This window comes from Cohnella sp. GbtcB17 (genome assembly GCF_019091135.1).
Taxonomy (GTDB): Bacteria; Bacillota; Bacilli; order Paenibacillales; family Paenibacillaceae; genus Cohnella.
The window spans coordinates 1-57,671 of the sequence record NZ_JAGXJW010000004.1; the positions used below are offsets into that span (position 1 = coordinate 1).

Here is a 57,671-nt window from a genome sequence, read left to right on the forward strand (position 1 = left end):
ATCATCCTCTGCAACCCGCGCGCGATGGGCGAGTCCGGCGCCGTATCGGTCGTCTCGGGCCATATTCGTGGCGAAACGAACACCTTGCCGCGGCATATCGAAATTTTGTACAACGAGTATCAGTACACCGCATCGTTTGCGGTCGCGTCGCTGCTCATGGCGCTCGCGATCGTCACCTTGATCATTAAAGGCATTATCGAGCACAAGATGACGAGCAGCCGCACGCATTGAGTACTTATCATAAAGTCATCCAGGCGATAACACGAGGAGGCGTCCAAATGGCAAAGCCGTTGGAATTGAACGATAGCTGGATTCAGCGCATCACGGAAGCCGTAGAGGGGCTGCAATACGGCAACGTGCAGATCATCGTGCACGACGGCCGTATCGTTCAGATCGAGCGCACCGAGCGCCGCCGCTTCGACGAAGTGGCCGAGCGCCGGGGAGCGCGCGACTTGCCGCAGAACGGCGCGGCCGCGAAGTAGCGCAGGCGATCACAAGCGGGACGAGATGGCCAATATACAAACGGGATGAGGCAGGTCAACACACCTGCATCATCCCGTTTTGCATGGGGCTACTGGTAGTTAATTCCCAAGCCCATCCACGATACGCCCTTCACTCGCGAACGGATAATCGATTACGATTCGGCCGACCTCGGTATCGCCGATGCCGCTATACAAATCGGCTTTGCCGTCAGCGCGCATCACGATGCCGGAGGTGAAGGCACAGTCTGTCAAGTCGCTCATCTTGGCCGGACCTTCCGGATAGCAGGAGCGGGTTCCGATAATTTTGAGGTCCGAGTATGCCAGCGTTTGCGGGTCCAGAACAAAGGACATATTCATGTAGGTCAACGTGACTTGGCCGGCTTCGTCGAACGTTTTGTAGCAGATATGTCCGATGACGCCTACGTTTCCGCTCTCCAGCAGGTAAGCTTGATTGCAGCCGCCCCACTCGTCCTGCTTGAACATGCCTTCGATGATCGGCGCGCTTTCAATGACCTCTGCCGACAGCTCGTCAAGACTGCGGATGATCGTAAATCCGATTAGCGACTCGCTTCCGTATTTTTGACGTACCGCTTCGCCTCGCGGTCGCGAGAACACGCCGATCCGGTCCCCGGGCAGCTTCACGAGCCGGATATCCTTCATATAATCCGGGCCGGTCGTAAAGTAGACGAGATCGTGCAGATCCGTGCCTCTGTAAAAATAACCGTAGAACGTGTCCAGCTTGCCTTTGTTGTTGCGGAAATGCGTGCCGCCAAGCACGAGTTCCCCGTCGATGATGCTGACATAAGGATCCTCCAGCTGATAAATCATCGTATTCGGCACGGCCGTCCATTCGTCCGGACCGCTTTGCTCGAACAGGCGTACCCAGGAGCGCGCCCATTCCTGCCGTTTCTCTACGCGGCCGTACATATAACGCTTGCCGTTCCACTCGAACGGGATCGACGGATTGTACACGTCAAAGCCTTCGACGCCGAGAAAGACAAGCTTGGCGCTCTCGTGTATGATTTTGCCGGCTTCGAATTCGCGTCGCCGCTCCTCCAGCACGCTGCCTTCAAAACGGAGTGACTGTTCGACCAATGACATCTTAAGGACTCCCCTTTCGCTCGTACGCATTTACAGCTTTATCGTAATGAATGACGGGACAAAAATCTTGTTCTTATTTCATCAAAGTTATGGTATTTTGACATTGAACAAGATCCGCAGGATGCGGGGAGGGGGACGCCGCCCATGATGAAGCTGTTTGCGGCGGACGGGATCGATTCGGACATTCAGGCCCATTATCGGCTCATCACCTCGATTGCCGATACGATCGGGCTGCATACGCATGATTTTTTCGAGCTGTTTCTCATCTTAAAAGGGCGAGCCGTTCATGTCATTAACGGGACGAGGCAAATGCTCGAAGAAAACATGCTTGTCTTTATCCGGGATCGCGATATTCATGCCTATGAGCGCATGGACGAAGGCGATTTTCAATTTATCAACCTGTCGTTTTACAGGGAAGTGATCGACGACTTGTTTGCTTTTCTCGGCACGGGATTTCCCAGCGAAAAGCTGTTCGAGCCCGAGATGCCGCCGACGATTCGGTTGTCGAAGACGGAAAAGGAATACGTACGCTACCGGCTGGATCAGCTCAATTTGATCCCGATGGACCGGAAGCAAGCGATCAAAGCGCAGGTCAGAGCGCTGCTGACCGATCTGTTCTCCCGCTATATGACCCTTGAAGCGGAAGGTGGCGTAAACGGAGGGCCGGAATGGCTCGCGTCGCTGTGTGCGGAGGCGAAGAAGAAGGAGCATTTTACGAGAGGGACGGCCGCGCTCGTCGAGCTGTCGGGCAAATCGCATGCCTATTTGTGCCGGATGTTCCAAAAGCATCTGAACGTCTCGCCGACACATTACATTAACGAACTGAGATTGTCTTATGCCGAAAATTTGCTGCTAAATACGGATATGTCCATCCTGGACATTACCTACGAGATCGGTCTGGAAAATGTCAGCTACTTCTATGACTTGTTCCGGAAAAGACGCAACATGACGCCTTACCGGTATCGCAAAGGCGCTACGCTGATGCCGCATTAAAAAGCCCCCGCCTCCATGTTTGCGACATGGGAAGCGAGGGCTTATTTTAAATTTCTTTGACGGAATCGCGCAGGACAAGCTCGGTAGAGATCAGTATTTTTTTGTGCGGGGAGGAGGCGTTCTGCGTGCTTTTCTCGAATAGCAGCTTCGCGCCCTCATATCCTAGCGCTTCAAAGTTTTGCTTGACCGTGCTGAGCGGCACCTTGGCGAATTTGGAGCTCTCAAAGTCGTCGAAGCCCATAACGGAGACCTGGTCGGGAATCTGGATGCCTGCCTGCGTCAGACAGTCGATGACCTCGAGCGCGCGCCGATCGTTCGCACAGAAGAGCGCGGTCAGATTTCCTTGGTTGATCTGGTCCGCCAATTCGGCGTAGTCCAGGTCATGCTGGAAATACGAAAGCTCCTCTTGCGGCGTGAGCGAGGCGTCGAGCATCGCGCGGCGATAACCGTTGTACCGTTCGACTTCGGTGTTCAAATAAAAGTCGTAGGCCGCGAATCCGATCTTTTGATGGCCTTTGGCAATCAGATATTGTACGGCTTCGTAGGCGCCGTCCTGATTGTTGCAGGTGATGCAGTCTACGGAGAAGCCGGAAGGAATCCGGTCGAGCAGCACGAACGGAATCGATTTTTTGCGCAGTTCGTTCAAATAACCTCTGGCCGCATTCGGATCGGCCGAATAGATAAGCAGCCCGCGTTGGTCCGATTGCATCAGCTTGCCGACGAGCTCCTGCTCCTTCTCGAAGTCGTTTTCGACGAATTCCATCATCAGCTTGCAATCGTGTTGACCCAAAAAAGACTGAATGCCCCTCATGATTTGCATGTAAGAGCTATTGTGCATTTCGTTCCCCGAAATAATGAACGTTACGTAGTCCAGGCTCTTCTCGGCAGCCGGCGACTTCTGCTCCGATACGAAGCTGCCCTTCCCCCGGATTCGATAAATAACGCCTTCATTGACCAAATCGTTCAACGCCTTGCGCACCGTGATCGAACTGACATCGAGCAACTTGGAAAACTCGGACTCGCTTGGAATCCGCCCATCTTTGCCCAGTTCGTTGTTCTCTATTTGCATAAGTACATAGTCCTTGACTTGTCGATACTTCGGCACGGTTGTCTCGTTCATGCGTCGCATTCACCTCTGATACAAAATAATCCTAGCCATAATATACGGCAATTATCGATAAAAGTATACGAACTTTGGTGAAAAAGTGACGTAATTTTAGAATTGACCCCTAAAAAGGTATGTGTTACATTGTGTTCATCGTACACTAACTTTGGAGGTGTTGCACATGATAAGTGATACTAACATCGCGTCTATGGTATGTTTTGAGGTCGTGAATACCAATCTATGAACGCATTATTGATTTGGAAGCGATAACAATTGATGTTTAGGCTTATAAGCGGTAGTCCTAGAAAAGTGATCGGCAGCTATATGATTACGACATTGTATACTAACTTTGGGATAGTGATTAAAAGGGGAGGTTCCATTGCAAAAGCAGAATCGCACTTCGCTATCGAAAATATGGAAGCACCGGTATCTCTATCTGATGATTCTACCCGGATTTTTGACGGTGCTGATGTTCTGTTATTTTCCCATGTACGGGATCCTCATCGCATTTAAAAATTACAACGCCGTCCAGGGCGTCTGGGGCAGTCCATGGGTCGGTCTCAAGTACTTCAAATCCTTTTTGCACGATCCGATGGCCTACGGCGTATTGAAAAACACGTTGCTTCTGGGCTTGTATACGCTGCTGTGGTCGTTTCCGGCTCCGATCATATTGGCCTTGCTGCTCAACGAACTAAAAAGCAAGCGCTTTAAACGAATCGTCCAGACCGTCTCGTACTTTCCTCACTTTATCTCGATCGTCATCGTCGCAGGGCTGATTCAGATGTACGTGTCCCGGGACGGCTTCATCAACGACATCGTTATCTTTTTTGGCGGAGAGCCCGTTTCATTTTTGCTTGATCCGAAATGGTTCCGGACGATATTCATCTCTTCGGGCATCTGGCAGGGCGTCGGCTTCGGTGCAATTATATATCTCGCTGCGATGAGCGGGATCGATACGACGCTGTACGATGTAGCCGAAGTGGACGGTGCCGGCAGGTGGAAAAAGGTGCTGCATGTCACTTGGCCGTCCATCAGACCGACGACAGTTATTCTGCTTATATTCGCGATGGGCGGGATTCTGGGGACGGACTTCCAGAAGGTCATCCTGCTCTATAATCCCGCGACGTACAGCGTGTCGGATGTCATCGGCTCCTATGTCTACCGGCAAGGCATTCTCGGCGCGCAATATTCGTATACGACAGCCATCGGTCTGTTCATGTCCGTGATCTCGTTTATTATCCTTTACATTTCCAACTTGGTAAGCCGCAAAGTATCGGAGACGAGCTTGTTTTAAAAGGGGGGAGAAGGTTGCGAAAAGCGACGCTGGGCTCCAGGACGTTCGACGCGATCAATATTCTGATTATGCTTTTCATTATGGTTGTCGTGCTGTATCCCATTTTGAATATTATCGCCACTTCCTTCAGCAGTTCCCGCTTTGTATCGATGGGCAGTGTGACTCTCTGGCCGCAAGGCTTTAATTTGAGAGCTTACGAGGGCATATTCAAAGACCATTTCATATACACGGGCTATTTGAATTCCATTTTGTACGCGCTTGCTTCCACCTTTATCATGCTGCTGTTCACTTCCTTGTTCGCCTATCCGCTCACCGTCGCCGGGTTTGCGGGCAAAAAGTTTTTAACGATTTTTTTGATGATCACCATGTTTTTCAGCGGCGGCATGATTCCGACCTACCTGCTCATTCGCAATCTGCATATGCTGGACACGCTTTGGGTTATGATCATTCCGGGAGCGGTAGGCGCTTATAACGTGTTTTTATTCCGAACGTTTTTTATGAATATTCCTTCGGAGCTGAAGGATGCGGCGCACATCGACGGCGCGAACGAGGTCGGGGTGCTGTTTCGAATCATTTTGCCTTTATCGAAGCCGCTGCTTGCGACGTTCGCCTTGTTCGGCATCGTGGGAAGCTGGAACAGCTGGTTCGAAGCGCTCATTTATCTTCAGAGCCAGGACAAGTATCCGCTCCAGATGATTCTGAGAAATTACTTGTTTACGCTCGACACGAATGCCATCCAGGGAAGAGTCGGCGCCGGCAACGTCGCCGTGAACGCGCCGGGCACGACGCTCGATCCCAAATCCGTCCGGATGGCCGTCATCGTGATCACCATGTTCCCGATCATGATCATCTATCCGTTTTTCCAGAAGTATTTTACGCAGGGCATGTTCGTCGGTTCGATCAAGGGTTAGATCGTTTCCAAAATTCGATGCAACGGAGGATATGTATGAGTCGAAAAACAAAATCGCTTGGTCTTCTATCAGCAGCCGCTATTCTCGCCTTGTCAATAACCGGGTGCAACAACTCGAATAACAATGCGCAAGCGACGGGAAGCGCTTCGGGGAGCGCATCAAGCAGTACTGGCGGCACGCCGCTGAGCTTCTCCGTCACGGTCTCCTCGAACGGCGTCGACAATAGCCAGAGCATGATCCAGAAAGAATGGCTGAAGCTGATGGAGCAGAAGCTGGGCAGAAAAATCGATATCAAATGGAATTACATCCCGACTTCCGATTACGACCAGAAAGTGAAGCTGATGATCGCCAGCGACGATTTGACCGACTTTTTCATCACGCCACTGTTCTACGATACCTCCGATATGGCCAAGAACGGACAGATTATCGATCTGATGAAATACAAGGATGACATGCCTAACTATATGAACTACTTAAGCCAGGTGAAGAACGGCATGACGAACGTCACGAATGCGGACGGTCAAATGTTCGTCTTCCGAGAGACCTCCAACCCGCGGTTTGAAAAAGACAAAGGCATGCTCATTCAGAATGTATCCGCCTACCGATACGATCTGTTCCAGAAAAACAATCTGAAAATCCCGACGACGCTCGATGAACTCTATGATGCAGGCAAGAAGCTCAAGCAGCTCTATCCGAGCGAATACCCGATTAATACAAGATGGCACGACCTGCGCTCCCTTTTCAACGCCAATCATGTGGCCGCCGACGTCTACTGGGACGGAAGTAAGTACGTGTACGGGATATTCGAAGACGGCTACAAGGAAGCGCTGCAGTTCGCCAACAAGCTGTATGCGGAAAAGCTGCTGGATCCGGAGTATTTGACCGACACGGACGACACGCTGAAGCAAAAGGCGCTGAACGGCAAAAACTTCATCTGGATGGCGCAATGGTTCACGGATCCCGCGAACTATACGAGAGAAGCCAATGACGGCAAAGTATTCGCGGTGACGCTGTACCCGAACAACCCGAAGTACGGAACGTCATGGCAGAACGTCACCAACGGCAATACGCCGGATCTGGGCTGGGGGCAGTACAGCATCAGCTCCAAGGCGAAGAACCCCGAGGATATCGTCAAATTCGTCGACTTGCAGTACGACCCCGAAGTCATCCGGCTGCTGACATGGGGGATCGAGGGCACGACCTACAAGATAGTCGACGGCGCCCCGACCTTCAACGACGAATTCAAAACCGCGGACGATCCTTGGACCGTAGGCGACAAATACGGCATTCGCGCCAGCAGACATTACAATCCCGGCTTGCAGATCTCGAGCGATTCCAAAGCGTTCGTCGATTTTGCGGCAACCGATTATACCTACTTCGACGGCAAGTACGAGGAGACGCCTATCGAAAAATCCGCGTACCTGAGAAGCTTGCCGATGCCCGACAACGAGTTCGTGCCGTCGACCTATACGGCGCCGGCCATTCAGTTTACGCAGGACGAAAGCCAGCAGATCTCGGAAATTATGACGCCGATCAAAACGTACATTCAAACGGAAGAATCCAAATTCGTCGCCGGCAAGGCAAGCTTTGACGACTGGTCCAAGTTCATCAACAAAGTCAAAGGCATGGGCGATATCGACAAGGTGCTGAAGATCTATAACGATGCCGCGCAGCGAGCTCAGCAATAAAGGTCGCTTGGGCGTCCCGCCGCCGTTGTCTGCCCGCGGCGGGACGTCGCGATCAGCGAGAGGTAGAGGGGGTGAGCGATGATGAAAAAAGCGTACTTTGTGGACGGCTATCACGGCGGCATCAAAGGGCATATGCCGCTCGGCTCGTGGGCGGACGTGCTGCGGAAGCTTCGCCAGAGGCCGGATTGGAAGCTATGCCTGGACATCGAGCCGATCTCCTGGGACGTGCTACGCACAACCGATCCCCGCTCATACGACGAGCTCAAGGCGTATTTCGCCGAAGGCGAAAGTTCGCGGCTGGAGCTGGTGGCGGCAAGCTATGCGCAGCCGTTCGGATGGGTGATCGGCGGGGAGAGCAACATTCGCCACCTGATTCGCGGCCAAGAGATTGTTCGCGAACATTTCCCGGACGTCGCGATCGATACCTATGCGACCCAGGAACCGTGCTGGAGCAGCAGCTATCCGCAGCTTCTCCGGTCGCTCGGCTACAAGCGGGCCGTCCTCAAAAATCCGGGAACGGCTTGGGGCGGGTACGCCTCCGGCATCGATCGCGAAACGGTGCTGTGGACCGGACCGGACGGCACCGCCATCACCTGCGTGCCGCGATACGAATGCGAAGCGCTCGTCAACTGCTGGGAAACCGAGGCCGGGCATATGGAGCCCGCGTTCGTAGACAAATGTCTTGCGCATGGCATCGCACATCCGGTTGGCAGCTTCCTGCAGGATCTGGGCTGGCCGGCGCAGCCCCGGCTCGATCGGGAAGAGATCCAATATGTAACCTGGCGCGAGTATATGGCGCACATCGCCGAGCCGCCGACGGAACCTTGGCATTTTACGCAGGAGGACATTCGCTGCACGCTGCCTTGGGGCGAAGCTGTGCTGCAGCGCATGTCGCAGGAGGTGCGTTCGGCGGAGAACAAGATCATCGCGGCGGAGAAGCTGGCTTCCCTCGCCGGAGTGCTCCGTGGGGTCCGCTATCCGGAGGAGCAGCTGCGCGAAGCCTGGGATCAGCTGCTGCTGTCCCAGCACCACGATGCCTGGATCTGCGCGACGACGAAAGAAGGCCGAGACCAATGGGCCTGGCAGGCGGGGGCGCAAAGCTGGGCGGCCGAATCGCTGAGCGATGTCGTGCTGGAACGGGCAGCGGGCAGCTTGCGACAGGCGGAGGAAGGCGGCGCGGCATGGGCCGTCCGCGTCTTTAACCTGTCGGGAGCCGGGCGGAAGGAACTGACGGAGGTGGAGATTCCGGCTCCGGGAGGAACGTACGGCATCTGTGTCAGGGACGCGGACGGCAGCGTGATGCCGAGTCAGATCGTGCCGACGCGAACGAGCCGCGAGGACGGCAGCCTCCTGGCCTGCAAGCTGCTCTTCGAAGCGGAGCCGCCTGCCATGGGCTACAGGACGTATGCAATTGAACATACGGATAACGAAAATCATCAGGAAGAGCTGGACCTCAAGGCGCAGGAGTCGCGCGCTTTCGCATCTTTGCAAGGGGAATACGCGAAGATCGAGACGGATCAGTATGAGATTCGCATCGACCTTGCCCGCGGCGGCGTCATCGCTGAATGGTTCGACAAGGCGCATAACCGTTCCATCGTTTCTCCCGATCGGCCGTTTAATGAATTCGCCGGCTTCCATATCCTTCTGAACCGCCGGGTCAGCAGCACGGAATCGCCGGCTGCCCTGACGATTAAGGAGAACGGTCCGCTGCGGGTCGTCGTCGAAATGAAGGGACGTATGGCTGACATCGATTATGTCACGACATTGACGGCGGTTCGGGGACAGCGAAGAGTCGACTTCCATGTCCGCTTGCGCTACGAGACCGAGACATGGATCGGCGACCCATGGGAGATGGCGCCCGAGCAGCGCTCGACGGAGCGGAGGAAGTCGCATCACAACACGCGGTATAAGCTTCAGGCCCGATTCCCGGTGTCGCTGGGCAGCCGGAAGATTTATAAAAATGCCGCCTTCGACGTCGCACAAAGCCGCCACGAGGACACGCATTACGAGCGTTGGGACGAGATCAAGCACAACATCGTCCTGAACTGGGTCGATGACTACGATGACAGCCTCCGTTACGGGCTGGCGATCTTTTCCGATCATACGACCGATTATTCCCATTCGAAAAACGATCCGCTGGCACTGACGCTAGGCTGGGGAGGCGAGGGCGGCTTCTGGTGGGGCAAGCGTCCGCTGACGGGCGTCCGGGACATGCGTTATGCCGTTCTGCCGCATGCCGAGCGATGGGATCGCGCCGGCGTTCAACGGGAGAGCGCCAACTGGTCGGAGCCGCTGCTGCCGGTCTACGGCCGCAGTCTGCTGACATCCGCCGTCTCGCTGCTTCGCGTTACCGATCCTGCCATCGAGATCTCGTCCGTTCGCACGGAAGGGCGCGATCTGCTCGTTCGGCTTTATAATACCGGTTCCGACGCCAGCATCTTTTCTCTTGTCGTCTCCGCAGAGCTGCAGGCAGAGACGTTATCCCTGGTGGAGCTCGACGGCAAGCCCAGAGAGCAGGAAGCGCAAGCGGCGGAGACGGACCGTGGACGCAAAGCGGAATTAACGCTGCAGCCTCATGGCTTGGCTACCCTTCGATTAAGCAACGTTTGCGCACGCTAACGCAAACAAAGGACAGGAGCAGAGACTTGAAAACAAAAAAAGAAATCCTCTTTCTTGTTGAGAAGTTGTTGCGGAAAAAAAACGATTTTATTTATACCAAGGTTCAAACCTTAAGCTTCACAGGCTTTGAGACCGAAGAGCAGCTGTCCGTGGATGCGTTGGAAGGCAAGCCGTCGCGGCCCATGGTCCGCGGCGATCGATGGGGCAGCGATTGGACGTATGCCTGGTTTCGATCGGAGGTCGTCGCGCCGCGGGAGACCAAAGGCAAACGGCTGGCTGTCATGCTGGATTTTGGAGCCGAGGCTACCGTTTACGTGAACGGTATTGTCAGCGGTGCGATGGATTTGCAGCATCACGATCTGACGTTAACCCGCAGCGCGCGTCCCGGCGAACGGTTCGAGATTGCCGCGGAGGCGTATGCCGGCCATTCGGGGCGGCAGCCGGCTTTCGGGGAATCCTTTCTATATATAGTAGAAGAGGAAGTCTATCAATTTTTTATCGACCTGGAGTGCCTGTTCGATCTGCGCAATCATTTGGACGAAGATGCGCTTCGCGTCTCCGAGATCGACCGGGGGCTGACCCGTGTCTTCTCGATCATCGATCTGACCCTTCGCCAAGAAGCGCTGACCGAGAACGTCGGAAAGTGCAGACAGATCCTGAAGCCCCTGCTCGAATGCGTGAACGGGTCGACAGCGCCTACGCTCTATCTCATGGGGCAATCGCACCTCGACATCGCCTGGCTGTGGCCGATCGCGGAGACCAAACGGAAAATCGCCCGCACGATGTCAAACCAGCTGGCGCTTATGGAGGAATATCCCGAGTACCGCTACGTCCAGAGCCAGCCTTATTTGTTTCAACTGGCCAAGGATCTGTACCCGGAGCTGTATGCGCGAATGAAACAAGCGGTTCAGGAGGGCCGGCTCATTCCGGAGGGCGGCATGTGGGTCGAGCCCGATACGAACCTGCCGAGCGGCGAGAGCCTGATCCGTCAGGCGATGCACGGCAAGCGGTTTTTCAAGGAGGAATTCGGCAAGGACAACGAAATGCTGTGGCTGCCGGACGTGTTCGGCTATTCCGGGAACCTGCCGCAGATCATGAAGGGCTGCGGGCTCCGGTATTTTGCTTCGGTGAAAATGTTCGGAACCTACGACAATGTCGGCGATCCATTCCCGTACAATACGTTCGTCTGGGAGGGCATCGACGGCTCGCAGGTGCTGGCGCATCTGCTCAATTACGGGGATTATTATCCGATCCGGATCAACCCGTCGTTCGTCATACAACAGTGGAAGGAACGGGTCCAGAAGGAAGGCATCACGACGAGGCTGACGCAGTTCGGACACGGCGACGGCGGCGGCGGCGCGAACCGGGACGACATGGAGTTCATGCGGCGCCTCGTCGATCTGGAGGGCGCGCCCCGTACGAAGCATGGCTCGCCGATCGAGTACTTTGAAGATCAGATCGAGAAGGGCATACCGGACGCAAAGTATGTCGGCGAGCTGTATTATCCGGCGCACCGGGGAACGTACACGACGCAGGCGCCGATCAAAAAAGGAAATCGCCAAGCGGAGATCGGTTTCCGGGAAACGGAGTTGTGGGGAGCGGCCGCGCATCTGCTTCAGCACCGGGCCTACCCTTATCAGGAGCTGGAACGTTTGTGGAAAACGCTGCTCCTGCATCAATTCCACGACATCTTGCCGGGCTCGTCCATTCATCGCGTGCACGAGGAAGCGCAGGCCGCATTGATCGTATTGAACCGGGAGATTGACGAGCTTGCCTCCGGCGCAAGGGCTGCGATCGCCGATGGCGGCGAGGAGCGCGTGTCGGTGTTCAACTCGCTGTCCTGGGATCGAACCGGAACGATTGTGCTGCCTGAAAGCGCAAGGACGATCTCGGACGCGTCGGGCAACAGCCTGCCGGTTCAATGGGTTGACGGCTTGGGATATGCCGAGGTCGCGGTCCCATCCATGGGCTGGTCGACCTTCAAGGTCGGTCGCGAGGAGCGAATTGTGGAGGCTGCACCGTCTGCACCGTCTGCACAATCTGCCTCGTCAGCCTTGCAGGCGTCGGCAAACCATCTCGAAAACGAGCTTCTGTCCATCGAAATCAACGAACGAGGCGAGCTGACCCGCATCTTCGACAAGGAGACCGGGACGGATTGGGCGGCGGGCAATTGCAACGTGATGCGATTGTATCGGGATCAGCCGTCCGACTTCGACGCATGGGAGATTGACCGGAGATACCGGTCGGCGGGAATCGCGCTCGATTCAACCGCTAAAGTGTCCGTCCATTCGACCGGTCCGCTGTTCGCGAGCGTGCGGGTCGAACGGGACCTGAACCGATCCACGTTGATTCAGGATATCCGCATTCGGGCCGGCAGCCGGAGAGTCGAGTTCCACACGACGATTCGCTGGCAGGAGACGAACAAGCTGCTGAAGGTGGACTTTCCCGTTTGCGTTCATGCTCGCGAGTCGATGCACGAGATTCAGTTCGGCCACGTCAAGCGGCCCAATCACGCCTCGCGCCCGCACGACGCGGATCAATTCGAGGTCAGCCAGCACAAATGGTCCGTGCTTGCGGAGGCGAACCGGGGATTCGCGCTGCTTAACGACTGCAAGTACGGCATCTCGGTGGACGACCATACGATGAGTCTGACGCTGCTGCGGGCGCCGACGTATCCGGACGAGACATCGGACCAGGGGACGCATACGTTCACCTATGGCTTTGTCGCATGGAACGGCGCGTTTTTCGACAGTCCGGTCGTGCGGGAAGCGTACGAGCTGAACTACCCGCTCACGACAGCGCCGGGAGAGACGATAGCGAGGAGCGAATCGCTGCTTCGCCTGGACAAGGACAATGTGATCGTGGAGACGGTCAAGCTGGCCGAAGACGGCTCGGGCGATTGGGTCGTGCGGCTGTACGAATGCATGGGGGCGACGGTGACCTGCGAGTTGCATGCCGCGATTCCGTTCGCGAAGGCGCTTGCGACGGATATGCTGGAGCAGCCGTCCGCCGAGCTGCCCGCTGTCGCAGGGGCCGTCCAGCTTGCGTTTCGACCGTTCGAGGTGAAGACGGTGCGGTTTGAGGCAATAAGGTAGCCGGTGTCGTGCCAGCGCGACAAATTAGAGTTCTATTCCTAGTAGAGACAGGAGAATGTGCATATGAAGCTGACTTCGGGACAAAGGCTTGTCATGATCGGCGATTCCATCACAGACTGCGAACGTAGATTTCCGCATGGCGAAGGGCTGTTTCAAGGTGTCGGCAAAGGCTATGTAGCGCTGGTGGACACCCTGCTGCAGACCGCGTATCCGGAGCTGTCGATCCGCGTCACCAACATGGGGATCGGGGGCAATACCGTCCGGGATCTCGAGAAAAGGTGGCAGACGGACGTCCTGGAACTTGCGCCAGACTGGTTGTCGATTATGATTGGCATTAACGATGTATGGCGCCAGTTCGATCAGCCCACCATTCCGGAATCTCATGTGCCGCTGGAAGAATACGAGACGAAGCTGGAGAGGCTGGCGAGATCGGTGCCTGCCGGTTTAAAAGGGCTTGTCATCATGACGCCGTTTTATATCGAGCCTAACGCCGCAGACGGCATGCGTCGCCGGATGGACGAATACGGCCTCGCGGCACGGCGGGTGGCGGAGCGCGTCGGCGCGCTTTTCGTGGATACGCAGGCGGCCTTTGCGCCGCTGCTCGAGCATGTGCATCCGACGGCGCTCGCCTCCGATCGCGTGCATCCGAACTGGACCGGACATATGTTGATTGCCCGCGCCTTCCTGCGCGCAATCGGCTTCGATTGGGCGCGCATGCAGTAGGCGTCCGCAGCAGCCCCTTCCGGCAACGGGAGGGGATTTATTTTTGCAAGTAAGCTAAGAAGCACCCGGTTCCAAATAGGAACGGGTGCTTCGTCGAATCCGATTCAATTGAGATTTAGGAAATTACCTGCTTGATGATCACGGCGATCAGGAACACGAGGAACATGAAGCCGAACATGCCGCCGAAGCCGAATACGAGATCCTGCAGGTCGTCGCGGGGTTCTTCGTTCACGTGCTGGCGCGGATCTTGTACATAATTGTCCATGGGGAAATCCTCCTGAAACAAGTCATTACCGTTAGTATACCCAACTTCGCAAACGCTTGTAAAGAAACTCTTTTCTTCTGTGGTACAATAGAAAATACGGGATCACATGATCGCATCGGGCGATCGTCATCCGCCGAACTCATTTATTTTCGGGAGGCGCAATATCTTCATGGACGTCCAAGCCAATCCGCCGCTGCCGAGCCGCGAGCAGACGGCCGAACATATACGCAACAAACTCGCGCTGCTGCCGGACCAGCCCGGCTGCTATCTGATGAAAAACGCGGAGGGCGTCATCATCTACGTCGGCAAGGCCAAGGTGCTGAAAAATCGGGTGCGCTCGTACTTCATCGGCAGCCACAACGGGAAGACGCAGCGGCTCGTGAGCGAGATCCGCGACTTTGAGTACATCGTCACCGGCAGCAATATGGAGGCGCTCATCCTCGAGTGCAACCTGATCAAGGAGCATATGCCCCGTTACAACGTGCTGCTCAAGGACGACAAGTCCTTTCCTTATATCAAGATCACGAGCGAGAAGCATCCGAAGCTCGAAGTCGTCCGCCGGGTGCTCAAGGACAAGGGGAGATACTTCGGTCCGTACCCCAACGCCTTCGCAGCGCAGGAGACGAAGAAGCTGCTCGACCGGCTGTATCCGCTCCGCAAGTGCAATACGCTGCCGGACAAAGTATGTCTCTACTATCATCTCGGGCAGTGCGTCGCGCCGTGCGAGTACCCGGTCGAGCCGTCCGAATACGAGCGAATGGTGGCCGAGGTGACGCGGTTTTTGAACGGCGGGCACGGCGACATCAAGCGGGAGCTTCAGCGCAAAATGGAGGCGGCCGCAGGCGACCTCGAGTTCGAGCGCGCGCGCGAGTACCGCGACCAGATCCAGGCGATCGAATCGCTCATGGAAAAGCAGAAGATCACGATGACCGACGCCAAGGACCGCGACGTGTTCGGCTACGCCGTGGACAAAGGCTGGATGTGCGTGCAGATTCTGTACATGCGCCAGGGCAAGATGATTCAGCGGCACGTATCCGTGTTTCCTTATTACGGGGAAGCTTATGAGGACTTCATGACCTATGTTGCCCAATATTACTCGGAAAATCCGGCTTTGCCGCGCGAGGTGCTGCTGCCCGTGACGCCGGGCGAAGCTGCGGACGCGGACAGCGCGCCTGCGGCCGCTGCGGAAGGCGCTGGCGGCATCGCAGCCGGCGGCAAGCTGAACGACGCGCTGATCGAGCGCGTCGCGGCGTCAGCCGACGCGTCCGAGGAAGCCGACGCATCCGAGGAGGCCGGCGCGGCTCAAGCGGGCGCTGAGGCTGCCGCGGGTGCCGCTGACGACGAATCGGGCGGCGAGCTCGGCGAATCGCTGCGCAGCTGGCTGAAGATCAAGGTGTCGGTGCCGAAGCGCGGCTCCAAGCGCCACCTGGTCGCGATGGCCGCGGACAACGCCAAGGTCGCGCTGGAGGAGAAGTTCCGCATGATCGAGCGCGACCAGGCGCGGAGCGTCAAGGCGTCCGAGGGACTTGCCGAGTGGCTCGGCATCCCGTCGGCGCATCGCATCGAGGCGTTCGACAACTCCAATATGCAGGGCGCGTCGCCCGTGTCCGCGATGGTCGTCTTCACCGACGGCAAGCCCGATCGCAAGGAATACCGCAAGTACAACGTCCGTACCGTCACCGGGCCGGACGACTACGAGACGATGCGCGAGGTCGTGCGCCGCCGCTACGAGCGCGTGCTCAAGGAAGGGCTGCCGCTGCCGGACCTGATCGTCATCGACGGCGGCCGGGGCCAGATCGGCGCGGCGATCGACGTGCTGCACAACGAGCTGGGCCTGTTCGTGCCGGTGTGCGGCCTCGCCAAGGACGCCAAGCACCGCACCGCGCAGCTGCTCGTCGGCGATCCGGCGGAGATCGTGCCGCTGCCGCGCGACAGCCAGGAGTTTTACCTGCTGCAGCGCATTCAAGACGAGGTGCACCGCTTTGCGATCACCTTCCACCGCGAGAAGCGGGGCAAGTCGATGATCGCCTCCAGGCTCGACGCCATCCCGGGCATCGGCGAGAAGCGCCGCAAGCAGCTGCTCAAGCACTTCGGCTCGCTCAAGGCGATCCGCGAAGCGACAGTGGCCGACTTCAAGGCCGTCTCCATCGGAGAAGCATTGGCCGGGCGCATATTGGCCGCATTGAACGAGGAAGAAGGCGGCGAGGCCGCCGCGGCTGAGCCTTCGGCGCCCTCGGTGTAGAAGCGTTTAACGGCAAAAAGCAGAGGCGTCCTCTGCTTTTTGCCGTTTTATTTTCAGTCGAGGGTTTGCAACAGCGAGACTGATCCAAAAAAATAGGCCAAGCGTTGTTCGTGAAGAGAAGCTAATGTTGGACAGTCGATATTTTGGCAAATCAGGAGTTGACGCCACTGCTCTTTCCGTTTATATTGATAACGATTATCATTATCGATAGATGGCGGGGGTTTTTGATTTGCGAACTAATCAAAAGTTATTGTACGTAAGTTTGCTGATCTTGCTCGTTCTATTGAGCGCATGCGGGAGCAATGCCGACAAAAACGGATCGCCGGGTGCAGCTTCAACTGCTTCTGCATTCTCGTCGGAAGGCAGCGACAAGCCATCCGCTTCGCCGGCAGCTTCTCCCTCGTCTTCCGCCGCGACCCGAAAAATCACCGACGCCAAAGGCCGCGAGGTCGAGATTCCGACCGATCCGCAGCGCATCGTCTACGTCGGCAGCGATCCCGGCGATCTACTGGCCTTGGGCGTCAAGCCGATTGGGGCAAGCTTGAGCGTCGTCGGCAGCCAGGTCGCTTACGGCGACCAGCTTGAAGGAATCGCGGACGTCGGCTATCCCGCTAACCTGGAGAAGGTGACGGCGCAGGACCCGGACCTCATTCTTTTTAACGACTGGGACGATCAGGGCTTGCCGCCGCTCGAGAAGATTGCGCCGACCGTCGTCATTGCGGAAAACGGCGGCTTCGACCGCATGCTTGAGATCGCGGGCGTGCTGGGCAAGAAATCGGCTGCGGACGAATACATAGCGGCTTACGACGAGAAAGTGAAGCAGACGAAGGAACTGCTGGCGCAAAAGGGCAGGCAGGGCAAGTCGGCCACCGTGGTGCTCTTGATGGGCAAGTCGATGTATGTCATGGGCCACCAAGGCTTATCCGTCTCGTTGTACGACGCGCTCGGATATGCGCCGCCGGCCAAAGTCCAATCGCTGATCGATGCCGACGAGCGCTTTGCCGAGATATCGGTTGAGGTGATGCCGGACTACATCGGCGACGAGTTGTATATGTTGAAGGACGAAGCAGACGAGACCAAAGCGCAAGCGGAGGCGCTGTTCACGAGCACCCTGTGGAAGTCGCTGCCTGCCGTCAAAAACGGACAAGTGCACGCGATGGACAGCAGGTGGAACTTCGACGATCCGGTCACGAGGAACTTGCTGCTGGATGAGCTGCAGCGCTTGCACCGTTCCGCCGATCAATAACGAGCCGCCATGGAAGACGAAGGCAGGCGCAGGAGAGCGATGGTTCTCATGCGCGACTGCCTTTTTCGCGTTTACACCCATCGCGCACCGCAACAAAAAATTGCTGCATGCCCATGGAGGATTAAGCTATACTACCAATAATATGCATTTTTCCGGCGCCAACAATCGATTCCAGAGGAGTTCCGTTATGTCAGCCTTTCTCCGTCAATTCTCGTTTTTGATTCTCGCCGGTTGCCTCCTCTTCACCGGCTTGTTGACGGGCGCTTACGCCTTCTTCTCCAATTTCCACGACCGCGAATATGTGGCCCTGAACGCCAAAACCGTCGTTCAATTAAAGCCGGGCGAATATGAAATTTATTATGAATCGATCGGCGCTTCGAATGGCGGCACTCCGGCCGCTCCCTTGTTCGATCGGGTGATTGCGATGGTGGACGACGGAAGGTCTTCCCTGGACTTGGCGAAGGATACGTCGGACGCCTATATTGAAAAGCGGATGAAAGGCCGGCCGCAGTATCGTTTTTCCGTCGAGAAAAAGGGGGCATACGGCATTACGCTGATCAGCAATACGCCGGACCTGCGGGAGCAGGTCCGGTTCGCCGTGATGAGCGACGCGATTCAAGTCCTGATGTCGGCGCTCAAGCTAGGGGGCGTATTTTTTGCGGCAGCCGTGCCCTTCTTATTCGCCGATTTGGTGATGCACATCCGTCTGGAACGGCGGAAGTCGATCAAGACAAGGCTGAGCGTGCAGCCTTGGACCTAAAAGGCCGGCGAACGATCTAACGCGAGTAATCGGGGGCGGAAACCGCAACGCCGCGCCGTCTGTCGTGTACCCAGGCGATCAGCAGCGCGATGGCCGCAGGCAGCAGGACGCTGACGAAGCCTGCTATATTGTCCGACGACAGTCCGTCCGACAGCATCTGGACGGACATGAGCGTCGAGTCGAGCACGACATGGGCGAAAATGACGGTCAGCAGGCCGAATCGCAGCATAAACCAGGCGAACAAAGCCCCGATGATCATCAGTTCGATGAACCGTGTCTGCCACGGATAAACGGCATAGCCGACATGGCCGAACGCCCATACGGCCGTGGCTGGCAGCACCGCGATCGAGGTGAGTACGCGGGACAGCAGCGGGGAGCCTGATCGCGCACCGCTGCCCGAAACATCGGCGCCCGGGTTGGATCGGCTGAGCGCGCCGAGCCACTTGCGAACGAGGCCGATGCCGAAGAACCGGGTCTGGAGCTCCTCGGAGATGCCGGCGCACCAGGCCAGCAGCGGCAGCAGCCAGGGATGATACATATTGTAGGCGGACTGGCTGGGATCGGAGCCGTAGTAGGTGCCGAGCAAAAGGCCGAGTCCGGTCAGCACGACGCTCTGGGTGCCAAGCAGAATGACAGCCAGCATGTAGCCCTGCTTCATGGCGGTCTTGACCTTGCTGCCGTAGTTGGCATCCTGCCAGCGCGGCCAAAGGGAGCGGCCCATTGAACGCCACAGGCCGTCGCCGCCGACGGCGGCGAAGTAGGTGAGCAGCGACTGTATGAATAAAATAACGACATTCGTCACGAGCAGCGCCGTCACGTCGCTCTCCGATGCGATCGCGTTCATGCCGGCCGAAGAGGCGCGCAGTCCCGGACGCAGGTTAAACATGAACCCGGCGTACATAACGAAGAAGGCGGCAGACAGGAACAGCCCGCGCTTAAACGATGTCCATCCTCGGCAAGCGGCGGCGTAAATGACGGCGAGCACGAACATGACGATTTGCGGCAGCAGGAAGCCGGTCATCGACAGCTTGTCGGCGAGCTTGCGCTGCTTCGCGATCTCGTCCGCGAACGACTCGGGCAGCGCGTACCGGTAGGTCAGCACCTTGTCGGGCTGCACGAGCAGCTGCACATGGGCGTCCGACAAGCCGGTCTTTCGGCTCTGGAGGATGACGGAGCCACCTTCCGTCAAGCTGCCCACCGGCTCCCAGGCCGAAGCGTCGAAGCCCGGCTGCGTCTTGAGCCAGGCGAGCGCCTCGGAGGTTCGCGCCGCTACGTCGCGTGCCGCCGCTTTGTCCACATCGGTCCTCGCAGCGCCGATGCGCGCCCAGGCGACGACCTCGCCCGACTCCATATGGACCGAGACGCGATCGACGCTGCCGTCGGCCGCGTGAAGATCGACCGCATAGACGTCCGTCGGGTAGCGCGCATCCCAATCGCGGTCGTACGCGTCGGTGAGCTTGTGCTTGGTCATATAGGCAGCCATCCGATCGTCGCCCACATGTGTAATCGTCGCCTCCGACCCTTCGCCGAGATCCGTTCCCCAGTGCGCGGAGGCGTAAACAAGGGCGATCCGCTTCGCCTCTCCCCGACCGATCGTATCGGAATCGCCTTTTATAGCCGGCGCGATCGCAGGCAATACTTGCATGAACAGGAAGATAAGAAGGCCGATTCCCGCGGCGACAGCCCATCTGGATGATCTCAAATTATCCACTCCGATTCCGAATTGATCTGAAAAAGCGTATACATCGTCTTTTTAACCGTAATAGCTAATCCTTTCGCTTATTATCGATAGGAATTGGAGCCAAAACAAGAGAAAGAGTTAGAATCCCCGTAAAAAAGCTGTTACACGGCCTAATAACGTCCGTATATCCTCATACAAGGCGATTTTTCGCATTTCTGCTGTTGTGCGTACCAATCGGACAGACTATAATGCGGTGTACTGTTTTTTATGGAAACCCGACAAACATGTCTCCATCATACTACCCAGCCGAATTTCCGCAAAGAAAACGGGGGAACCACTTAAGCATTCCGGGGTGAATTCCGCGCGCCAGGCGCCGGATAGGGCAGCCTGTTCTGGCCCGAACCCGTCAGCTAACCTCGTAGGCTGCCAGACAGGACCGCCGTGCGCCAAGGCACTGGAGCTCCAGTGTCTTTTTTTGCGCGCTTTTTCCATCGTGCCGACACGAGGTGATTCGTACTTTGCTTAGAAAAACGATCGGCTGGCTTTATGCTTCCCCGCCCCGCGTGCTTACGATCGGGTTCGCGGTCATCATCGCGCTTGGCGCGCTCCTGCTCAGACTCCCGATCTCCACGGTGTCCGGCCAGCCGACGCCGTGGCTCGAGGCGTTGTTCGTATCCAGCTCCGCGACTTGCGTGACCGGTCTTGCCAGACTGGATACGGTCGGATATTTCTCCGTTTTCGGCCGATGGGTCATTCTGATCCTCGTGCAGCTCGGCGGACTCGGCTTCATGACGATGGGCACGCTGTTCGCGTTTTTCGCCGGGCGCCGTCTCTCGCTGAAGGACCGTCTCGTGCTGCAGGAGGCGATGAACCAGGGCAGCCTCGAAGGCATCGTGCGACTGGTGAAGCGCGTTCTTATTTACGCGCTTTGCATCGAAGCGGTCGGCGCGCTGCTCTTTACCTTTCGCTTCATGCACGAGATGCATTTCCGGCAGGCGCTCTATTATGGCGTGTACCATAGCGTATCCTTTTTCAACAACGGCGGCTTCGATCTGTTCGGCGACTTCCGGAGCATGGCCGGCTATGTCGGGGATCCCTATATGAACATCTTGGCGATCGTGCTCATCGTGCTCGGCGGCGTCGGCTTCGTCGTGCTGTCCGACCTCGTCGAGCTGCGGACGCGCCGCAAGCTGTCCTACCATTCCAAAGTCGTGCTCTGGGTGTCGGCGTTCCTCATCGTGCTCGGCACGGTCACGATCCTGATCTTCGAATACACGAACGAGAGCACGCTGGGACCGTTATCCTTCGGCGACAAGCTGCTCGCCGCCGCGCTGCAGTCCGTATCCACCCGCTCCGCCGGCGTCAGCACGGTCGACATCGGCTCCCTCAGGGACGCGACGCAGTTCGCGATGGTGCTGCTCATGTTCGTCGGCGCTTCGCCGGGCTCCACCGGCGGCGGCATCAAGACGACCGCTTTTGCGGTGCTCGCTGCTGCCGTCTGGGCGATGCTCCGCGGCCGCACCGACGTCGTGCTCCTCGGGCTGCGCATCGAACGGACGAAGGTGAACCGCGCGATCACGGTTACGATGCTGTCGCTGGCCATCGTGATCACGTCCGTCATGATCCTCTCGATTACCGAGGAGCAAGCGTTCCTGGTCATTCTGTTCGAGGTCATGTCCGCCTATGCGACGGTGGGCCTGTCGGCCGGAATCACAGGAGATCTGTCCGCGTTCGGCCAGATTCTCATCATCGTCCTCATGTTCATCGGTCGTCTCGGTCCTTTGACGATGACGTACGCGCTGGGCTCCAAGTCCGGGCGCACGCTCTACAGGCACGCCGAGGGACGCATCATTATCGGGTAAATCGGATCGGCGGCGAAGGAGGAGAGCGATTTGGGCAAAAAAATATTCGACTGGCTGGTCGCTTCCCCGCCTCGGACGCTGGCGATCGGCTTCGCCTTCATCATCGGGCTCGGCTCGTTCCTGCTGCAACTGCCGGCCGCTTCGAGCAGCGGCGAGCAGACACGCTACATCGACGCGCTTTTTACGGCCACCTCCGCGACTTGCGTCACCGGATTGGTCGTCGTAGACACGGGCGATCACTACTCCGTATTCGGACAGCTCGTCATCCTGACGATGATCCAGATCGGCGGCCTCGGCTTCATGTCGATGGCGACGCTGTTCGCGATTTTTCTGAAAAGGCGCATCTCGCTCAAGGAACGGCTGATCCTTCAGGAGGCGCTCAATCAGAGCAGCATCGAAGGCATCGTCCGGCTCGTCCGCCGCGTCGTGCTGTACGCGCTGACGATCGAAGCGGCCGGAGCGGTTCTGCTCACGCTTCGCTTTCTTACACATATGAGTCCAGGCCGAGCGATATACTACGGCGTTTTTCATGCGGTATCCTTTTTCAACAATGCGGGCTTCGACCTGATGGGCGGCTTCAGAAGCCTGACCGGCTACGCGGGCGATCCCTGGGTCAATCTAGTGAGCATGGCGCTTATCGTCGTCGGCGGCCTCGGCTTCGTGGTGCTGTCGGACCTGACGGATCTCCGAAGCGGTCGGCGGCTGTCCCTGCACTCCAAGGTCGTGCTGACGATGTCGGGCTCCCTGATCCTGTTCGGCGCGGTCGTCGTGCTCGCCTTCGAGTACGCGAATCCCGGCACGATGGGACCGCTGAATCCGGGTACTAAGATTTTAACCGCGTTCATGCAGTCGGTCAGTCCCCGCACGGCCGGCGTGAATTCGTTGAACCTTGCGGATTTGCGGCAGGCGACGCAGTTTTTTATCATCATCCTCATGTTCATCGGCGCCTCTCCGGGGTCGACCGGTGGCGGGATCAAGACGACGACGTTCGCGGCGCTGCTCGGCGCGGTATGGGCGATCATCCGCGGCCGCGAGGACGTCGTCATGTTCCGCTACCGCCTGGCGCAAGAGCGCGTATATAAGGCGTTGACGCTTACGCTTCTCGCCTTGGCGCTGGTGCTTGCGGCGACGATGGTCCTGTCGACGACGGAGGACCATCATTTCCTCATGATATTGTTCGAGGTGGTGTCGGCCTTCGGCACGGTCGGATTGTCGCTGGGCCTCACGAGCGATCTGAGCCTGTTCGGCAAGATCGTCATCATGCTCATGATGTTCGCCGGCAGGCTGGGGCCGCTGACGCTAGGCTACGCGCTCGTGCCGAAGCGGGACAAGGTGCTCTACAGGGAAGCGGAAGGCAAGATCATCATCGGATAACGAAAGCGAAGTGGAAGTGCCATCATGAAAATGAATCAATTCGTCATCATCGGCCTCGGACGGTTCGGGGCCAGCATCGGCCAGGAACTGATCGAGCTCGGCTACGAGGTGCTCGGCGTCGACCGCGACGAGGAGAAGGTGCAGGAGATGAGCGGCATCCTGACCCATGCGGTCGTCGCGGACGCGACGGACGAGGACACGCTGCGCTCGATCGGCGCGCGCAACTTCGACTGCGGCGTCGTCGCGATCGGGGACGACGTGCAGGCGAGCATATTGGCGGCCATTCTGCTGAAGGAATTGGGCGTTAAAAAAGTCGTCGCCAAAGCGGTGTCCGAGCTGCACGGACGCGTGCTCGAGCGGATGGACGTGGACCGCGTCATCTACCCCGAGCGGGATATGGGCATCCGGGTCGCGCATCAGCTCGTGTCGCCGAACCTGCTCGATTATATCGAGCTGTCGGACAAGTATACGATCGCGGAGCTGGGCGTGCCGGCATGCCTGGCCGGCAAGTCGATCGAAGAGACAAACCCGCGCGGCCGGTATGGCTGCAGCATCGTGGCGCTGAACAAGCCGAAGGGCATGATCGTCGCGCCGACCGCGACGGATACGCTTGCCGAAGGCGACGTCATGGTCGTCATCGGCACGAACGAGCAGATCGAGGCGTTCCAGGACGCGATCGGCCAATAAAGGCGGGAAAGGTATGATATGGGCTGCATTCGCTCACGCTAACGGCAGTGCCGTTCAGCGACAGGAGTGAGTGTGAAAATGATGCAGCAACGACGGAAGCGATGGCTGGCCGCGCTTGCGGCGAGCCTGATGCTCGCCGGGACGGTACTCGTGCCGGCGAAGACAGGAGATGCGGTAGAGACGCAGCGCCAGCCTGCTGTAGCCGCGTCCGCCTCGAAGGCGACCAAGCCTGCATCGGCGCCGGTGAGCTGGTCCGACCTGCAGCGCCGGTACAGGGGCGTATTCGTGCTGCGCGCCTCGTCTTCGGGCGGGCGGCGCGTAGCGCTGACCTTCGACGACGTGCCCGATCCGAGATATACGCCGCTCGTGCTGAACGTGCTGAAGCGCAAACGGGTGCACGCCACTTTTTTTGTCGTCGGCAGCCGGGCGGCCAAGCACCCCGGCCTGGTGAGAAGAATCGTGAACGAGGGACATGCGGTGGGCAACCATACGTATTCGCATCCTGAATTGCCCAAGTTGAGTTTGGGACAAGTGAGGCGAGAGATCGAGCGGACCGGGGCGAAGATCAAGGAAACCACGGGCTTCGAGCCTGCGATGATCAGGCCGCCATACGGCGACATCGGACCCGCCCAACTGGATTGGGCGAAGTCGCGGGGCTATACGGTCGTCAATTGGGACGTCGATTCCCAGGATTGGCGGCAAATTCCGTCGGGCCTCGTGCTGCGCAACGCGCTCAAGGGGCTGCGCCCCGGCTCGATCATACTTATGCATGCGGGAGGCGGCGCCGGCCAGAACCTGTTCGGCACGGTGAACGCCCTGCCGCAACTGATCGACCAGCTTCGCGCCAAAGGGTATGAGCTGGTCACGGTGCCGGAACTGCTGCATATTCCGGAGCGCAGACCGAACCGGGCTTGAGCAAGGCTTGGCTGCTCCCCCGTTACAGGGAAAGGCGCTGTCGCAAAAATAAAACCGCAGCCGCCTTCCCTCGAAGGCGGCTGCGGTCTGGGCGCATCCGGACTAATCAAGCACGTACAGATTGACGTATTGGTAGCCGAACTTGCTCGCTTTATCCCGGGAGCCCGGCACGAAAATGTCGATTCGGTTGCCCTTGATGGCGCTGCCCGAATCCCTGGCGACGGCGAACATGCCGCCCGCGGGGAGCCCGTCGTGGGAGTAGCCCGTAATGTATACTTTGGTGCCGAGCGGGATGACCTTCGGATCGACGGCGATTGTTCCCAGCTTCAGCGGGTTCCCGAAATAATCGACGGGGCCCCAGGCGTTCTCCTCGATGGAGGCGGAGTACGCGGTCGCCTTCATCTGGATGGCCGTCGCGTAGGGCAGAGATTCGCCCGAGACGGTCTTCACGAGCTTGGCCGCTTGCGAGGCAGCGGCAGGTTGAACCGTCTTGGCCGACGCGGACTTGGCCGTCACGGCAGTCGTCGCCGGCGCGGGGATCGACAGTTTGAGGCCGGCGTATATATTTTTCGGATCGACATTCGGATTGAAGCTCATCAGCTTTTGCAAAGGAACGTCGAACTTCTTGGACAGCGCCCAGAACGTATCCGCGTCCGTAGCCGTGTAGGTTGTGGCCGCGTACGAAGCGGCCGCGGGCAGCAGCAAGGCGGCGCCGAGCGCGAGTGCGGCGGCTCTCATTCCCAATCGAAAACGCATATGTATTCACCCTCCGGTTCGAAAAAATCTTGCGCCTAGCGTAGCACGATCCCTTGAACCGGGTTAAGTGGTAATGGGCGCCACCATTGGATATCCGAGGATATCTGAGAGACGCTCTCATCCTTCATGTGCGGCCTCGCGGGAAAAGCCGGAGGAAGATGAGAAAAATGAAAGTTTGTCCCGGCGCTCTCCGGACCGTTCTCCCGACCGCTCCGGCGGCTAGCTCTGGCGGCTGCCCCTGCCGAACAGCGCGATCGTCTCTTCGATTAAATAGCGCGTCGAAGGCGCGAGCCAGGCGAGATCGCCGTAAATGAGGGAGGTCGTGCGCTTGAACTCCTCGAGCTCCCGGATGCGGACGACATACAGATCGTTGTCGTTGAGCATTTGCGGGCGCAGATACGATTTGGGCAGCATCGTGCCGGAGCGGCTCGCGCCGAGCAGGCGAACGATCGCTTCGAACGAGTCGATCTCCATGCGGACGTCCGGCTTGACGCCGTACTGTCGGAACAGCTCGTCCGTCAGGTTGCGGTACCAGGTGCCGGGGGCGAACAGAATCATCGGGAGCCCGTTCAGGTCGCTCATCGACAGCTGCGTGCGTTCGACGATAAAGTGCGAGCGGGGCAGCACCAGGACGACCGTATCGTCGAAAAGCGGCGTGCTCGTAATCGACGGATCGTCCTCGACCGAGGAGGCGACGAGGCCGAAGTCGACTTTTCGCTCTTTGACGAGCGTCGCGATTTCGTGCGTTTTGCCGGTGACGGCTTTGATCTCGAGGTTCGGATGCTTTTCCGTCATGGCCGTGATCAGCTCGGGCAGCGTCGTCTGCAGCGTGGTGAGACTCGCGCCGATCGTCGCGACGGGCGCCTCGGCCGTCTTGAACGCATTGAGCCGCTGCAAGTAGTCGCCGTGGAACCTGCGCAGCTCGAGGGCGAACTCGTAGGTGAATTGCCCGGCGGCGGTCAGCTCAAGCCGCTTGCCGATGCGCCGGAACAGGTCGACGCCGAGCTCTCGCTCCAGACGCGCGATTCTGCGCGATAACGCGGGCTGTGTGACGTTCAGCCTTTCCGCCGCCCGGTTTAGGCTGCTTTGCTCGACGACGGTTGCGAAAACTCTCATATCTTCCAGCATGTGGACGGCTCCTTCGCCTATTTTTCTCGCTTATGTCGATTCGTTATAAGTTTTAATAATAAATAAGCAGTTCCATTATAAGCGAAAATGGAGTAACCTATAAACCGTGAAGAATTCGTGACAACGCACGGATCGAAAGGAGAACGCTCAACGTTATGAAAGGAAACTCGTTTTACGCGCGCAAGATTCATTCGCTCTTGGGTGTGATTCCGCTCGGATTGTTCATCATCGAACACGCCCTGACGAATTACTCCGCGTTCGAGGGCGGCAAGGAGGGCTTCGTCGACAGCGTCAAGGGCTTGCATGACCTGCCGCTCATTTTTTTCCTCGAGCTGTTCGTCATCTGGCTGCCGATTCTGTTCCACGGCGTCTACGGCCTGTATCTCGCCTTCACGTCGAATTACAGCACGGGCCGGTACAGCTACGGGCGCAACTGGGCGTTCGCGCTCCAGCGCATCACCGGCGTCATCACGTTCGTATTCGTCGCCTGGCACATCTGGCAGACGCGCGTGCAGGTTGCGCTCGGCAATACGACCAACGAAGAGATCGGTCAGCACATGCACGATATCGTGACGCAGCCCGTCTACTTCACGATTTACTTTATCGCGGTCCTCGCCGCCGTCTTCCACTTCGCCAACGGCCTGTGGGCTTTCTTGGTGTCCTGGGGCATCACGGTCGGTCCGCGCGCGCAGCGGGTATCCTCGAACATCTGCATGGGCATCTTCGCGATTGTCGCCGTGCTGTTCCTGCTGTCGCTGTTCGCGTTCCGCAGCGATGAGTTCGCGGCGGCGCAGACGGCTGTCGTCGGTTTGTTAGGTTGATCGGAGGGAGAATCAGCAATGGCTAATCAGAAAATCATTGTCGTCGGCGGCGGACTCGCGGGTCTGATGGCGACGGTCAAGGCGGCGGAAGCCGGCATGCGGGTCGATCTGTTCTCGCTCGTGCCGGTCAAGCGGTCCCACTCCGTATGCGCCCAGGGCGGCATCAACGGAGCGGTTAACACGAAGGGCGAAGGCGACTCCCCATGGGAGCACTTTGACGATACGGTATACGGCGGCGACTTCCTGGCGAACCAGCCGCCGGTCAAGGCGATGTGCGAAGCGGCGCCGGGCATCATCCACCTGATGGACCGGATGGGCGTTATGTTCAGCCGCACGCCGGAAGGCTTGCTCGACTTCCGCCGGTTCGGCGGCACGCAATACCACCGCACCGCGTTCGCGGGCGCGACGACCGGCCAGCAGCTGCTGTACGCGCTGGACGAGCAGGTCCGCCGCTGGGAAGTGGCGGGTCTCGTCCAGAAGTTCGAGCACTGGGAATTCACGTCCGTCGTCATCGACGATGACGGCGTCTGCCGCGGCATCGCCGCGCAGGACCTGCGTTCGATGGACACGGTCACGTTCCGCGGCGATGCGGTCATTCTGGCGACCGGCGGCCCGGGCATCATTTTCGGCAAGACGACCAACTCGGTCATCAATACGGGCACGGCTGCGAGCGCGGTGTACCAGCAGGGCGTCCATTACGCCAACGGCGAATTCATCCAGATTCACCCGACGGCCATTCCAGGCGACGACAAGAACCGCCTCATGAGCGAATCCGCGCGCGGCGAAGGCGGACGCATCTGGACGTACAAGGACGGCAAGCCGTGGTATTTTCTCGAGGAAAAGTATCCGGCCTACGGTAACCTGGTGCCCCGCGATATCGCGACGCGCGAGATCTTCTCCGTCTGCGTCGACCAGAAGCTCGGCATCGACGGCGAGAACAAGGTGTTCCTCGACCTGTCGCACAAGGATCCGAAGGAGCTTGACGTCAAGCTCGGCGGCATCATCGAGATTTACGAGAAGTTCACGGGCGACGATCCGCGGAAGATCCCGATGAAGATTTTCCCGGCGGTTCACTACTCGATGGGCGGACTGTGGGTCGACTACAACCAGATGACCAACGTTCCCGGCCTGTTCGCCTGCGGCGAAGTCGACTATCAATACCACGGTGCGAACCGTCTGGGCGCGAACTCGCTCCTGTCGGCCATCTTCGGCGGCATGGTGACCGGACCGAAGGCCGTCGAATATATCAAGGGTCTCAAAAAGTCAGCCGACGACGTCGCCGAGTCCATCTTCGAGCGCGAGCGTTCGAAGCAGGCGAACAAATACGAGTCCATTCTCAAGATGGACGGCAGCGAGAACGCCTACGTCATCCACAAGGAACTGGGCGAATGGATGACGAACAACATGACCGTCGTCCGCTTCAACGACCGTCTCGAACAGACGATCGGCAAGATCAAGGAGCTCAAGCAGCGTTATACCAAGATCAACATCAACGATACGGCCCGCTGGAACAATGCCGGCGTCGCCTTCACGCGCCAGCTGTGGAACATGCTGGAGCTGGCCGAGGCGATGACGGTAGGCGCACTGCTGCGCAACGAGAGCCGCGGCGCGCATTACAAGCCCGAGTTCCCGGACCGCAACGACGAGGAGTTCCTGAAGACGACCAAGGCGACCTGGACGTCCGAGGGCCCGCAGATCTCGTACGAGGACGTCGATACGTCCCTGATCAAGCCGCGGATTCGCGACTACTCCTCGAACAAAAAGAAGGAGGGCTAACCGATGGCAGATACTGCTACCGCGACCGCCAAGCGCACCGTCAAATTTATCATCAAGCGTCAGGAAAAGCCGGACGCCGCTCCCTATACAGAAGAGTTCGAGATTCCGTACCGTCCGAACATGAACGTCATCAGTGCGCTGATGGAGATTCAGCGCAATCCCGTCAAGGCGGACGGCTCCAAGACGACGCCGGTCGTCTGGGAGTCGAACTGCCTCGAGGAAGTGTGCGGCGCCTGCTCCATGATCATCAACGGCAAGCCGCGCCAGGCATGCTCCGCGCTCATCGACAAGCTCGAGCAGCCGGTTCGCGTCGAGCCGATGTCCACGTTTCCGGTTGTTCGCGACCTGGTCATCAACCGCGAACGCATGTTCAACGCGCTGAAGAAGGTTAAGGCATGGATCCCGATCGACGGCACGTACGATCTCGGACCGGGCCCGCGGATGGCCGAGACGAAGCGCCAATGGGCGTACGAGCTGTCCAAGTGCATGACATGCGGCGTTTGCCTCGAGGCTTGCCCGAACGTCAACGACCGTTCGAGCTTCATCGGCCCGGCGCCGATCTCGCAGGTACGCTTGTTCAATGCGCACCCGACGGGCGAGATGAACGCGCACGAGCGTCTCGAAGCGCTCATGGAGGACGAGAGCGGCATCGAAGGCTGCGGCAACTCGCAAAACTGCGTGCGTTCCTGCCCGAAGGGCATTCCGCTCACGACGTCGATCGCGGCGATCAATCGCGACACGACCAAGCATATGTTCAAACGCTGGCTGAGCCTTTAATTGCGGCCCGCGTTTTGCCCGGAGACGCGCGACCTCAGGTCGGCGTATCCGGGCTTTCTTTTTGTGGACATCTTGACGGTCAAATCGCCCGACATCGTGCGGGTCCAGGGATAATTCTCCTGTACAAGCGACATACTGAGCATCATGTGCGCTTTTGTTGGCGAACGTTCTCAATTTGAGATCATAACGATAGGAAATCATTATTTTAATGTCGCAAACAAATGCTTTATAATCATGGAGGATAAGCAATACCGTTATGTTCGATAATCAACTTTTATAGAAGACCGAGGGATCACACAAATGGCTAATGGCGAGCAAGACCATCAGAACCCATGGGCGAAGTATTACGGCCCGAACCTTGGCTACATCGAAGAGCAATATGAACTGTATCTTCGCGACCCTGAATCGGTCGCGCAGGAATATCGCGAACAATTCAAAGCGTGGGGCGAACCGCCGCGCTCGGTTCGGAGCCCAGCCGCTTCGACGCCGGGTGCGGCTGTCGGTGTGGATGCGCGTCAGCTTCGCAACGCGGTCGTCGCTGGCAAGCTCGTATGGAATGTCAGAACGTACGGGCATCTGGCTGCCGACATCGATCCGCTGGGAATCGGTCCGGCCGTATCGACCAAAGTATTGGAGCCCGAGACTTACGGACTGACTTATGCGGAGCTGGCTGGGCTGCCTGCGGATCTTGTCTGGGAAGGCGCGCCGGCAGGCGTGTCGAACGGAGCCGAGGCGATCGTCAGGCTGAAGGAAGTTTACGGCGGGACGATCGCGTACGAATTCAGCCATGTCGCGGACGAGGACGAACGCAGATGGTTGAACGAATATGCGGAGCAGCGGGTGCCTTCTCTGCAGCTGAGCCCCGAAGAGCGCGCCGCCCTGCTCAAGCGCCTGCTTGAAGCCGAGCTGTTCGAGGACTTCCTGCAGAAGACGTTTATCGGCGTCAAGCGCTTCTCCGTCGAAGGCAACGACGCATTGATCGCCATGGTCGACCGCATGGTGAACGATCTAGCCGGCGAAGGCGTCAGCGACATCGCGATCGGCATGGCGCATCGCGGCCGCCTGAACGTGCTTGCCCATATTTTGCAGAAGCCGTTGACGAAGATCTTTGCCGAATTCCAGCATTCGGCAGCGAGCGGCAAGAAGTCGCCGACAGAAGGGACCTTCACGTTCGAACCGGGCGGTACCGGGGACGTGAAGTACCATCTGGGCGCCCGTCATGTCATGAAGAACGCGCGCGGCGGCGAGACCCGCATCGTGCTCGCGAACAATCCGAGCCACCTCGAGTACGTCAACCCGGTCGTGCAGGGCTTCGCCCGCGCTGCGCAGGACGATCGTACGGTGCGCGGTTATCCGAAGCAGAACGTCGAAGCGGCCGCTTCGATCGTCATGCACGGCGACGCAGCTTTCCCTGGCGAAGGCATCGTCACCGAGACGATGAATCTGAGCTCGCTGCGCGCCTACGGCATCGGCGGCACGATTCATATTATCGTAAACAACAAGATCGGGTTTACGACCGACAGCGTCGATTCGCGTTCGACCCAGTATTCGAGCGACCCGGCCAAGGGCTTCGAGATTCCGATCGTTCACGTTAATGCCGACGATCCCGAAGCCGTGATCGCCGTAGCGCATATGGCGGTCGAATATCGCCAGCGCTTCAAGAAGGACTTCCTGATCGACTTGATCGGCTTCCGCCGCCACGGCCACAACGAGACGCTCGATCCCGAGCCGACGCAGCCGACCGTATACAAGAAGGTCAAGGCGCATCCGGGTGTTAGCCGCGTGTACGCGAACCGTCTCGTCAAGGAAGGCAAGCTGACCGACGCGCAGTTCGAAGAAATCAAAAGCGCCGTGCTTAAAGTATTCAAGGACGCTTATGAGGAAATGAAGACGCTCGAGGATCATCACGAGGGTCCTCAGTCTCAGGCGGTCGATCAGCAGTCGGCATCGATCGTCGCTCCTAGACGCATCACGCTGTCCGAGCTCCGGGAATTGAACGCCGAGCTGCTCAAGTGGCCCGAAGGATTCAAGCTGTATCCGAAGCTTCAGAAAATACTGGAGCGTCGTTCGAGCGCCTTGAACGACGGCGAGAAAATCGACTGGAGCCATGCGGAGACGCTGGCGTTCGCGTCGATTCTTGCCGACGGCCGCGCGATCCGGATGTCCGGTCAGGACGCCGAGACCGCGACGTTTGCGCAGCGCAACCTGGTGCTGCACGACGTAGAGACCGGAGACACGTTCTGCCCGATGCACGCGCTGCCGCAAGCGAAGGCCTCCTTTGCGCTGCACAACAGCCCGCTGTCCGAATCGGCGGTTCTCGGCTTCGAATACGGCTACAACGTGTATTCGCCCGAGACGATGGTGATCTGGGAAGCGCAATTCGGCGTCTTCGCGAACGTCGCCCAGGTGCTGATCGATCAGTTCATCTCGTCCGGCCGAGCCAAATGGTCCGAGCGTTCGAGCCTGGTCATGCTGCTGCCGCACAGCTACGAAGGACGGGGCCCTGAGCACTCCAGCGCCCGCCTTGAGCGCTTCCTGCAGCTGTCCGCGGAGGACAACTGGACGGTCGCGAACTTGTCAAGCGCCGCGCAGTATTTCCATCTGCTTCGCCGCCAGGCGTCGATCACGGGCACGGACGAAGCCAAGCCGCTCGTGATCATGACGCCGAAGAGCCTGCTTCGCAATCCGCGCGCCGCTTCGCCGGCCGTTGAGCTCGCAGACGGCGGCTTCAAGACGATTGTCGAGCAAGCTGGTCTTGGCGCCAAGCCGGACCGCGTCGAACGTATCGTTCTGTGCTCGGGCAAGGTCGCCATCGACTTGGAGGATGCGCTGTCCAAGGACAAGGACAACAAGGACTGGCTGCACATCGTTCGCGTAGAACAGCTGTATCCGTTCCCTGCCGAGGAGATCAAGAAGGTGTTCGCTCGCTTCCCGAAACTCAAGGAAGTCGTCTGGACGCAAGAAGAGCCTCGCAATATGGGTGCCTGGACGTTTATGGAATCCCGCATCCGCGAGATCGCGCCGTCCGGCGCGGAAGTCGAGTATATCGGCCGTCCGGACCGTGCAAGCCCCGCTACCGGGTTTGCGGACGTACACGCGGACGAGCAGAATTATATCGTGACGCAATCTTTGAAGCAGAGTCCGACGTTGACTCACAATCTGGGGAGGTAAGCCGCAGTGGCAGATATTTTAGTACCGGCAATGGGCGAATCGATTACGGAAGGCACCATCTCGAGATGGGCCGTCAAAGCAGGCGACAAAGTAAGCCAGGGCGATCTGCTGCTCGAACTCGAGACTGACAAAGTAAACCTGGAGATCAGCGCCGAGCAAGCGGGCGTCGTCACCGAGCTGCTGTTCGGCGAAGGCGACACCGTGCAGATCGGCCAAGTCATCGGCCGCATTGCCGAAGGCGAGGGCGGCGCCGCCGCTCCCGCGCCGGCTGCGCAGGTTGAAGCGCCGATTGCCGCGCCAGCACCGGCTTCTGCCGCTTCGGCGCCTGCCCCTGCGGCGCCGGCTCCAGCGCCTGCCGCGTCTTCCGCTGGCGCAGCGGCGCAGCCGCCGGCGACGCCGGCAGCCCGCAAGCTCGCTCGCGAGCAAGGCATCGATCTGAGCCAGACGCCTGCCCGCGATCCCCTCGGCCGCATTTATCCCGAGGATGTTCGTGCCGCCGGCTCCCAGCCCGCCGCTTCTGCGCCTGCAGCTGCTCCGGCCGCACCTGCGGCTAAAGCGCCGACCGTACCGGCTTTCCAATCGGCCAAGCCTTACGAGCGCAAGAAGATGTCCCGCCGCCGCCAGACGATCGCGACGCGTCTCGTCGAAGCGCAGCATACGGCTGCGATGCTCACGACCTTCAACGAAGTCGACATGAGCGCGATTCTGGACGTCCGCAAGCGCCGCAAGGATGCTTTCAAAGAAAAGAACGAAGTCAATCTCGGCTTCATGTCCTTCTTCACGAAAGCGGTCGTTGGCGCCCTGAAGCAATACCCGTTGCTGAACGCCGAGATTGACGGCGACGACATCATTGCCAAGCAATTTTACGATATCGGCATCGCCGTATCCGCGAAGGAAGGCTTGGTCGTACCGGTCGTTCGCGACGCGGATCGCCTGAGTTTCGCCGAGATCGAACGCTCCATCGCCGATCTGGCCGTCAAAGCGCGCAACAATTCGCTTGCGCTGTCCGACCTGCAAGGCGGTACGTTCACGATCACGAACGGCGGCGTATTCGGATCGCTGCTCTCTACGCCGATCCTGAATGCACCGCAGGTCGGCATCCTGGGCATGCACAAGATCCAGCACCGTCCGATCGCGGTTAACAACAACACCGAGATCGCGATCCGCCCGATGATGTACATCGCGCTTTCCTACGATCACCGCATCGTCGACGGCGCCGAAGCCGTCCGCTTCCTGGTCGCCGTAAAGGAAATGCTCGAAGATCCGGAAACGCTGCTGCTGCAAGGCTGATCATACTAGCATTGGATTTAGCTCCGCTTCCTTTAGCGGAGCTTTTTGCTTTTTCAACGAAGGCTGCGCGCCGATGGACAGGACAGCTTTTACCGTTTAAACGATATCCCCTTCGATCAGGGGAGGGGGACGCGCTGAGGGAGGAGCGGCCACACACCCGATGCGGAATGGGGACCTCAACCATTTAAACAGTATCCCTTTCGCTCAGGTAGTGGGGGGGATCCGAAGTTGGTAGTTTGCCGACCAGCAGAGAAAGGCAGTTTCCAGCATTTAAACGATATCCCTTTCGCTCAGGGAGTAGGAAAAGATGGGGAGATTTATCTACTTGCTGAGCAGGATGGCTTCCACCGTTTGATTAGTATCCCCTTCGGTCAGGGAATTTGATTTCGATTGATTAGGATTCACCTGTGTTTATCGAAACGACTGCGTACATATATATACTCGCGAAAGGGAACCTTGGACTTAATCTTATCTTATTTGCAGTGTGATCGGCGCAGGTGTGGGCAACGAGATCTATGAATCCGTTAGCTTCGCATTTTTCCCTGATTGAAGGGGATACCGTTTAAATGCGGTAAAGTCGCACTGTCCTGTTGGAAGGGGATAACGTTTAAATGTGGTAAAATCGCACTCTCCCTGTTCGAAAGGGATATCGATTAAAGGTGGTAACATTGCACTGGTCCTGTCAGAAGGGGATAATGTTTAAATGCGATAAAAGTTGCTTAGTCCCTGTTCGAAGGGGATAGCGTTCAAATGTGTTCGTTCGCAGTTAGTGGCACGTTTTTTCTATTCAAAGCAAAAGAACGCCCGCGAGCGCGAGCGTTCTCTTCGGATTTAAGTTAGGCTTTGGTCGCGCCGTTGGCGGCGGCTTCGAGATAGGCCTCGAGCGTGACGCCTTGCTTCATAATTTGTTTGGCTGCTTCCTTGCCGACGTAGCGTACGTGCCAAGGCTCGTACGAGTAACCGGTCACGTCCTCTTCCCCATTGAGGAACCGGATGATGAAGCCGTATTCTGCGCAGTGCGCGGCCAGCCATTTGCCTTCTTTCGTATCTCCGAATTTGGGCTCGAGCTCGTAGTTCGCGCTTGCGCTGGAGACGTCCATCGCGAGGCCGGTTTGGTGCTCGCTTTGTCCGGGTCTCGCGCTCGTCCGGTTCGCGACTTCTTCGCCTTTCAAATCCGCGTTGCGGCTGAAGATCGACTTTTGGGTCGCATAGGATCGATAACCGGAGACGGCCTTTAACGTGATTCCGTCTTTTTGCGCGCCTGCGAACAGCTTTTCAAGCGCGCTCGCAGCGGTCTTCCTCATTTTCTGTTTGGGAGAATCGCCGGAAAATGAAAATTCGACATCCGGCTTGACCAGGTCGTCCGGCGCATAAGTGGAGGAGAGCTCCCGCTTCTTATTGACCAGAACCAGCATGCTCTCCGGATTCGTCACGGTGGCTACGCCGTTTTTGCCGACTTCGATCGTCTTGTCCGGCGCATTCAGCTGAAGCAGCGCGCTCAAGCTGTCCGAATCGCCGCTATCTTCGGACTCATCGGCGGCATTCGAAGGTTTCTCGGACGCTTCGGGCGTAGCTGCCGGCGAACCGGAGGACGCTGCATCCCCGGAAGACGAGGGCGAAGCATGTTCAGACGTTGGCGTAGCCGAAGGTTCAGGGCTTTCCGTCCCATCGTTCGTGCTCGAATCCCCGGAACCTGCCGAGGACGAGGCAGATGCGCTCTCCGTGACGGCCGGAGGCGCCGCGCTTTGCTGCTTATCCGTACCTATAATATCGTCCGCTTTCCATATAACGACCGCGACGACGGCGCCCGCGATCAGCCATCTTCCTATTTTCATTTCTTAATCCCTCCCGATTCTATTGATTAGACGTTGATAGCGCTAGAATTGTTTCGACAAACTCCGCGAATGGGCGAACAAATTCGACCTTGAGTCCCATTATTTTAATAAAAAATAAAGCGAACAAATGTTCTTTTTCTGGTTGTATAATGGGAATGTCAGGCTCCTACATAAGTGAGAAGGAAATACGGTGCGATTTAAAAAGGAGGATGGATATGGAGGACGAGTCGGCATTGTTCGCTGAGTTCAGACAGCGTCTGACGCGGGCTGCCTGGCGCATGCAATATCGCAATCGATCCCGAATCAACCGGGAGCTCGCGATCGCCGCTGCGGATCGCACCGAGATTAGCGAGCCTGCGGATCAGGCGATATCGATGATTTTCGTGCAGGAAGTGCTGCTGGCGATTCCATCGTATCCGAGCAGAGCCGTCATGCAGAAGCTGATCGTGGACGGGAAGACAGAGCGCGAAGTATCGCGCGAACTGGGCATTACGCAACAGGCGGTGAACAAATGCAAACAACGAGCGGTCGCGGCGCTCCGCCGTCAAATGAGCAGCTCCGCCTTCTAGTGCAAGCGGCCGGGCGCGGAGACCAAGTCGCCAAGCTGCGAATTATCGATTTTTTTGAACAGGTGATCGACGATCTATCGCGCTTCATGCGTATGCCGAGGGACGAGGCGAAGCAGGCACTGAAGCTTGAACTGCTGGAGCTGATCCGGCTCAAAGCAGAAGAGATTGCGGAGACCGGTCGATGCGCCGAGTCCCAAGCCGTCTATGTCGCCGAAAATTAATGATGGAGAGAGGGTTGAAACATGGAATTTCGCAAATTTATGCGCGGCAACGCGCTGGCGTATCCGAAGGGGACGAGGTTCCCCGAACGTCTTGCACTAAAAAGCGGCGAAGAGGAAACCGACCTGTCATGGCTTCACCATACGACTTCGGGCGCCGTCGTGTTCGTCATGAGCGCGGGCTGCGAGGCATGCGACCTGGATGCGGCTGTCGGCTTCATGGAGGAGCGTCCCGAGCTGGACTATTTGCTCCTCGCGGAGGCGAACGACGCGGATTATGACTTGCTCGTGAAGGAGCTTGCTCCCTTTCCGTGCCGCGTCGAACGATGCGAGATCTCGGCGATCGCCGATCGGACGCCGATCAAGGTGATCCCCTTGATGATCGTGCTGGATCCGGATGGCGTCGCGGTTGGGTCGGGCTTGTTCAATACGACGCTGGACGCGATCGCCCACGCCCGCTCGCTGGGCGCGGACGGCAAGGTCGCCGAAGCATCCGTGTAATGCGAAAAGTCGCACGCATCGCGTCGGATGCACTCGCGTCCGCTTGGCGGATGTACCGTTTTGACAAAGCGGGCGTGCTGCTCTCCCTCGCCGCGTTGGCTGGAAATGCGCTTCAGTCCTACGGGACGCTTGCCTTTACGGCGCAAACGATCAATGCCGCTGTCGGGAACGACGTCTCGGCATTCCTCACTCCGCTTGCAGCGCTCGCCGGTCTTCAATTGTTCGGTGCGGGCCTGAACGCGATTTCCGCTTACCGTACCTCTCGAATGCAGTTGGCCTACGCAAACGCCTGCGAAATGCGCCTGATCGAAGAAAACGGAGCGCTCACGCTTGCCGAGCAGGAACATCCGCAGTACGAGGAGCGGCTCGCCATGCGGCGATTCGCGGCTACCAAACCGTTCGAGCTGTACGCGCAGGTCGTCCAGCTGCTGTTGAAGCTGGCGACAGCGATCCTCGGATTCCGCTACTTGTCGGGCGTGCATCCCGCCGTAGGCGCGTTAGCCTTCGCTGTCGGCTGTCTGAAGGGCGGGCTTCACCTCATGCTCGTAAAGCGCAAAACAATGCTGAATGGGGAGCTTCACCGCGCATCGGTGCGCCCCTCGTATCTTTACAGCCTGTTGACCGGGTCGGCTTCGCAGAAGGAGTTGACGGTCTACCGCTCGCGCACTTATTTCAAAGCCCGGTGGCTGTCCGCAAAGCGAGTCTCCGACGGCATCCTGTCCCGCATTCAGCGGATGCAGCTATCGGCCGGCTTCGCCGGCGAGACGATATCCGCCGCCGGCTACGCGGCAGCCGCATGCTTCGCGGCTTGGACCGTCCGCGAACGCGGGCTGGGAGCGGGCGACTTCATGGCGGTCACGATGGCCATGAGCCTCATCTCCTCGAACCTGTCGTCAGTCCTTCAGAGCTGGGCCGGCGTCGCGGAGACGCACGCTCATCTATCCGGAGCGGGGGAGCCGATATCCGGCTCAAAGGGGTCCAAGGGGCGCGTAGACGAAAAACACGAGTTGAAAAGCGACCCCATGCTCGGCGACGCCGCAGGTGTGAGCTTCGAAGGGCGGCCAGGCGACGGAAGCGAAAATGGCCATGGAAAGCCGTTTGCCTTTGCCGAGACGATCGATCTCCCGGCGCTGCGGTATTTTTATCCGAACCGGGACAAGCCGGCGCTGGAGATCGGAGAGCGGCAAATACGCCGGGGAGAGAAAATCGCCATTCTGGGCGGCAAGGGCTCGGGCAAGTCCACTTTGCTCAAGGTCGTGCTCGGCTTGTACATCCCTGGTGGCGATCCCGTTCGCTATGACGGCATTCCTGTTGACGAGATTGACAGAAACGGCATGTTCGCGCGAGTTCAGGTGCTTTTCCAGGACTTCGTCCGCTATCAAGGTACGGTGCGTGAGAACATGGCCGCCGGTCATGCCGATGCGCTGCAGGACGACGCAAGGCTGCGCAGCGCGCTAGAGGCCGCGGGCCTCGGCGAGCTGGCGCAAGGACGCGGACCGGATACGCCGCTCGGCCAGATGGACCCGAGCTCGATTTATTTGTCGGGCGGGCAGTGGCAGAAGCTGGCCCTGTCGAGGCTGTTCCTGCGTCCCGAAGCCGATCTCGTCGTACTCGACGAGCCTACGTCGGCTCTCGATCCGCTGAGCGAGTCCGCCGCGATGGACGGAATCTGGCGGACGTTCGCGGACAAGACCGTACTGCTCGTCACGCATCGGGTCGCATTGGCCAGGCGGGCGGACCGGATTTGGGTCTTGGAAGAGGGACGTCTCGTAGAGGACGGCAACCACGAGACGCTGCTGGCGCTCGGCGGGCGATACGCCCGCGTGTGGTCCGAGCAGGAGGCGTTGCACGACCGACTCAATACGACAAGGAGCGAATCACGATGAGCTTGAGATTAAAGCCCGGCGCAAGAACGCCGATCGTCCCGCGGCATGGCTCGGCCATTCCCGATCTTGGACGCGCAGGCGCGCCGGGACCGAACGGAGAGCCGCGGCTCCTCCTCTTCGCCTCGCTTTACTGCGCCGACTGCATCGAACTGTTCCCGCAGTTGGCCCAAGCGTGCGCGGCTCTTCCCGAATATCGGCCGCTGATGTTCGTTGCCGGAGATCCGTGCGACGTTCGCGAGATGTCCGACTACTTTAAGTGGTCGTTCCCCGTTTTTCCCGTGAATGCGAGAGACATGCACGACGTACTGGGCGTGCGGACTTACCCGCTGGCCATCATCGAGCTCGGTGACGGCAAGGTGGCTCGCGCCGCAGCCGTTCACGACGACGGCGAGATCAGGCGGCTGGCCGATGGCCTGCTATGGAAAGGAGGTGATGAACATGGCTTGCACATGCCCGACGAATTACATCCTTGACGGCGAAATTCCGCAATACACGTATTGCGTCGCCAAAACGTGCTCCGCAAACGGCACGACGTATCCGAAGGAATACTGGATCAACAAGACGATCCAATGCACCAACACGATCGTGCCATTCGACGTATCTTACGTGAATTGCGATCAGCAAGGCGGCTGCTGCGTTTAACAGGCGTGCCGGGAGACGAGAACCGGGAGCCAGGAGCCGGGCTTAAAGCCCGGCTTCTTGCCTTTTGCCTGCTATTGTTGCCGAAAGGAGCGTTTAAGCGATGAATTGGGAATACGAAGCCGCCTGGCTGTGCGACTACGCGCTGGCCGTCGTCTTTGCCGCTTCGGCATGGGGCAAAGCGCAGGCGATGACGGATATGCGCATGGAAATGAAAGCATACGGACTGATATCGGCGACCCTTGTGCCTGCGACAGCATGGATGGCGCTGGCATTGGAGTGGGCGCTTGCGGCAGCCTTCGCAGCCGGCGGCACGCTGGAGGGCATCAAAGAGCTTGCGGCGATCGTCGTCCTGCTGGGCCTGACAGGACTGAGCTGGCGCCGTCAGCGGGCCGAGAATGAGAAGATCGGAGCGGGAGGATCGGCCGACTGCGGATGCTTCGGCGCGAATCATCCGCTTAGCCGGCGCCCGTTGCTGCGCAATGCTATATTCGTCGCGATCGCCGCCGCCGATTGGATCGCGGAGCGGCCCGCTCCGTCCGGCGCAGGCTTTGCGGCGTTTGCGTTGGCCGTCGCATCGACGGTATGGCTGCTAGAGGCGTACAAGCTGCAAAAGGAAACAGGGGAGAGGAGAGGCAAAAATGGACGCGTTGCCGGATGAGGCAGTTGCGACGCTGGCCGGCATAATCGCCGCTTGGGTATGGCTTTCGTACTGCCGGTCCGCGAGGATGCGGAATCGCATGCTTGGCGAGCTATTCGCGCGGGCGACAGCCGCGGCCGGCTTCGAGCCCGAAGCCGTACTCGTCGTGCAGCCGCAGCGGGGCGGGGATGCGCCATTCGCCGCCCGCATTCAGGAGGCGCCGCGAAGCTGGCATATCGTCTTGGCCGGTCCGGCATGGCTGGCGGCGCTGAAATGCACTGCGTGGCGCAGACCGGTAAGCGGCATCGACGTACTGCCGTTCGGGAAGGGGGCGCTGAAGGACGGCACGTACCTCGTCATTCGAAGACGACGGCGCTTCGAGCTTGTCCATGAGCTGCCGCTTTATATGGAGAGGCTGGGTTCGGCCTGGCCCGAGGTCGGGGCCGCATCCCCTTCCGCAGCCGCTGATGCCGCTTCGGACCGCCTGCTACAATGAAGCAAACGGTTCGGAAAGCGAGGTTGTTCCCTTATGAAATCCAATCCGCGCGCAAGCGCTTATGCAGCCTGGAAGCTGCAGCTCGGCCTGCTGCCGCTCGGCGTGGCTGCTTTTGTCGTGGCGCTGACCGGCATCGTGCTCGGTCTCAGCCTGGCGATCGTCGGCATCGGCATCCCGATTCTGGCCGGCACGCTGGCCTGGAGCGCCGCGCGCATGAAGCGCGAGCAAAGACGCTGGTTGGCCTGGCAGGATGGCGGCCAAGCGCAGGACGAGCCCGCGGGCGCCAGTCTGACTCCGGAGAGCGAATCGCCGGATTCTGCGCGATCTTCCTGGAAAACCTGGTTCCGGTCGCTGGGCAACCCGCTCGGATATCGCGCAGCCGCGCACCAATTGCTCGGTTTCCCGATCCGCATCGCGCTATTCGTCATCTCGCTCACGGTGCCGCTGTCCGTCTTCGCGGTTATGCTGGCCCCGGCCGCTTACAAGGTGAGCGACTACTTGTACGGATACGTCCTGTACGACGACGCAACGATGCGGATGCTGCTCCCGCCGCTGTCGCCGTTCGAACGATCGCTCGTCGTCTCGGGGATCGGCGTCGTTCTGATGCTGTTCGTTCCGGCGCTGCTTCGGGCTTGCGGACGCGTCTATGCCGCCTGGCTCGGCTTCTTCGCAGGTCAGCCCGAGATCGCACCGCCCGCAGCCGCAAGCATGCCGGTTCAAACGCCTGCCATGCCGGTCGCCGAAGCGGGGGATTGGCTGGCCCGCGCCGAAGCGGCGATCAGCAGGTACGACGAAGATGCGCGCCATGGCCAGACGCCGCAGGCTCATTAACGCCAACGCTGCGCGCTAATGGACACAAAAAGAAGAGCAGCTCCGCCGAAAATCTCGGCTTCGGAGCTGCTCTTCTTGATGCGGCTTGGATACGGCGGCGAGCCTACATCCACTTTTCTCCCCAGTTCTGGATGGACTCGATAACGTTCTCCAGATCCCGGCCTTTGTCCGTGAGTTCATATTCGATGCGCACCGGCATCTCTGGGTATACGGTACGCTTGACGAGTCCGCTCGATTCGAGCTCCTTCATGCGATCCGTGAGCATCTTGTCGCTCATATCCGGAATTTGCTCCTTCATGTCCTTGAAGCGCTTTGGCCCGCCCATCAGCACGCGAACGATGAGGCCCGTCCATTTCTTGCCGAGCAATTCTGCAGCATGCTCGTATTTAGGGCACATTCTGGAGTAGTCCATGAGGCTCACCCCTTTCGTCTTTTTATTTTAGCATAGTACGCTCTAAATGAATAGAAGGAACAATAAAAATGTATACTACTAAACAAAAGTTAGTATAGCAAATTTGCGATTCAAATGCGAATGAGAACGAGTCCCCCAAGCAGGCAGATTAAAGCTGCATATTGAGGCAAAGACAGCCGTTCGCGGTAAACGGCCAGCGAGAGAATGACGACGACCAAGCTGTTGGCCGCAAATATGGGCGCGACGAGATGCGCCGGACCGTCGGCCAGCGCGACGGCATAAAGCTGTAGTCCGCCATAGGAAAACGCGCCTGCCGCCAGTCCCCACCGAAAACCGATGATAGCGGCGCGGGAGCGGGCGTCAATGTCCGGCCCCGCCCGCGAATCGGAAGAAGCGTAGCGTTCGCTGCGTGCGGCGAGCCAAGAGGCAACCACAAACCACAGCAAAGACAGCAAATAGCCGGCCCACAGTACGCTGGCGCTGTCCAGCCCGATGCGGTCCGTCACCTTCAATCCGCCGTTGCGGAGCACGAACAGGCCCATCGCGGCCAGCGCGAGCGGGTACCAGCTGCGGCTGCCCGTCCGCGGTTGGCCGGCCGTCCGCGGCTTAACGGCGGCGCTCCCGCCGGCCCCGCGCGTCCCCCGCAGCGATAACAGCGCGATGCCCGCCAGCAGCCACAAGGCGCCGAGGAGTCCGGTCGCGTGCGGCGTCTCGCCGAACCAGACGATGCCTGCGACCATTACGATGACGATATTCGCGTTCGTGAGCGGAGAGACGAGGCTGGCGGGACCGCGTTCGATCGCCCGCATGAACAGCAGGTTGCCCCAGGCTGAGCCCAGGCCGATGACCGCTCCGGCGGTCCAGACGCGCCAATCGTACGGCTGCCAGGAGTGCGTCAGCAGCGCTTGGATCCAGAAGCCTGCGGTGCCCGACGCGTACAGGCCTATTAAAAGCGAAGACAGCGCGCCGCCGCGCATCTGGCTTGCCTTCATGAAGAAGCCGGCCAGACCGAAGGCGAGCGCGCTGAGGACGGCGACGGCAAACCAATGCAAGCGACCTGCTCCTTCCAGCGTCTAGCGAGAATTCGAATAAGAACGTGTCTTTGTAACACAATTGAAACATTGCTGTTACCGGCGTGTCTTGGGCGTCGGTTAAAATAACGACCAAGACCCCCTTTTTCATATCATTGAAGGCCCGCCAGCGGTGGCGGGCCTCCTTTTTTTGTCCGCGCCGCACCGCCACGCCAATGAGGCTATATTACACAGACCTATTACAGCGGAACGACGACCTTTTGCTTCTGGCGGAAATAAACCCAGCGTTTAAAGCCGATCTCCTTCAGACGGCTGCGTACTTGCTCCCAATCGTCGCCGACTCGCTCCGGAATATGGGCGTCCGAGCCGAACGTTACGTCCGCGCCGAAATGCAGCGCCCGCTCAAGGATCGCGTCCGACGGATACCAGCCGCCGACGTCCTTGGTGCTGCCGCTCGTATTGATTTCCAGGGCAATATCGTTCGCCGCGACCGCTCTCAGTACTTCATCGATGTCTTCCTCGGCGCCGCGTATGTCGGAAAACGCCGGGTAGTAGGCCTTCATCGCGTCGATATGGCCAAGCACCTGAAACATGCCGGCGTTCGCGGATTCGGCGATCAGCTTGTAATACAGCTTTTTCTCGGCCGTATATTCGGACTTGTCGAGCTGCTTCCACCGGTTGCGGTTAAAGATGCTGATGCCGCGAGTCTGGTGGACCGAGCCGATCAGATAATCGAACGGATAAGGCGCGTAAGCCGCCCTGTAGATTTCGACGCTCTCCGGAAAGTAATCGGATTCGACGCCGAGGAGCACTTCGATCCGGTCCTGGTATTTCTCCTTCAGGCGCAGCACCTCGGCGACGTAATTCGGGAATTCGCTTTTCGCCATGGCGATGCCCGGCTGATATCGATCCTCTTCCCTGGCGAAGTAAGGGGAATGATCCGAGATTCCGATCGCCGTCATGCCTGCCCGAATCGCGGCTTCAATATAATCCTCGATGACGCCGGAAGCGTGTCCGCAGCGCTCGTGATGCGTGTGCAAATCGAATTTTTCCATAGGTTTCTGCCTCCTCGAGATCGACCTACCTTTATATTTATCCTTATTCGCTGCCGGTGAATTGATCCTCGGGCATGCCCTTCAAATCGTTCAGAAACTGCTTCATCGCATGGCTGACATAACGGCCGGACTTGGTGATGACACCGACGGGGTGGCTGACTTCGAGCTCCTCGACCGCGATCATCTTGAGGGAGCCCCGTCGCAGCTCGCTGGCGATCGACAGCTTGGACACGATGGCCGCACCGAGATTGAGCTCCACCATCCGCTTGACCTCTTCGCTGCTGCTGAGCACCATGACCGGATTGGGATCGATGTGATGCTCTCTGAAAATCCGGTCGACGAATCTGCGGCCGAGCGTATCGGGCGACAGCAGGATCATCGGAACGTCTCTCAGCATGCCCACAGTGACGCGATTGCGGGATGCCAGCGGGTGGCCCGGCGCGACGACCAGCTCGAACGTATCGTAGTAGAGCACCGAAGTCTCGACATGCGCGCTTCGCTCCGCCAGGTAGCCGATGCCGATGTCGACGAAGCCGTTTTCCACGCTGGTCAGTACCTGGGAGGAAGGCATCGTGTGGATTGTCGTCTTGATGAGCGGATATTGGTTTTGAAAATAGGAAAGAACCCGCGGCAAAATCTGCATCGCGATGGAGGTCGTCGTGCCCAGCACGATATGACCTTGGGGATTCTGGTCCAGATCGGACAGCTTCTGCTTCAGCTCTTCGACGATCGATAAGATGCGCTGGGCGTGCTCCAAAAATACTTGGCCGCGGTCGGTAAGCGTCACGGGATGGTTCCGGTCCACCAGAATCGTCTTGAACTCGTCCTCGAGACTTTTGATCTGCGCGGACACGGCAGGCTGCGTCAGGTTCAGGGCTTCGCCCGCCTTGCGGAAGCTGAGCGTCTTCGAGATCGTCTGCAGCGTCTCCAATTGGTTGATATTCAATGCTGTCACTCCATCCTATTTGAATAATTTATCGACAGGAGTGCGCGAATAAGAAGTTTTTGTAACCTCCATTTATTATAGAAGGAATCCGGCGGGTAAGCAAAGGAAATGAAGCAAAGAATAGGGGTTGCAACATACTCAAATTTGAGTATAATCAATTTGAACTTTAATTTCGGAAAGAAGAAAGAGGGAGCTATCCTGCCATGGATGCGAAAAAAAGCAATGTAAAACTCGCGATCGCCGGTCTTCTGCTCGGTTTGTTCATGGCCGCGCTCGACCAGACGATCGTATCGACCGCGATGAAAACGATCATCCAACGTCTGGGCGGACTGGACAAGTTCATTTGGGTGTACTCCGCCTATATGATCGCCATGGTCGTGGCCACGCCGATTTTTGGCAAGCTGTCCGACATGTTCGGCCGCAAGCGGTTTTTCCTATTGGGCGTAACGCTGTTCCTGCTGGGCTCGATTCTGTGCGGCACCGCCCAGAACATGGACCAGCTCATTATTTATCGCGCGATCCAGGGGATCGGCGGCGGCGCGCTTATGCCGATCGTGTTCACGATCATCTTCGACTTGTTCCCCGCGGAGAAGCGGGGCAAGATGATGGGGCTGTTCGGCGCCGTGTTCGGCATGTCGAGCGTATTCGGGCCGATCCTTGGGGCCGTCATCACCGACAATATCAGCTGGCGCTGGATTTTCTACATCAATGTGCCGATCGGTATTTTGTCGTTTGTCTTTATCGCTCGCGCCTACCATGAATCCGCGGCGCGGCGCAAGCAGGTCATCGACTGGCTCGGCGCGATCCTGCTGACGGCCGGCGTCCTGTCTCTGATGTTCGCGCTGGAGCTGGGCGGCTCCGACGGCTGGGCCTGGGACTCGTTCAAGACGATCGGCCTGTTCGTCGCATCCGGCGTGCTGCTCATTCTTTTCCTGCTCGCCGAGCGCTTCGCCAAGGATCCGATTATCGCGCTGGGCTTGTTCAAGAAGTCGCTGTTCACGAGCAGCATGATGATCAGTTTCCTTTACGGGGGCGTCATGATCGCATGCGCGACTTATATTCCGTTGTTCATCCAGGGCGTCTTCCACAAGACCGCCACACAGACGAGTCTCGTGCTGACGCCGATGATGATCGCGGTCGTCGTCAGCAGCCAGATCGGCGGCCTGGTCGCCGGCAAGTTCCGCTTCCGGACGACGATGGTCGTCTCCTCGATCGTGCTGACGATCGGCGCGGCGCTGCTCGGCTTCGCGATGGACTTGACGACGGGCCGCGGCATCATCACGCTGTACATGATAGTCGTGGGCCTCGGCATCGGCGTGTCGTTCTCCTTGCTGAACATCTCGACGCTCGGCTCCGTTCCGCCGCAGTACAAGGGCTCCGCGTCCTCGCTGATCACCTTTTTCCGGACGATCGGCTCGGCGCTTGGCATCACCGTGTTCGGCGCCATCCAGAAGCATGCCTTCCAATCCGGCGTGCTGGAGATGCCGGGCTCGAGCCCGGAACTGGCCGCGCAGATCAAGAGCGGTCAGGCATTGCTCGATCCTGCGATTCAGGCGGTCATGAAAATTCCGCAGGACGTGCTGCAGAAGCTGCTGGATACGCTTGGCGATTCGATCATCACGACCTTCCAATGGGCGGCTTTGCTGCCGGTGCTGGCATTCGTGTTCGCGCTGCTGATGGGCAAGGCGCGCATGGAACCTTCCAACGCCGGCAAGCCGGGCGCCGCGAATGCGGGCAACCCGCAGGGCGCGCGGGAGCGCGGCTGACGCCATGTCCATGAAGCTGCTCATCCTCGGCCTCCTGATGGAGAAGGACCGGCATCCGTACGAGATACGCCAGACAATGATAGGTCGCAATTGGAACCGTGCATTTAGGCTGCGCGATGGCTCTCTGTACTATGCGGTAGACCAACTGCGAGATCGCGGCTTGATCGAAGCGGTCCAGACCGTTCCGGTGCCGGGCGAGCATCGTCCGGACAAGACGATCTATCGCATCAGCGATGCCGGCCGGCGCGAATTCGACAAGCTGATGTACGCCCAGCTCGAGCAGCCGGCGTATCCCCAGCACCCGATGATGATGGCGATGCCCTATTTGTACCTCGCCGATCAGGCGCGCGTCGCGGAGATCGCCGAACGGCAGCTTGCCGCCTGCGAGGAGCGCATTGCCACGCTAGAGCAGGTGCTGGCGGTTAAGGCAAGGGGGATTCCGACAGGTTCGCTCAGGATGATCGACGGCATGCTGGCTTTCGGGCGCGCGGAGCGGGCTTGGCTGGAGACGGTCGTCGAGGAAGCCCGAAGCGGCGCATACGAACAGGAGCGCGACTCATCGGGCGGATGGCAACCTAAAGCCCGAAGCGCCGATTCGCCGCCGCAAGATTAAAACGCTTGGATCGGCCCCAAAAGCCTGCCGCAGCGCCTTGTGCGCGACGGCGGGCTTTTTGATTCGGTGCGACCGACGCAGGATACGCAGGTAATTTTAAAGATACGAAGGAGAAGAACCCCGTTCGCGTCGAATGGAAGAGGAGGCAAAAATACCGACAGAAGAGGGCGATGCGGTGCTGGACGATAAGAAAGCGATACGCGCGTGGATCATGTACGACTGGGCGAACTCCGCGTTTGCGACGACGATCATGGCGGCTGTCATGCCGATCTTCTACGCGGGTGTCGCGGCAAGCGGACTGGAGGACGGCAGAGCGACGTCTTACTGGGGTTTTACGCAGACGGCAGCGGCGATCGTCATCGCTATCCTGTCGCCGCTGCTCGGCGCGATAGCCGACCGTTCGGGCGGCAAAAAGCGATTTCTCGGTTTTTTCTCGCTCCTGGGCGCCGCGGCTTGCATCGGCATGGCGTTCATTGGCGAAGGAGACTGGCTCGCGGCTTCGGCGCTCGTCATCGTCGGCATGATCGGCTTCGGCATGGGCGGCACTTTTTACGATGCGCTGCTTAACGACGTGGCTTCGCCTGCGATGCGGGAACGAGTGAGCGCGAAGGGTTATGCGATGGGGTATTTGGGCGGGGGCGTGCTGCTCGCGGTCAATCTCGCGCTCATCATCGGCTATAAAACGTTCGGCTTCAAGGATTCGGCCGGCGCCTCGCAGGTTTCCTTCGCCATGGTCGGCGTCTGGTGGGCGCTGTTTTCCATCCCGCTCTTCAAGCATGTGCGCGAAGCGAAAGGCATGCCGGGCAAGTCGGCGGCGGACAGCGTGCGCGAGGGACTGGCCAGACTCGGGCAAACGTTCCGCAGCATCCGGCGCTACCCCGAGCTGTTCAAGTTTATGGTCGCGTACTGGTTTTTCTTCGACGGCATCAATACGATTATCGTCATGGCGACCAGCTACGGAACCGACATCGGCCTGGATCAGGAAGCGTTGATCGGCGCGCTGCTGCTCACGCAGTTCGTCGGATTTCCCGCGACCTGGCTGTTCGGGCGGCTGGCGGACCGGATCGGCGGCAAAAAGATGCTGTACGGCGCGCTGTCGGTGTACGTCATCATCGTGCTGCTCGGCTATCTGATGACGAACGAGTATCATTTTTTCGCGCTTGCGCTGCTCGTCGGACTCGTCCAGGGCGGCGCCCAGTCGACGTCGCGGGCGATTTACAGCCGGCTCATCCCGCCGGGGCGCACCGCGGAGTTCAATGGCTTTTTGAGCTTCACGAGCCGCTTCTTTTCCTTCGGCGGCCCGCTTGTGTTCGGCGTCGTCGGCGTGCTCACCGGCTCAAGCCGCGCCGCGCTGCTCGCGATCGCCCTCTTTTTCCTGATCGGCATCGCGCTGCTTGCCCTTGTGAAGCTGGAGAAAGGGTGGCGCGAAGCGACGGAATGATGCGGGGGCCGGCGGTCCGACGATGCGCAGTCTGAAGGTCCAGCGATGCGGGCGGTCCGAAGATGCGAGGTCAGACGACCGGCTCCGCAAACGTGATCGCGGCGCTGCCGCAGGGCAGGCCGGTCTCATAGGAGACGTTGCCGACAAGCGACTCGAAGACGGCCTTCGCTTCTTCGGCTTCGCTGCCGCTATGGGCGCCAAGCCAGCGCAGCCCGGCGGCGAGCGTTCGCTCGCCGTCTTCCAAGGCGCGGTCCCATAGATCGTACACGCTCTCTTGCCGAATTCGCGTCCGGTCAACCGGGTCGATCCAGCCGCTGCGCCTCGCGTTCAAGACGTCCCAGGGCGGAATTGTCCGCGGCGGCGAAAAAGGGGCGAGCATCCCGAACGTCAGCCTGCCCTTCCAGCCGCTCGGATCGAAGAAAAGGCGCTGCGCGGCGGCGAACTGCCGCACGGACGCATCGAGCATGTCGGCTGTTAGCTCGCGGGCGAGCCCGGGATAATGCTTGCAGGACAAGGCGTACAACATATCCTTCATGCCCCCGGGGAGTTTCCCGCCCGTGTCGATCTCCGCCGATACGGGCGTTTTTCCCGTATGGACGCCAGCCCGGCGCCACATGACGACCGAATCCATAGCCGTCTCGAACTGCTGATGCTTCCATTTACCGAAGCCGGACAGGCTGAACACATAGGGATGCACATGCCGGTCCAGCACGTGATGGAGCAAGAAGCCTGCTGCATACGCGACCTCCTCCGCATCTCCCTTGCACTTGCGCGTCGCATCGAACAAGTCGATCAGAAACGGCCCGCACTCGATGTTGTGAAGCAGGCTGCCTAACCGGTTCGCAGGCGTGCGCGAACGCTGCCAGGGCAGGAAGTGGTCGTAAAACAAAAAGTCGGGCCCCTGGCAGCCGAGCTGAAAGGCCGCTCGCTGCGCGGGCTCTCTCATATAAGGAAGCCGAAGCGCTTGCGCGAGCTCTCGGCCGAATTGGATGTGCGCCCAAACATTTGGCATGCTGATCCTCCGTAGGTTCGCAGAACTGGGACTAAGTTGCCTTTATTCTAGTGTTTTTCGACAGGGTCTTTTGGACTATTGTCGTTCGAAAGTACCGCGATTTAACGAAAATAAGTATACTTGTACTACTTATTTAAGTATAATGATGGCAACAAGGCAAGAAAAACGGTATTTTGTCGAAATGACGCGCAGACAACGAGTTCCAGCGGTACAGAATCGGCTCGCAAGGAGGCATCGCTCGCGAATGAAGGCTGAATATATCAACCCATTCTTGGAATCGGCCCGTATGGTCATCGAGCAAATGGTTCAAATTCGGCCCAGCACCGGTCAGTTGGCGGTGAAGGACATCCAGTTCGTGGACCATCATGTGTGGATTCAGATCGGGCTCACGGGCCATATGAGCGGCGATATCGTATTCGGTCTTAGCGAATCGGTCGCGCTCAAGATCATATCCGCGATGATGGGCGGATTCACCATTACGGAGATCGACGAGATGGGCAAGAGCGCTATCTCCGAGCTGGGCAATATGATCAGCGGCAACGCATCGACCATTTTGTTCAACCAGGGCGTCCACGTCGATATTACGCCTCCGCGCATCGTTCATTCGATGCTGGAGAGTCATGGAGAGACTCGCCGCGCGCTGGCGGTGCCGCTCATCATGGACGGGATCGGCGAGATGGAGATTCAGGTATTGATCGCTTGATTCGAGCGGCTTGGGTCCTCCGGTCGGCGCGACATATCGCCGTACCGCACGATATGCTACAATAAGGAAGCCCCGCAGGGGGCTTTTTTAGCTGGCAGGAATTAATTATGACGGATATTTACGGCGCGCCTCGGAGCAAGGAAGGCGCCGATAAATGACCCCGCAGCGATCGGATGCTGTCCGGTGCTGCGGGTAGCGAAGAAGGAGAATGACGATGTCTTCCATCGACCTGCGCGGCCGCATCGTACTCTTGACCGGCGCCTCGAGCGGGATCGGCGCGCTGGCTGCGCGGATGCTCGCGGAGCGCGGCGCGGTGCCCGTATTGGCCGCCCGTTCCGAGGACAAGCTGGCCGCCGTGTCGGCCGGAATTCGAGGCGAGCATGCGGTATTCGGCTGCGACGTGCGGAGTACGGCTTCTGTCGACGAGACCGTCGCGCGGACGCTCGAGCGCTACGGCCGCATCGACGCTTTGGTGAACAATGCGGGGTACGGGGAGTTCCTTCCCTTCGAAGAGACGGACCTGGCGCGATTCGAAGCGATGATGGACGTCAATTATATGGGTACGGTGCGGTTTTGCAAGGCTGTGTATCCGTCCATGAAGCGGGCCGGGGCCGGCCACATCGTGAACGTCGCCTCAATCGCGGGCAAGATCGGGACGGCCAAGGCGACCGGGTACGCGGCCTCGAAGCACGCCGTGCTGGGCTTTACCAATTCGCTGCGGCAAGAGCTGCGAGGCAGCGGCATCCGAATCTCCGCGCTTAATCCGGGACCGATCGATACGCCGTTTTTCGACCGGGCGGATCCGGGGGGCGCGTACAAGCGCAATATCCGGCGTTTTCTGATGCAGCCGGATACGGTCGCGAAGGCCTTGGTGCGGCTGCTGGAGACGGGCAAGGCGGAGCGCGATATGCCATGGGTGTCGGCCGCAGGCGCGAAGCTGATCCAGCTGTTTCCGGTGCTGACGGCCGGCGTGGCCGCCCGATTGCTGAACAAGAAATGAAGGCCGCGCCGATCGGCGCCGCCGCAAAGGAGAATGAACGATGGCGGAAGAACGGATAGAACGCGGGGAAACGGGCGAGGAGGCTTCGGCCGAGGGGCAGGCCGACAATATGGCGGCTGAGAATAATGCCGGAGCGAATGCCGAAGCCGGAAACAGTGCCGAAGCGAATACCCAAGTGAATGCGAACGGCGGTGCGCGCGCGAAGGACGGCAACAGTGCCGAAGCTGCGGAAAAGCGCACGTTTGGCGATCTCGGTCTTGGCGCGGAGCTGACCGGCGCGCTGGCCGCGGCCGGCATTCTGGAGCCGACCTCGGTGCAGGCAGGCGTCATTCCCGAGCTGCTGGCGGGTAGAGACGGCGTGCTGCGGTCTCCGACGGGCTCGGGCAAGACGCTGGCCTACCTGCTGCCGCTGCTGCAGCAGGTGGACCCCGCTAAGCGCGAAACGCAAGCCGTCGTGATCGCGCCGACGCAGGAGCTCGCGATGCAGATCGTGCGCGTATCGGAAAAGTACGGCGAGTCGTTGGGCGTCAAGACGGTCGCCTTGATCGGCGGCGCCGCCCTGTCGCGGCAGCTCGACCGCATGAAGGGCAAGCCGGCGATCGTCGTCGGCACGCCGGGCCGCATTCGCGAGGTCGCATCGCTTCGCAAGCTGCCGCTTCAGGCGGTTCGGCATGTCGTCGTCGACGAGACCGACCGCGTCTTTTCGCTGGGGGGCAAGGGCGACGTCGAATTCGTGCTGAAGGGCGCGGCCAGAGACCGGCAGACGGTATTCGTCTCGGCGACGCGTTCGGATACGATGCGGGCCGCCGAGGCGAAGTGGCTGCGAGATCCGTGGGAGACGACGGTTCGCCAGGAGCAGGAGCCGGGGCTGCCGCAGACGATCGAGCATCTGTACATGGTCAGCGACCCGCGGGACAAGATCGATCTGGTGCGGCGACTCGTTCGTACGATGAAGCCTGCTTCGACGCTGCTGTTCGTGAACGACATCGAACGGATCGGCGAGCTGCTCGCCAAGCTGCGGTTCGAAGGCTTTGCGGTGGATGCGTTGTACGGCGACACGCCGGGACGGGAGCGGGGCGAGGTGCTCCGCAAGTTCCGCGAAGGGAAAACGAAGCTGCTGATCGCGTCTGACGTAGCCGCCCGCGGGCTCGACGTGCAGGAGCTCGCGCTCGTGCTGCAGTTCGAGCCGGCGCTCGACGCGGATCATTACGTACACCGCGCGGGCCGTACCGGCCGGATGGGGCGGAGCGGGACGTCGATTACGATCGTGACGCCCAAAGAGCAGTTCATTATGGACAAGCTGGGCAAACAGCTGCGCATTGAGATCCGCGAGCGGCGCCTCGCGCGCGGCAAGCTCGAGGCCGTGAAGGGCGAAGCGAAGCAGCGAGAGGCAAAGCGGCCGGACGCCAAGGAAGAGCGGCCCGGATCGCAATGGAAAGGCGCGGCAGCGCATAAGCGTGCGCCGGGCGGCCCGGCGTCGGAGGCCGGTTCGCAGAAGCCAGGACCTGGACGCCAAGCCGGAGCGGAGCGGCGGGCTGGCAGTCGGCCGGGAGCCGAGTCGGCGAGCGGCGGCGGGCCGAAGCGCACGATCGGCGCGGGCGAAGCGAGGCGGACGGAGGGGGCCCATGGGCAGGAGCGTCCGCCGCTGGCGGGAGCCGCCCGCGGGCCGGTTCGCGAGCGCGGCGGAGAGCAGGCGCGCACGCAAGTAGCCGGCGCGAACGGGGCCGTCGCCGCAAGGCGGGATGCGTTCGCTGCGGGCGCGCAACAGGCCGACAAAGGTAAAGGCAGCGGCAAAGCCGCGCCGTCCGCGCGTCCGGCAGCCAAGGGCAAGGTCAAGCAGGATCGGGAGCGCGACAGCAAAAATAAAGGGGCGCCGCGCTGGCTGAAGGAAAAGCGGGCGAACAACGCCCCGCCAACCGAATAGAGGCCCGCTTGCGGGCGAACGGGGCGATGCGGCTGCCCGTGCCGCATCGCCCCGTTTCCGTTTTTGAGCGCATCGCAGCTTGAGACAAGCTTTTGAGGAGGCCTGCATCCAGTCTTCTGCAATACCATAGAGATGCAAGCTTACCGCGGCTTCGTTATAATGAAGAGATATCCGTCCATTCGAGGAGGTTGCGAACCATGGCAACCGCGTTAACGCTAGACAAGCTGACGGGCGGCTACAGCGCGCGCAAGCCCGTGCTTCACGAGGTCAGCTTCGATATACAGCCCGGCGAGATGATGGGATTGATCGGTCTGAACGGCGCGGGCAAGAGCACCGCCATCAAACACGTATTGGGGCTGATGCTGCCGCAGTCGGGCGAGGTGCGGGTCGCGGGCCTGCGGCTTGCGGACGATCGCGAGCGCTACAGGTCGTCGTGCGCTTACGTCCCGGAGCAGCCGTCTCTTTTTCCCAACTTGACGGTGGCCGAGCACCTGCGCTGGACGGAGACGGCTTACGGGTTGGACGCCCAGACGGCTGCCCGCAGGACCGAGGCGCTTGCCGAGACGTTCCGCATGAAGCATGCGATGGGGGCGCTGCCCGGGACGTTGTCCAAAGGGATGCGCCAAAAGGTCATGCTGATGAACGCGCTGCTCGTCTCCCCGCCGCTGCTCATTATCGACGAGCCCTTTCTGGGGCTCGATCCGCTGGCGACGCGGGCGCTCGTTCAGGCGCTCAACGAGGCGAGAGCGGCCGGGTCGGCGATTTTGCTCAGCTCGCATATTTTGCCTGCGCTAGAGCGGAATGCGGATCGGATCGTCGTCCTGCATCAGGGACGCATCCTGGCCAGTGGCACGCCGGAAGAGGTCAAGCAAGCGGCAGGCGCCGCAGGTCGCGACTACACACTTGACGATGCGTTCGAACGGTTGATTCTGGCTGCCGACGAGAAGGCCGCGCCGCCGGAAGGAGGCGCCGTCCGTGGCTGATCCGGTTCGTGAGGAAAAGCCCCGGGGGCTTGGGGATTGGCGGCGCGAACGGGCGTCGGCGTTCCGGCGCGAGATGTTCCCATATCTGCGATATGTGGCGCAGAGCGGATTTGCGATGCTGCTGGCAGCGATCGGCATTACGCTGCTCGCCGGATATGCCGGCCTGCTGTCCGATATGCCGCCGACATGGCCGGCGGACGTCGTCGGCGTCGCCTTGGTCTTTTTCGCCTCCATCTATACGCCGCTTCGGAGCTACCTGCAGCCGGCCGATACCGTATTTTTGCTTCCGGCGGAGTCCGGCGTGCTGACGGCGAATCTGTACCCTGCGCTGCGCAGGTCGGCTTTGTTCGGTGCGCTTCGCGCACTGATCGTCTTCGTTATTTTTGCGCCGTTGTACGCCAAAGCCCCGGTCACGGCCGAAGCCGCTCCCGCCAAGTCGGCCGAATGGGCCGCGCTGGCGGCGGCGATCGCTTTGGTCGCCGGCTGGAATACATATGCGGCCTGGCAGGAGCGCCGGGCCGTATCGGCAACCGCACGGCTGGCGCTGCGCTTTGCCCGCTGGACGGCCGTCCTGCTGGCCGCGGCCGCTTTGCTGACCAAGCCGCTGCCGCTCGCAGCCGGCTTTGCGCTGCTCGTGGCGGCGGCCGTGTCGACGGCAGCGATGCTCACGCCTCGCCACAGGTTGCCGTGGGACCGCCTGATCGCAGAGGAGTCCGCTGCCCGTCGACGATGGCTCGCTTTCCTGGGCTGGTTCGTGGATATACCGACCGAGGCGCCTCCTGCCGCCTCGCGCGCCTGGATCGCCTGGATCGCGGACCGTGTACCGCGGAATCGGCGATTCGCCTGGCATTTTCTTTACGCGAAAACGTTTTTGCGCGGCGAGGCGTTCGGCGCCTTTTGGCGCTGGTGCGTGCTGATGGTCGTCATCGCGCTGTTCGCGCGTTCGACCGCCGTCGACGTCATGGTATACGTCGTCGGCATGGTCGTCGGCGGCCTCCAGCTCACCGAGCTCGGACGCATCCGTTTTGCCGAGCATGCTTCCGTCGTTCCGCTCTCTCCCGACGGACGACAGGCGGCTGCTTCGGCCGTCGTCCGGGTAGCGGGACTTGCCGCCGCAGCGCTGCTCTGGCTGGTCGCCTGGGCGCCGCATGCCGCCGGCTCTCCCGTCTGGTGGTTAATCGCACTTGCGCTCGCGCTGGTCTGGACCGGCTGGCTGCTGCCCGGGCGATTAGCCGCCAAAGACGAAGAAGAGGAGCTTTAGCGACAACATACAGACGATAAGCAGGAAATCAGTCCCTGTTATAGAATAGTACTTTGTAACCAAAAATTGACGGATTCTATCTTGCAAGGGGCTCGACCAGCCCGCTCATAAATGTATGCGCGAACAATCCGGCTCCCGATCCTAACGCCCGCATATAAAATGAATAGAAACCGATGGGAGGACTGATACATGGGCGGATTTTTAACGAACCTCGCCCTTCACATCATCCCCGGCGCGATGCTCGGCTGGCTGTCCGCCGAAGTCTTCCTGCGCAACCCCCTGCACCGGTTGAATCGCTTGGCTTCGATTGTGTTCGCCTTGATGGCGATGCAGTTCGGCGCTACGTTTCTCGCTTCGTTTTTTCCCGAGGCGGATGCGGCGAAGCTCGTCAACGGACTCTTGATCGTTCCGACTTGCGTGCTAGGATTCCTGATGATGTTTTTCGTTCGAGAGCTTGGCGTTCAGTCAGGCAAATTGCCTGTGCGTTACTTGGATATCGCGCTCGCCGTGCCTTTCGTTCTTATCGTACTGGTCGTATCCCAGCCGGGCGTTTACGGAGCGTATGGGGGAAACCTGGCGCTGAATCAGCGGGAAGGCGCGCAGGCCGGTTTGATCGTTTTGGCGGCGACGGTCTGGCTGTACGCTTCTGCGGTTTGGATGATCGGTTGGAATAAGGCTCGAAATGCCTCCGATTCAATCGGCTCTCAGCATGCGCAGGCCGGCTTGGGGATTCTCGCAGGAGCTGCTGTGACATTGACGGCGATCGTGGCGGGACAGAGCGAATTTGCAGCGGCATATGCGCACCTGATCGGTCTGTATGCCATGCTGCTGTTCGCCTTCTTCATCCGCAGGGCGATTTTGCACTACGGCCTTATGCCTTCGGTCATGGAAAAGTATAGAGTGCTGTTCGAGCTGTCCCCGTTCGGCGTTCTTTTACTGGATGAGAATGGCCAGGTTCGCGAGGCGAATCCGGTCGTGAAGCTGTTGCTCGGCCTGTCGCCGGCGGAGCTGATCGGCAAGCCGATCTCCATGTTTCTCGATCGGGGCGAGCGGCTGCCGCTCGGCGAAGTAGGCTCGGCGATGCTGGAGGTCGGCATGGTCGACATGGCCGGCGAGCCCCGGCGGATGACCGTTCATCTGAATGAGG

The 57,671-nt window shown here is 59.4% G+C and carries 50 protein-coding genes, 1 pseudogene and 1 riboswitch (1 of these 52 running past the window's edge); of the genes and pseudogenes, 39 read left to right on the top strand and 12 right to left on the bottom strand.

What is annotated here, in order from left to right; genetic code table 11:
- A pseudogene (gene cysW / locus KVT38_RS02595) lies at positions 1-231 on the top strand (sulfate/thiosulfate ABC transporter permease CysW); the annotation flags it as partial.
- 47 nt (positions 232-278) lie between these two features.
- Positions 279-482, top strand: a complete 204-nt coding sequence (locus KVT38_RS02600; protein WP_217592134.1) for a YezD family protein — start codon at positions 279-281, stop codon at positions 480-482.
- Between the two features lie 99 nt (positions 483-581).
- Here the strand turns inward: KVT38_RS02600 and KVT38_RS02605 are convergent, their stop codons facing one another.
- Positions 582-1,583, bottom strand: a complete 1,002-nt coding sequence (locus tag KVT38_RS02605) for an MTP-1 family protein (protein WP_217592135.1) — start codon at positions 1,581-1,583, stop codon at positions 582-584.
- 144 nt (positions 1,584-1,727) lie between these two features.
- Here KVT38_RS02605 and KVT38_RS02610 point away from each other — a divergent pair, with 144 nt between their 5' ends.
- Positions 1,728-2,576 carry a helix-turn-helix domain-containing protein gene (locus tag KVT38_RS02610; RefSeq protein ID WP_217592136.1) on the top strand — a complete coding sequence of 283 codons (849 nt, stop codon included), beginning with the start codon at positions 1,728-1,730 and terminating at the stop codon, positions 2,574-2,576.
- 46 nt (positions 2,577-2,622) lie between these two features.
- Here KVT38_RS02610 and KVT38_RS02615 read toward each other — a convergent pair whose 3' ends face one another.
- Positions 2,623-3,696: a GntR family transcriptional regulator gene (locus KVT38_RS02615; RefSeq protein WP_217592137.1), complete on the bottom strand. Its 1,074-nt coding sequence runs from the start codon at positions 3,694-3,696 to the stop codon at positions 2,623-2,625.
- 424 nt (positions 3,697-4,120) lie between these two features.
- On the opposite strand from KVT38_RS02615, the gene KVT38_RS02620 reads away from it, so the two are divergent.
- The 6 genes from KVT38_RS02620 to KVT38_RS02645 all read left to right on the top strand — a co-directional run bounded on the left by KVT38_RS02620 (position 4,121) and on the right by KVT38_RS02645 (position 14,011).
- Positions 4,121-4,975: an ABC transporter permease gene (locus KVT38_RS02620; RefSeq protein WP_217592283.1), complete on the top strand. Its 855-nt coding sequence runs from the start codon at positions 4,121-4,123 to the stop codon at positions 4,973-4,975.
- A gap of 14 nt (positions 4,976-4,989) precedes the next feature.
- Entirely contained in the window at positions 4,990-5,886 is an 897-nt protein-coding gene (locus tag KVT38_RS02625) for a carbohydrate ABC transporter permease (protein ID WP_217592138.1), read from the top strand.
- Positions 5,887-5,921: 35 nt separating this feature from the next.
- The gene (locus KVT38_RS02630; RefSeq protein WP_217592139.1) at positions 5,922-7,574 is read left to right on the top strand and encodes a type 2 periplasmic-binding domain-containing protein; all 1,653 of its coding nucleotides are present in this window, start codon (positions 5,922-5,924) and stop codon (positions 7,572-7,574) included.
- Between the two features lie 78 nt (positions 7,575-7,652).
- Positions 7,653-10,193, top strand: a complete 2,541-nt coding sequence (locus tag KVT38_RS02635) for an alpha-mannosidase (RefSeq protein WP_217592140.1) — start codon at positions 7,653-7,655, stop codon at positions 10,191-10,193.
- Positions 10,194-10,342: 149 nt separating this feature from the next.
- Positions 10,343-13,288 (top strand): alpha-mannosidase, encoded by a 2,946-nt coding sequence (locus tag KVT38_RS02640; protein ID WP_368859045.1) that lies wholly within the window; start codon positions 10,343-10,345, stop codon positions 13,286-13,288.
- A gap of 63 nt (positions 13,289-13,351) precedes the next feature.
- Complete coding sequence (locus KVT38_RS02645) at positions 13,352-14,011, top strand: SGNH/GDSL hydrolase family protein (RefSeq protein WP_217592142.1); 660 nt, start codon at positions 13,352-13,354, stop codon at positions 14,009-14,011.
- 115 nt (positions 14,012-14,126) lie between these two features.
- Here KVT38_RS02645 and KVT38_RS02650 read toward each other — a convergent pair whose 3' ends face one another.
- Entirely contained in the window at positions 14,127-14,276 is a 150-nt protein-coding gene (locus tag KVT38_RS02650; protein ID WP_090110524.1) for a YqzM family protein, read from the bottom strand.
- Between the two features lie 169 nt (positions 14,277-14,445).
- Here KVT38_RS02650 and uvrC point away from each other — a divergent pair, with 169 nt between their 5' ends.
- The 3 genes from uvrC (at position 14,446) to KVT38_RS02665 (ending at position 18,524) form a co-directional block, all read left to right on the top strand.
- Complete coding sequence (uvrC, locus tag KVT38_RS02655; protein WP_217592143.1) at positions 14,446-16,518, top strand: excinuclease ABC subunit UvrC; 2,073 nt, start codon at positions 14,446-14,448, stop codon at positions 16,516-16,518.
- A gap of 229 nt (positions 16,519-16,747) precedes the next feature.
- Positions 16,748-17,764, top strand: a complete 1,017-nt coding sequence (locus KVT38_RS02660) for an ABC transporter substrate-binding protein (protein ID WP_254638930.1) — start codon at positions 16,748-16,750, stop codon at positions 17,762-17,764.
- Between the two features lie 187 nt (positions 17,765-17,951).
- Entirely contained in the window at positions 17,952-18,524 is a 573-nt protein-coding gene (locus tag KVT38_RS02665) for a hypothetical protein (protein ID WP_217592145.1), read from the top strand.
- A 16-nt stretch (positions 18,525-18,540) separates the two neighbouring features.
- On the opposite strand, the gene KVT38_RS02670 is transcribed toward KVT38_RS02665, so the two are convergent.
- Complete coding sequence (locus KVT38_RS02670; RefSeq protein ID WP_217592146.1) at positions 18,541-20,226, bottom strand: CPBP family glutamic-type intramembrane protease; 1,686 nt, start codon at positions 20,224-20,226, stop codon at positions 18,541-18,543.
- A gap of 273 nt (positions 20,227-20,499) precedes the next feature.
- Positions 20,500-20,644, top strand: a riboswitch (cyclic di-AMP (ydaO/yuaA leader).
- Between the two features lie 79 nt (positions 20,645-20,723).
- Between KVT38_RS02670 and KVT38_RS02675 the strand changes: the two genes are divergently transcribed.
- The 4 genes from KVT38_RS02675 to KVT38_RS02690 all read left to right on the top strand — a co-directional run bounded on the left by KVT38_RS02675 (position 20,724) and on the right by KVT38_RS02690 (position 25,043).
- Positions 20,724-22,067 (top strand): TrkH family potassium uptake protein, encoded by a 1,344-nt coding sequence (locus KVT38_RS02675; protein ID WP_217592147.1) that lies wholly within the window; start codon positions 20,724-20,726, stop codon positions 22,065-22,067.
- A 30-nt stretch (positions 22,068-22,097) separates the two neighbouring features.
- Positions 22,098-23,441, top strand: a complete 1,344-nt coding sequence (locus KVT38_RS02680; protein ID WP_217592148.1) for a TrkH family potassium uptake protein — start codon at positions 22,098-22,100, stop codon at positions 23,439-23,441.
- A gap of 24 nt (positions 23,442-23,465) precedes the next feature.
- Positions 23,466-24,128, top strand: coding sequence for a potassium channel family protein (locus KVT38_RS02685; RefSeq protein ID WP_217592149.1), 663 nt, complete (start codon positions 23,466-23,468; stop codon positions 24,126-24,128).
- A gap of 78 nt (positions 24,129-24,206) precedes the next feature.
- On the top strand, positions 24,207-25,043 hold the full coding sequence (locus KVT38_RS02690; protein WP_217592150.1) for a polysaccharide deacetylase family protein: 837 nt from the start codon (positions 24,207-24,209) through the stop codon (positions 25,041-25,043).
- Positions 25,044-25,145: 102 nt separating this feature from the next.
- Here the strand turns inward: KVT38_RS02690 and KVT38_RS02695 are convergent, their stop codons facing one another.
- On the bottom strand, positions 25,146-25,799 hold the full coding sequence (locus KVT38_RS02695) for a 3D domain-containing protein (protein ID WP_254638931.1): 654 nt from the start codon (positions 25,797-25,799) through the stop codon (positions 25,146-25,148).
- Positions 25,800-26,018: 219 nt separating this feature from the next.
- Positions 26,019-26,927, bottom strand: a complete 909-nt coding sequence (locus KVT38_RS02700) for a LysR family transcriptional regulator (protein ID WP_217592151.1) — start codon at positions 26,925-26,927, stop codon at positions 26,019-26,021.
- 155 nt (positions 26,928-27,082) lie between these two features.
- Between KVT38_RS02700 and KVT38_RS02705 the strand changes: the two genes are divergently transcribed.
- The 5 genes from KVT38_RS02705 (at position 27,083) to odhB (ending at position 34,762) form a co-directional block, all read left to right on the top strand.
- The gene (locus KVT38_RS02705; RefSeq protein ID WP_217592152.1) at positions 27,083-27,748 is read left to right on the top strand and encodes a succinate dehydrogenase cytochrome b558 subunit; all 666 of its coding nucleotides are present in this window, start codon (positions 27,083-27,085) and stop codon (positions 27,746-27,748) included.
- Between the two features lie 18 nt (positions 27,749-27,766).
- Positions 27,767-29,524: a succinate dehydrogenase flavoprotein subunit gene (sdhA, locus tag KVT38_RS02710; RefSeq protein WP_217592153.1), complete on the top strand. Its 1,758-nt coding sequence runs from the start codon at positions 27,767-27,769 to the stop codon at positions 29,522-29,524.
- Positions 29,525-29,527: 3 nt separating this feature from the next.
- A complete protein-coding gene (gene sdhB / locus KVT38_RS02715) occupies positions 29,528-30,301 on the top strand; it encodes a succinate dehydrogenase iron-sulfur subunit (RefSeq protein WP_217592154.1) in 774 nt (257 codons plus the stop codon).
- 300 nt (positions 30,302-30,601) lie between these two features.
- Positions 30,602-33,472 (top strand): 2-oxoglutarate dehydrogenase E1 component, encoded by a 2,871-nt coding sequence (locus KVT38_RS02720; protein WP_217592155.1) that lies wholly within the window; start codon positions 30,602-30,604, stop codon positions 33,470-33,472.
- 6 nt (positions 33,473-33,478) lie between these two features.
- Positions 33,479-34,762: a 2-oxoglutarate dehydrogenase complex dihydrolipoyllysine-residue succinyltransferase gene (gene odhB / locus KVT38_RS02725; protein WP_217592156.1), complete on the top strand. Its 1,284-nt coding sequence runs from the start codon at positions 33,479-33,481 to the stop codon at positions 34,760-34,762.
- Between the two features lie 836 nt (positions 34,763-35,598).
- Here the strand turns inward: odhB and KVT38_RS02730 are convergent.
- Positions 35,599-36,597, bottom strand: a complete 999-nt coding sequence (locus KVT38_RS02730) for a M15 family metallopeptidase (protein ID WP_217592157.1) — start codon at positions 36,595-36,597, stop codon at positions 35,599-35,601.
- A 215-nt stretch (positions 36,598-36,812) separates the two neighbouring features.
- Here KVT38_RS02730 and KVT38_RS02735 point away from each other — a divergent pair, with 215 nt between their 5' ends.
- The 9 genes from KVT38_RS02735 to KVT38_RS02775 all read left to right on the top strand — a co-directional run bounded on the left by KVT38_RS02735 (position 36,813) and on the right by KVT38_RS02775 (position 42,377).
- Entirely contained in the window at positions 36,813-37,166 is a 354-nt protein-coding gene (locus tag KVT38_RS02735) for a sigma-70 RNA polymerase sigma factor region 4 domain-containing protein (protein WP_217592158.1), read from the top strand.
- A complete protein-coding gene (locus KVT38_RS02740) occupies positions 37,166-37,387 on the top strand; it encodes a hypothetical protein (RefSeq protein WP_217592159.1) in 222 nt (73 codons plus the stop codon). Before KVT38_RS02735 ends, KVT38_RS02740 begins: the two co-directional genes overlap by 1 nt.
- A 21-nt stretch (positions 37,388-37,408) precedes the next feature.
- The gene (locus KVT38_RS02745; protein WP_217592160.1) at positions 37,409-37,885 is read left to right on the top strand and encodes a hypothetical protein; all 477 of its coding nucleotides are present in this window, start codon (positions 37,409-37,411) and stop codon (positions 37,883-37,885) included.
- A complete protein-coding gene (locus tag KVT38_RS02750; protein WP_217592161.1) occupies positions 37,885-39,771 on the top strand; it encodes an ATP-binding cassette domain-containing protein in 1,887 nt (628 codons plus the stop codon). Before KVT38_RS02745 ends, KVT38_RS02750 begins: the two co-directional genes overlap by 1 nt.
- The gene (locus tag KVT38_RS02755) at positions 39,768-40,244 is read left to right on the top strand and encodes a TlpA family protein disulfide reductase (protein ID WP_217592162.1); all 477 of its coding nucleotides are present in this window, start codon (positions 39,768-39,770) and stop codon (positions 40,242-40,244) included. Before KVT38_RS02750 ends, KVT38_RS02755 begins: the two co-directional genes overlap by 4 nt.
- A complete protein-coding gene (locus tag KVT38_RS02760) occupies positions 40,210-40,413 on the top strand; it encodes a hypothetical protein (RefSeq protein WP_217592163.1) in 204 nt (67 codons plus the stop codon). The genes KVT38_RS02755 and KVT38_RS02760 overlap by 35 nt, the downstream gene beginning before the upstream one ends.
- Before the next feature lie 100 nt (positions 40,414-40,513).
- Entirely contained in the window at positions 40,514-41,071 is a 558-nt protein-coding gene (locus tag KVT38_RS02765) for a MauE/DoxX family redox-associated membrane protein (protein WP_217592164.1), read from the top strand.
- Positions 41,052-41,546 carry a hypothetical protein gene (locus KVT38_RS02770; RefSeq protein ID WP_217592165.1) on the top strand — a complete coding sequence of 165 codons (495 nt, stop codon included), beginning with the start codon at positions 41,052-41,054 and terminating at the stop codon, positions 41,544-41,546. The genes KVT38_RS02765 and KVT38_RS02770 overlap by 20 nt, the downstream gene beginning before the upstream one ends.
- A gap of 33 nt (positions 41,547-41,579) precedes the next feature.
- A complete protein-coding gene (locus tag KVT38_RS02775; RefSeq protein WP_217592166.1) occupies positions 41,580-42,377 on the top strand; it encodes a sensor domain-containing protein in 798 nt (265 codons plus the stop codon).
- Between the two features lie 103 nt (positions 42,378-42,480).
- On the opposite strand, the gene KVT38_RS02780 is transcribed toward KVT38_RS02775, so the two are convergent.
- The 4 genes from KVT38_RS02780 to KVT38_RS02795 all read right to left on the bottom strand — a co-directional run bounded on the left by KVT38_RS02780 (position 42,481) and on the right by KVT38_RS02795 (position 45,821).
- Positions 42,481-42,789 (bottom strand): winged helix-turn-helix transcriptional regulator, encoded by a 309-nt coding sequence (locus KVT38_RS02780; RefSeq protein WP_217592167.1) that lies wholly within the window; start codon positions 42,787-42,789, stop codon positions 42,481-42,483.
- A gap of 110 nt (positions 42,790-42,899) precedes the next feature.
- The gene (locus tag KVT38_RS02785) at positions 42,900-43,841 is read right to left on the bottom strand and encodes an EamA family transporter (RefSeq protein WP_217592168.1); all 942 of its coding nucleotides are present in this window, start codon (positions 43,839-43,841) and stop codon (positions 42,900-42,902) included.
- A 218-nt stretch (positions 43,842-44,059) separates the two neighbouring features.
- The gene (locus KVT38_RS02790) at positions 44,060-44,875 is read right to left on the bottom strand and encodes a histidinol-phosphatase (RefSeq protein ID WP_217592169.1); all 816 of its coding nucleotides are present in this window, start codon (positions 44,873-44,875) and stop codon (positions 44,060-44,062) included.
- 43 nt (positions 44,876-44,918) lie between these two features.
- Positions 44,919-45,821, bottom strand: a complete 903-nt coding sequence (locus KVT38_RS02795) for a LysR family transcriptional regulator (RefSeq protein WP_217592170.1) — start codon at positions 45,819-45,821, stop codon at positions 44,919-44,921.
- A gap of 203 nt (positions 45,822-46,024) precedes the next feature.
- Here KVT38_RS02795 and KVT38_RS02800 point away from each other — a divergent pair, with 203 nt between their 5' ends.
- The 3 genes from KVT38_RS02800 to KVT38_RS02810 all read left to right on the top strand — a co-directional run bounded on the left by KVT38_RS02800 (position 46,025) and on the right by KVT38_RS02810 (position 49,641).
- Entirely contained in the window at positions 46,025-47,587 is a 1,563-nt protein-coding gene (locus tag KVT38_RS02800) for an MDR family MFS transporter (RefSeq protein WP_217592171.1), read from the top strand.
- Positions 47,588-47,591: 4 nt separating this feature from the next.
- Positions 47,592-48,200 (top strand): PadR family transcriptional regulator, encoded by a 609-nt coding sequence (locus KVT38_RS02805; protein ID WP_217592172.1) that lies wholly within the window; start codon positions 47,592-47,594, stop codon positions 48,198-48,200.
- A 175-nt stretch (positions 48,201-48,375) separates the two neighbouring features.
- Entirely contained in the window at positions 48,376-49,641 is a 1,266-nt protein-coding gene (locus KVT38_RS02810; protein WP_368859046.1) for an MFS transporter, read from the top strand.
- A 70-nt stretch (positions 49,642-49,711) separates the two neighbouring features.
- Here KVT38_RS02810 and KVT38_RS02815 read toward each other — a convergent pair whose 3' ends face one another.
- Positions 49,712-50,653: a zinc dependent phospholipase C family protein gene (locus KVT38_RS02815; RefSeq protein WP_217592174.1), complete on the bottom strand. Its 942-nt coding sequence runs from the start codon at positions 50,651-50,653 to the stop codon at positions 49,712-49,714.
- Between the two features lie 244 nt (positions 50,654-50,897).
- Here KVT38_RS02815 and KVT38_RS02820 point away from each other — a divergent pair, with 244 nt between their 5' ends.
- The 6 genes from KVT38_RS02820 to KVT38_RS02845 all read left to right on the top strand — a co-directional run.
- Positions 50,898-51,356 (top strand): chemotaxis protein CheX, encoded by a 459-nt coding sequence (locus KVT38_RS02820; protein WP_217592175.1) that lies wholly within the window; start codon positions 50,898-50,900, stop codon positions 51,354-51,356.
- Between the two features lie 223 nt (positions 51,357-51,579).
- Positions 51,580-52,356, top strand: coding sequence for an SDR family NAD(P)-dependent oxidoreductase (locus KVT38_RS02825; RefSeq protein ID WP_483298154.1), 777 nt, complete (start codon positions 51,580-51,582; stop codon positions 52,354-52,356).
- Positions 52,357-52,396: 40 nt separating this feature from the next.
- The gene (locus KVT38_RS02830; RefSeq protein WP_217592177.1) at positions 52,397-54,280 is read left to right on the top strand and encodes a DEAD/DEAH box helicase; all 1,884 of its coding nucleotides are present in this window, start codon (positions 52,397-52,399) and stop codon (positions 54,278-54,280) included.
- 197 nt (positions 54,281-54,477) lie between these two features.
- Positions 54,478-55,263, top strand: a complete 786-nt coding sequence (locus tag KVT38_RS02835) for an ABC transporter ATP-binding protein (protein ID WP_217592178.1) — start codon at positions 54,478-54,480, stop codon at positions 55,261-55,263.
- The gene (locus tag KVT38_RS02840; protein WP_217592179.1) at positions 55,256-56,524 is read left to right on the top strand and encodes an ABC transporter permease; all 1,269 of its coding nucleotides are present in this window, start codon (positions 55,256-55,258) and stop codon (positions 56,522-56,524) included. Before KVT38_RS02835 ends, KVT38_RS02840 begins: the two co-directional genes overlap by 8 nt.
- Positions 56,525-56,713: 189 nt before the next feature.
- On the top strand, positions 56,714-57,671 hold the 5' portion of the coding sequence (locus tag KVT38_RS02845) for a sensor domain-containing diguanylate cyclase (RefSeq protein WP_217592180.1). It continues 590 nt past the right edge of the window; 958 of the gene's 1,548 nt are visible here — the first part of the coding sequence; the start codon lies at positions 56,714-56,716; the stop codon falls past the right edge of the window.

Bases quoted from the DNA above. Each gene is read 5' to 3' on its own strand.
- KVT38_RS02705 (WP_217592152.1), top strand. From the start codon at position 27,083: ATGAAAGGAAACTCGTTTTACGCGCGCAAGATTCATTCGCTCTTGGGT.
- KVT38_RS02645 (WP_217592142.1), top strand. From the start codon at position 13,352: ATGAAGCTGACTTCGGGACAAAGGCTTGTCATGATCGGCGATTCCATC.
- KVT38_RS02800 (WP_217592171.1), top strand. From the start codon at position 46,025: ATGGATGCGAAAAAAAGCAATGTAAAACTCGCGATCGCCGGTCTTCTG.
- uvrC (WP_217592143.1), top strand. From the start codon at position 14,446: ATGGACGTCCAAGCCAATCCGCCGCTGCCGAGCCGCGAGCAGACGGCC.
- KVT38_RS02775 (WP_217592166.1), top strand. From the start codon at position 41,580: ATGAAATCCAATCCGCGCGCAAGCGCTTATGCAGCCTGGAAGCTGCAG.
- KVT38_RS02815 (WP_217592174.1), bottom strand. From the start codon at position 50,653: ATGCCAAATGTTTGGGCGCACATCCAATTCGGCCGAGAGCTCGCGCAA.
- KVT38_RS02730 (WP_217592157.1), bottom strand. From the start codon at position 36,597: ATGAAAATAGGAAGATGGCTGATCGCGGGCGCCGTCGTCGCGGTCGTT.
- KVT38_RS02700 (WP_217592151.1), bottom strand. From the start codon at position 26,927: ATGCTGGAAGATATGAGAGTTTTCGCAACCGTCGTCGAGCAAAGCAGC.
- KVT38_RS02695 (WP_254638931.1), bottom strand. From the start codon at position 25,799: ATGCGTTTTCGATTGGGAATGAGAGCCGCCGCACTCGCGCTCGGCGCC.
- KVT38_RS02755 (WP_217592162.1), top strand. From the start codon at position 39,768: ATGAGCTTGAGATTAAAGCCCGGCGCAAGAACGCCGATCGTCCCGCGG.
- KVT38_RS02635 (WP_217592140.1), top strand. From the start codon at position 7,653: ATGATGAAAAAAGCGTACTTTGTGGACGGCTATCACGGCGGCATCAAA.
- KVT38_RS02615 (WP_217592137.1), bottom strand. From the start codon at position 3,696: ATGAACGAGACAACCGTGCCGAAGTATCGACAAGTCAAGGACTATGTA.
- KVT38_RS02630 (WP_217592139.1), top strand. From the start codon at position 5,922: ATGAGTCGAAAAACAAAATCGCTTGGTCTTCTATCAGCAGCCGCTATT.
- KVT38_RS02665 (WP_217592145.1), top strand. From the start codon at position 17,952: ATGTCAGCCTTTCTCCGTCAATTCTCGTTTTTGATTCTCGCCGGTTGC.
- KVT38_RS02835 (WP_217592178.1), top strand. From the start codon at position 54,478: ATGGCAACCGCGTTAACGCTAGACAAGCTGACGGGCGGCTACAGCGCG.
- KVT38_RS02720 (WP_217592155.1), top strand. From the start codon at position 30,602: ATGGCTAATGGCGAGCAAGACCATCAGAACCCATGGGCGAAGTATTAC.
- KVT38_RS02770 (WP_217592165.1), top strand. From the start codon at position 41,052: ATGGACGCGTTGCCGGATGAGGCAGTTGCGACGCTGGCCGGCATAATC.
- KVT38_RS02790 (WP_217592169.1), bottom strand. From the start codon at position 44,875: ATGGAAAAATTCGATTTGCACACGCATCACGAGCGCTGCGGACACGCT.
- KVT38_RS02760 (WP_217592163.1), top strand. From the start codon at position 40,210: ATGGCTTGCACATGCCCGACGAATTACATCCTTGACGGCGAAATTCCG.
- KVT38_RS02780 (WP_217592167.1), bottom strand. From the start codon at position 42,789: ATGGACTACTCCAGAATGTGCCCTAAATACGAGCATGCTGCAGAATTG.
- sdhB (WP_217592154.1), top strand. From the start codon at position 29,528: ATGGCAGATACTGCTACCGCGACCGCCAAGCGCACCGTCAAATTTATC.
- KVT38_RS02805 (WP_217592172.1), top strand. From the start codon at position 47,592: ATGTCCATGAAGCTGCTCATCCTCGGCCTCCTGATGGAGAAGGACCGG.
- KVT38_RS02765 (WP_217592164.1), top strand. From the start codon at position 40,514: ATGAATTGGGAATACGAAGCCGCCTGGCTGTGCGACTACGCGCTGGCC.
- KVT38_RS02610 (WP_217592136.1), top strand. From the start codon at position 1,728: ATGATGAAGCTGTTTGCGGCGGACGGGATCGATTCGGACATTCAGGCC.
- KVT38_RS02685 (WP_217592149.1), top strand. From the start codon at position 23,466: ATGAAAATGAATCAATTCGTCATCATCGGCCTCGGACGGTTCGGGGCC.
- KVT38_RS02830 (WP_217592177.1), top strand. From the start codon at position 52,397: ATGGCGGAAGAACGGATAGAACGCGGGGAAACGGGCGAGGAGGCTTCG.
- sdhA (WP_217592153.1), top strand. From the start codon at position 27,767: ATGGCTAATCAGAAAATCATTGTCGTCGGCGGCGGACTCGCGGGTCTG.
- KVT38_RS02745 (WP_217592160.1), top strand. From the start codon at position 37,409: ATGGAATTTCGCAAATTTATGCGCGGCAACGCGCTGGCGTATCCGAAG.
- KVT38_RS02735 (WP_217592158.1), top strand. From the start codon at position 36,813: ATGGAGGACGAGTCGGCATTGTTCGCTGAGTTCAGACAGCGTCTGACG.
- KVT38_RS02600 (WP_217592134.1), top strand. From the start codon at position 279: ATGGCAAAGCCGTTGGAATTGAACGATAGCTGGATTCAGCGCATCACG.
- KVT38_RS02690 (WP_217592150.1), top strand. From the start codon at position 24,207: ATGATGCAGCAACGACGGAAGCGATGGCTGGCCGCGCTTGCGGCGAGC.
- KVT38_RS02620 (WP_217592283.1), top strand. From the start codon at position 4,121: ATGATTCTACCCGGATTTTTGACGGTGCTGATGTTCTGTTATTTTCCC.
- KVT38_RS02750 (WP_217592161.1), top strand. From the start codon at position 37,885: ATGCGAAAAGTCGCACGCATCGCGTCGGATGCACTCGCGTCCGCTTGG.
- KVT38_RS02650 (WP_090110524.1), bottom strand. From the start codon at position 14,276: ATGGACAATTATGTACAAGATCCGCGCCAGCACGTGAACGAAGAACCC.
- KVT38_RS02605 (WP_217592135.1), bottom strand. From the start codon at position 1,583: ATGTCATTGGTCGAACAGTCACTCCGTTTTGAAGGCAGCGTGCTGGAG.
- KVT38_RS02820 (WP_217592175.1), top strand. From the start codon at position 50,898: ATGAAGGCTGAATATATCAACCCATTCTTGGAATCGGCCCGTATGGTC.